The sequence below is a fragment of the Fulvivirga lutea genome (assembly GCF_017068455.1).
Classification (GTDB): Bacteria; Bacteroidota; Bacteroidia; order Cytophagales; family Cyclobacteriaceae; genus Fulvivirga; species Fulvivirga lutea.
This window is the reverse complement of record NZ_CP070608.1, coordinates 115,343-173,013: the sequence shown is the minus strand read 5'-3', so window position 1 is coordinate 173,013 and position 57,671 is coordinate 115,343. Positions and strand designations below refer to the sequence as shown.

Annotated in this window: 58 protein-coding genes and 1 other RNA gene (2 of these 59 running past the window's edge); 31 read left to right on the top strand and 28 right to left on the bottom strand. The window is 37.4% G+C overall.

All coding sequences use genetic code 11. The annotated features are described in order from the left end of the window. The 9 genes from JR347_RS00855 to cdd form a co-directional block, all read right to left on the bottom strand. A protein-coding gene (locus JR347_RS00855; RefSeq protein WP_205722176.1) for an ATP-binding cassette domain-containing protein crosses the window boundary here: on the bottom strand, positions 1–1,922 show its 5' portion. 1,198 nt of this gene lie to the left of the window's left edge; 1,922 of the gene's 3,120 nt are visible here — the first part of the coding sequence; the start codon lies at positions 1,920–1,922; the stop codon falls past the left edge of the window. A 52-nt stretch (positions 1,923–1,974) separates the two neighbouring features. Beyond that, a complete protein-coding gene (locus JR347_RS00850; RefSeq protein ID WP_205722175.1) occupies positions 1,975–2,337 on the bottom strand; it encodes a DUF1987 domain-containing protein in 363 nt (120 codons plus the stop codon). 41 nt (positions 2,338–2,378) lie between these two features. Then, positions 2,379–2,909 carry a SiaB family protein kinase gene (locus JR347_RS00845; protein WP_205722174.1) on the bottom strand — a complete coding sequence of 177 codons (531 nt, stop codon included), beginning with the start codon at positions 2,907–2,909 and terminating at the stop codon, positions 2,379–2,381. Positions 2,910–3,012: 103 nt separating this feature from the next. Beyond that, positions 3,013–6,600, bottom strand: coding sequence for a PAS domain S-box protein (locus JR347_RS00840; protein WP_205722173.1), 3,588 nt, complete (start codon positions 6,598–6,600; stop codon positions 3,013–3,015). Between the two features lie 14 nt (positions 6,601–6,614). Then, positions 6,615–7,481: a GAF domain-containing protein gene (locus tag JR347_RS00835; protein ID WP_205722172.1), complete on the bottom strand. Its 867-nt coding sequence runs from the start codon at positions 7,479–7,481 to the stop codon at positions 6,615–6,617. After that, entirely contained in the window at positions 7,482–8,075 is a 594-nt protein-coding gene (locus JR347_RS00830; protein ID WP_205722171.1) for a chemotaxis protein CheB, read from the bottom strand. A 15-nt stretch (positions 8,076–8,090) separates the two neighbouring features. Beyond that, positions 8,091–8,909 (bottom strand): CheR family methyltransferase, encoded by an 819-nt coding sequence (locus tag JR347_RS00825; protein ID WP_205722170.1) that lies wholly within the window; start codon positions 8,907–8,909, stop codon positions 8,091–8,093. An 89-nt stretch (positions 8,910–8,998) separates the two neighbouring features. Then, positions 8,999–11,317 (bottom strand): GAF domain-containing protein, encoded by a 2,319-nt coding sequence (locus JR347_RS00820; protein WP_205722169.1) that lies wholly within the window; start codon positions 11,315–11,317, stop codon positions 8,999–9,001. A 74-nt stretch (positions 11,318–11,391) separates the two neighbouring features. Further along, entirely contained in the window at positions 11,392–11,880 is a 489-nt protein-coding gene (gene cdd, locus JR347_RS00815) for a cytidine deaminase (protein ID WP_235689722.1), read from the bottom strand. Positions 11,881–12,002: 122 nt separating this feature from the next. On the opposite strand from cdd, the gene JR347_RS00810 reads away from it, so the two are divergent. Further along, positions 12,003–13,337, top strand: coding sequence for a saccharopine dehydrogenase family protein (locus JR347_RS00810; protein WP_205722168.1), 1,335 nt, complete (start codon positions 12,003–12,005; stop codon positions 13,335–13,337). Here the strand turns inward: JR347_RS00810 and JR347_RS00805 are convergent. Beyond that, positions 13,332–13,838, bottom strand: a complete 507-nt coding sequence (locus JR347_RS00805; RefSeq protein ID WP_205722167.1) for a hypothetical protein — start codon at positions 13,836–13,838, stop codon at positions 13,332–13,334. The genes JR347_RS00810 and JR347_RS00805 overlap by 6 nt on opposite strands. Before the next feature lie 87 nt (positions 13,839–13,925). Here JR347_RS00805 and JR347_RS00800 point away from each other — a divergent pair, with 87 nt between their 5' ends. The 5 genes from JR347_RS00800 to JR347_RS00780 are packed head-to-tail and all read left to right on the top strand — an operon-like array spanning position 13,926 to position 16,271. Further along, on the top strand, positions 13,926–14,372 hold the full coding sequence (locus tag JR347_RS00800; RefSeq protein WP_205722166.1) for a Spy/CpxP family protein refolding chaperone: 447 nt from the start codon (positions 13,926–13,928) through the stop codon (positions 14,370–14,372). A gap of 5 nt (positions 14,373–14,377) precedes the next feature. Beyond that, positions 14,378–14,965, top strand: coding sequence for an RNA polymerase sigma factor (locus JR347_RS00795; protein ID WP_235689721.1), 588 nt, complete (start codon positions 14,378–14,380; stop codon positions 14,963–14,965). Between the two features lie 13 nt (positions 14,966–14,978). After that, complete coding sequence (locus JR347_RS00790) at positions 14,979–15,290, top strand: hypothetical protein (protein WP_205722165.1); 312 nt, start codon at positions 14,979–14,981, stop codon at positions 15,288–15,290. After that, the gene (locus tag JR347_RS00785; protein ID WP_205722164.1) at positions 15,277–15,738 is read left to right on the top strand and encodes a Spy/CpxP family protein refolding chaperone; all 462 of its coding nucleotides are present in this window, start codon (positions 15,277–15,279) and stop codon (positions 15,736–15,738) included. The genes JR347_RS00790 and JR347_RS00785 overlap by 14 nt, the downstream gene beginning before the upstream one ends. A 47-nt stretch (positions 15,739–15,785) precedes the next feature. Then, on the top strand, positions 15,786–16,271 hold the full coding sequence (locus JR347_RS00780) for a DUF456 domain-containing protein (RefSeq protein ID WP_205722163.1): 486 nt from the start codon (positions 15,786–15,788) through the stop codon (positions 16,269–16,271). Here JR347_RS00780 and rnhA read toward each other — a convergent pair whose 3' ends face one another. From rnhA to aroQ, 4 genes are read right to left on the bottom strand one after another with little or no spacing between them, the layout of a single operon-like run. Continuing rightward, entirely contained in the window at positions 16,272–16,730 is a 459-nt protein-coding gene (gene rnhA / locus JR347_RS00775; RefSeq protein ID WP_205722162.1) for a ribonuclease HI, read from the bottom strand. Further along, on the bottom strand, positions 16,727–17,299 hold the full coding sequence (locus JR347_RS00770; RefSeq protein WP_205722161.1) for a MarC family protein: 573 nt from the start codon (positions 17,297–17,299) through the stop codon (positions 16,727–16,729). The genes rnhA and JR347_RS00770 overlap by 4 nt, the downstream gene beginning before the upstream one ends. A 50-nt stretch (positions 17,300–17,349) precedes the next feature. Further along, positions 17,350–18,408: an aminotransferase class V-fold PLP-dependent enzyme gene (locus JR347_RS00765; protein ID WP_205722160.1), complete on the bottom strand. Its 1,059-nt coding sequence runs from the start codon at positions 18,406–18,408 to the stop codon at positions 17,350–17,352. Then, a complete protein-coding gene (aroQ, locus tag JR347_RS00760; protein ID WP_205722159.1) occupies positions 18,405–18,833 on the bottom strand; it encodes a type II 3-dehydroquinate dehydratase in 429 nt (142 codons plus the stop codon). The genes JR347_RS00765 and aroQ overlap by 4 nt, the downstream gene beginning before the upstream one ends. A gap of 91 nt (positions 18,834–18,924) precedes the next feature. Here aroQ and xerD point away from each other — a divergent pair, with 91 nt between their 5' ends. The 10 genes from xerD (at position 18,925) to JR347_RS00710 (ending at position 30,246) form a co-directional block, all read left to right on the top strand. Beyond that, positions 18,925–19,824 carry a site-specific tyrosine recombinase XerD gene (gene xerD, locus JR347_RS00755; protein WP_205722158.1) on the top strand — a complete coding sequence of 300 codons (900 nt, stop codon included), beginning with the start codon at positions 18,925–18,927 and terminating at the stop codon, positions 19,822–19,824. Between the two features lie 54 nt (positions 19,825–19,878). Beyond that, complete coding sequence (locus JR347_RS00750; protein WP_205722157.1) at positions 19,879–20,907, top strand: quinone-dependent dihydroorotate dehydrogenase; 1,029 nt, start codon at positions 19,879–19,881, stop codon at positions 20,905–20,907. Further along, positions 20,904–21,986: a serine hydrolase domain-containing protein gene (locus JR347_RS00745; RefSeq protein ID WP_205722156.1), complete on the top strand. Its 1,083-nt coding sequence runs from the start codon at positions 20,904–20,906 to the stop codon at positions 21,984–21,986. Before JR347_RS00750 ends, JR347_RS00745 begins: the two co-directional genes overlap by 4 nt. A gap of 78 nt (positions 21,987–22,064) precedes the next feature. After that, complete coding sequence (locus JR347_RS00740; RefSeq protein ID WP_205722155.1) at positions 22,065–24,539, top strand: FtsK/SpoIIIE family DNA translocase; 2,475 nt, start codon at positions 22,065–22,067, stop codon at positions 24,537–24,539. Between the two features lie 31 nt (positions 24,540–24,570). Beyond that, entirely contained in the window at positions 24,571–25,212 is a 642-nt protein-coding gene (locus JR347_RS00735) for a LolA family protein (RefSeq protein WP_205722154.1), read from the top strand. Between the two features lie 61 nt (positions 25,213–25,273). Next, positions 25,274–26,089 (top strand): orotidine-5'-phosphate decarboxylase, encoded by an 816-nt coding sequence (gene pyrF, locus JR347_RS00730; RefSeq protein ID WP_205722153.1) that lies wholly within the window; start codon positions 25,274–25,276, stop codon positions 26,087–26,089. Beyond that, a complete protein-coding gene (locus JR347_RS00725) occupies positions 26,090–27,370 on the top strand; it encodes a DUF2851 family protein (RefSeq protein WP_205722152.1) in 1,281 nt (426 codons plus the stop codon). Continuing rightward, positions 27,370–28,650, top strand: a complete 1,281-nt coding sequence (locus JR347_RS00720; RefSeq protein ID WP_205722151.1) for a hypothetical protein — start codon at positions 27,370–27,372, stop codon at positions 28,648–28,650. The genes JR347_RS00725 and JR347_RS00720 overlap by 1 nt, the downstream gene beginning before the upstream one ends. A 24-nt stretch (positions 28,651–28,674) precedes the next feature. Then, on the top strand, positions 28,675–29,313 hold the full coding sequence (locus JR347_RS00715) for an acetyltransferase (RefSeq protein ID WP_205722150.1): 639 nt from the start codon (positions 28,675–28,677) through the stop codon (positions 29,311–29,313). Positions 29,314–29,388: 75 nt separating this feature from the next. Then, complete coding sequence (locus JR347_RS00710; protein ID WP_205722149.1) at positions 29,389–30,246, top strand: nucleoside phosphorylase; 858 nt, start codon at positions 29,389–29,391, stop codon at positions 30,244–30,246. Here JR347_RS00710 and JR347_RS00705 read toward each other — a convergent pair. Beyond that, positions 30,243–30,491, bottom strand: coding sequence for a hypothetical protein (locus tag JR347_RS00705; RefSeq protein ID WP_205722148.1), 249 nt, complete (start codon positions 30,489–30,491; stop codon positions 30,243–30,245). The genes JR347_RS00710 and JR347_RS00705 overlap by 4 nt on opposite strands. A gap of 182 nt (positions 30,492–30,673) precedes the next feature. Here JR347_RS00705 and JR347_RS00700 point away from each other — a divergent pair, with 182 nt between their 5' ends. The 5 genes from JR347_RS00700 (at position 30,674) to JR347_RS00680 (ending at position 36,029) form a co-directional block, all read left to right on the top strand. Then, complete coding sequence (locus JR347_RS00700; RefSeq protein ID WP_205722147.1) at positions 30,674–31,906, top strand: M16 family metallopeptidase; 1,233 nt, start codon at positions 30,674–30,676, stop codon at positions 31,904–31,906. 1 nt (position 31,907) lies between these two features. Beyond that, positions 31,908–32,549: an O-methyltransferase gene (locus JR347_RS00695; RefSeq protein WP_205722146.1), complete on the top strand. Its 642-nt coding sequence runs from the start codon at positions 31,908–31,910 to the stop codon at positions 32,547–32,549. Continuing rightward, positions 32,546–34,453 carry a LysM peptidoglycan-binding domain-containing protein gene (locus JR347_RS00690; RefSeq protein ID WP_205722145.1) on the top strand — a complete coding sequence of 636 codons (1,908 nt, stop codon included), beginning with the start codon at positions 32,546–32,548 and terminating at the stop codon, positions 34,451–34,453. Before JR347_RS00695 ends, JR347_RS00690 begins: the two co-directional genes overlap by 4 nt. Before the next feature lie 219 nt (positions 34,454–34,672). Further along, complete coding sequence (locus tag JR347_RS00685; RefSeq protein ID WP_205723799.1) at positions 34,673–35,053, top strand: response regulator; 381 nt, start codon at positions 34,673–34,675, stop codon at positions 35,051–35,053. A gap of 43 nt (positions 35,054–35,096) precedes the next feature. Then, complete coding sequence (locus JR347_RS00680) at positions 35,097–36,029, top strand: DUF3078 domain-containing protein (protein WP_205722144.1); 933 nt, start codon at positions 35,097–35,099, stop codon at positions 36,027–36,029. A gap of 109 nt (positions 36,030–36,138) precedes the next feature. Here JR347_RS00680 and JR347_RS00675 read toward each other — a convergent pair whose 3' ends face one another. The 3 genes from JR347_RS00675 to JR347_RS00665 form a co-directional block, all read right to left on the bottom strand. Then, entirely contained in the window at positions 36,139–36,660 is a 522-nt protein-coding gene (locus JR347_RS00675; protein WP_205722143.1) for a hypothetical protein, read from the bottom strand. Between the two features lie 119 nt (positions 36,661–36,779). Further along, the gene (dnaX, locus tag JR347_RS00670; RefSeq protein ID WP_205722142.1) at positions 36,780–37,880 is read right to left on the bottom strand and encodes a DNA polymerase III subunit gamma/tau; all 1,101 of its coding nucleotides are present in this window, start codon (positions 37,878–37,880) and stop codon (positions 36,780–36,782) included. Between the two features lie 65 nt (positions 37,881–37,945). Further along, the gene (locus tag JR347_RS00665; RefSeq protein WP_205722141.1) at positions 37,946–38,734 is read right to left on the bottom strand and encodes a DUF481 domain-containing protein; all 789 of its coding nucleotides are present in this window, start codon (positions 38,732–38,734) and stop codon (positions 37,946–37,948) included. 113 nt (positions 38,735–38,847) lie between these two features. Here JR347_RS00665 and ssrA point away from each other — a divergent pair. The 5 genes from ssrA to JR347_RS00640 all read left to right on the top strand — a co-directional run bounded on the left by ssrA (position 38,848) and on the right by JR347_RS00640 (position 43,098). Beyond that, positions 38,848–39,246, top strand: a transfer-messenger RNA (tmRNA) gene (ssrA, locus tag JR347_RS00660). A gap of 306 nt (positions 39,247–39,552) precedes the next feature. Then, positions 39,553–40,941, top strand: coding sequence for an Ig-like domain-containing protein (locus JR347_RS00655; RefSeq protein ID WP_205722140.1), 1,389 nt, complete (start codon positions 39,553–39,555; stop codon positions 40,939–40,941). Positions 40,942–40,958: 17 nt separating this feature from the next. After that, complete coding sequence (locus JR347_RS00650; protein ID WP_205722139.1) at positions 40,959–41,741, top strand: hypothetical protein; 783 nt, start codon at positions 40,959–40,961, stop codon at positions 41,739–41,741. Positions 41,742–41,751: 10 nt separating this feature from the next. After that, positions 41,752–42,201 (top strand): hypothetical protein, encoded by a 450-nt coding sequence (locus tag JR347_RS00645; protein ID WP_205722138.1) that lies wholly within the window; start codon positions 41,752–41,754, stop codon positions 42,199–42,201. A 15-nt stretch (positions 42,202–42,216) separates the two neighbouring features. Beyond that, entirely contained in the window at positions 42,217–43,098 is an 882-nt protein-coding gene (locus JR347_RS00640; protein ID WP_205722137.1) for a hypothetical protein, read from the top strand. A gap of 3 nt (positions 43,099–43,101) precedes the next feature. Here the strand turns inward: JR347_RS00640 and JR347_RS00635 are convergent, their stop codons facing one another. Then, on the bottom strand, positions 43,102–44,400 hold the full coding sequence (locus JR347_RS00635; protein WP_205722136.1) for a caspase family protein: 1,299 nt from the start codon (positions 44,398–44,400) through the stop codon (positions 43,102–43,104). A gap of 74 nt (positions 44,401–44,474) precedes the next feature. Here JR347_RS00635 and JR347_RS00630 point away from each other — a divergent pair, with 74 nt between their 5' ends. Continuing rightward, positions 44,475–45,128, top strand: a complete 654-nt coding sequence (locus JR347_RS00630) for a hypothetical protein (RefSeq protein ID WP_205722135.1) — start codon at positions 44,475–44,477, stop codon at positions 45,126–45,128. A gap of 17 nt (positions 45,129–45,145) precedes the next feature. Further along, positions 45,146–45,583 (top strand): DUF2214 family protein, encoded by a 438-nt coding sequence (locus JR347_RS00625; protein WP_205722134.1) that lies wholly within the window; start codon positions 45,146–45,148, stop codon positions 45,581–45,583. On the opposite strand, the gene JR347_RS00620 is transcribed toward JR347_RS00625, so the two are convergent. Beyond that, complete coding sequence (locus tag JR347_RS00620; protein WP_205722133.1) at positions 45,584–46,429, bottom strand: DUF4249 family protein; 846 nt, start codon at positions 46,427–46,429, stop codon at positions 45,584–45,586. It abuts the gene before it with no gap. Next, positions 46,426–48,726: a TonB-dependent receptor gene (locus tag JR347_RS00615; protein WP_205722132.1), complete on the bottom strand. Its 2,301-nt coding sequence runs from the start codon at positions 48,724–48,726 to the stop codon at positions 46,426–46,428. Before JR347_RS00615 ends, JR347_RS00620 begins: the two co-directional genes overlap by 4 nt. A 131-nt stretch (positions 48,727–48,857) precedes the next feature. On the opposite strand from JR347_RS00615, the gene JR347_RS00610 reads away from it, so the two are divergent. Together JR347_RS00610 and JR347_RS00605 are read left to right on the top strand one after the other, a co-directional pair. After that, the gene (locus tag JR347_RS00610; RefSeq protein ID WP_235689720.1) at positions 48,858–49,337 is read left to right on the top strand and encodes a DUF2452 domain-containing protein; all 480 of its coding nucleotides are present in this window, start codon (positions 48,858–48,860) and stop codon (positions 49,335–49,337) included. Beyond that, entirely contained in the window at positions 49,337–50,239 is a 903-nt protein-coding gene (locus JR347_RS00605) for a histone deacetylase family protein (protein ID WP_205722131.1), read from the top strand. Before JR347_RS00610 ends, JR347_RS00605 begins: the two co-directional genes overlap by 1 nt. On the opposite strand, the gene JR347_RS00600 is transcribed toward JR347_RS00605, so the two are convergent. The 4 genes from JR347_RS00600 to JR347_RS00585 all read right to left on the bottom strand — a co-directional run bounded on the left by JR347_RS00600 (position 50,236) and on the right by JR347_RS00585 (position 53,558). Next, on the bottom strand, positions 50,236–50,751 hold the full coding sequence (locus tag JR347_RS00600) for a GbsR/MarR family transcriptional regulator (protein ID WP_205722130.1): 516 nt from the start codon (positions 50,749–50,751) through the stop codon (positions 50,236–50,238). The two genes, JR347_RS00605 and JR347_RS00600, sit on opposite strands and share 4 nt — an antisense overlap. A 12-nt stretch (positions 50,752–50,763) precedes the next feature. Next, positions 50,764–51,663 carry a Brp/Blh family beta-carotene 15,15'-dioxygenase gene (locus JR347_RS00595; protein ID WP_205722129.1) on the bottom strand — a complete coding sequence of 300 codons (900 nt, stop codon included), beginning with the start codon at positions 51,661–51,663 and terminating at the stop codon, positions 50,764–50,766. A 66-nt stretch (positions 51,664–51,729) separates the two neighbouring features. Then, positions 51,730–52,503 (bottom strand): bacteriorhodopsin-like, encoded by a 774-nt coding sequence (locus tag JR347_RS00590; protein ID WP_205722128.1) that lies wholly within the window; start codon positions 52,501–52,503, stop codon positions 51,730–51,732. Positions 52,504–52,640: 137 nt separating this feature from the next. Next, positions 52,641–53,558 carry an alpha/beta fold hydrolase gene (locus tag JR347_RS00585; protein ID WP_205722127.1) on the bottom strand — a complete coding sequence of 306 codons (918 nt, stop codon included), beginning with the start codon at positions 53,556–53,558 and terminating at the stop codon, positions 52,641–52,643. Positions 53,559–53,647: 89 nt separating this feature from the next. Between JR347_RS00585 and JR347_RS00580 the strand changes: the two genes are divergently transcribed. After that, positions 53,648–54,904: a hypothetical protein gene (locus tag JR347_RS00580; RefSeq protein ID WP_205722126.1), complete on the top strand. Its 1,257-nt coding sequence runs from the start codon at positions 53,648–53,650 to the stop codon at positions 54,902–54,904. Between the two features lies 1 nt (position 54,905). Here the strand turns inward: JR347_RS00580 and JR347_RS00575 are convergent, their stop codons facing one another. The 3 genes in view from JR347_RS00575 to JR347_RS00565 are tightly spaced (at most 54 nt apart) and all read right to left on the bottom strand, a layout consistent with a single transcriptional unit that may run on beyond the window. Further along, the gene (locus JR347_RS00575; RefSeq protein WP_205722125.1) at positions 54,906–55,706 is read right to left on the bottom strand and encodes a hypothetical protein; all 801 of its coding nucleotides are present in this window, start codon (positions 55,704–55,706) and stop codon (positions 54,906–54,908) included. A 54-nt stretch (positions 55,707–55,760) separates the two neighbouring features. After that, positions 55,761–57,536, bottom strand: coding sequence for a 4Fe-4S binding protein (locus tag JR347_RS00570; protein ID WP_205722124.1), 1,776 nt, complete (start codon positions 57,534–57,536; stop codon positions 55,761–55,763). After that, positions 57,537–57,671, bottom strand: the end of a protein-coding gene (locus JR347_RS00565; RefSeq protein WP_205722123.1) for an NAD(P)/FAD-dependent oxidoreductase. The gene runs 1,200 nt beyond the window's last position; only the last 135 of its 1,335 coding nucleotides appear in the window; the start codon falls outside the window, past its right edge; it ends in the stop codon at positions 57,537–57,539.

The following is a 57,671-nucleotide window of genomic DNA, read 5'->3' as shown; positions in this document are numbered from 1 at the left end:
AGCATAAACGCGGGAATGTTATCATTAAAACGGAAAAGATAATCATTGCCAAAAGGGCTACTCTTATACTTAATGATAAACGCTAATATTAGCGCCAAAAGAGGTGCTTCTAGTAAGTTAATCAGCAAATATTGCTTGTTGCTTAACTTACTCAACATATCGCGTGTAGTAAAAATTAAGCTCTGCTTTAATCTATTTGGTATAAATAGTGAATGCGCAGGCTCTTCGTTGATATCTTCAACTTTTTCAATTGAAAAATGCTCTTTAAAGCCTTCGTGCCATTGTTGAGGGTTAACCTTCCTCTTGTTTGTGAGCTGCCCATATTCATCAACCACCTTAGCCTCAATGATATTAAATATTTGCTCTGGGTTAACGTTACCACATGTTTCGCACTGTCCTCTTTGTGAATCAACCTGGTTAGAAGCTTTCTTAAAATAAGTTACTGCCTCAACTGGATTACCATAGAATACAGGGTAGCCGCCAGTATCCATGATGTACATTTTGCTGAACATCTTATAGATATCAGAACTAGGCTGGTGAATTACCACAAATATTAGTTTCCCCTTCAAGGAAAGCTCTTTTAATAAGTCAATTACATTTTCTGAGTCTCTTGATGATAAACCTGATGTAGGTTCATCAACAAACATTACTGCAGGTTCTCTAATTAACTCAAGGGCAATATTTAAACGTTTTCTTTGTCCACCACTTATGGTTTTATCTAGAACACTACCAACTTTTAAATCCTTACGTTGATCGAGGCCTAGGCTTTCTAAAACATCAAGAACCTTTTTACTTAAGTCTTCTTCAGACAAGTTGGCGAAACATAGTTTCGCATTATAATAAAGGTTTTCGTAAACAGTTAACTCCTCGATCAGAAGGTCATCCTGCGAAACATACCCAATAACACCGTGTATACGGTCTTTCTGGGTGTTTATGTCGAACCCATTAATTTTAACTGAGCCTAATGTAGGTTGCTCTATGCCAGCCAAAACATTCATTAAGGTGGTTTTACCTGCACCACTGGCACCCATAATTCCAATGAGCTGTCCTGGACCTTCTGAAATGACTACATCACGCAAACCAAGAGCACCATTAGGGAATCTAAATTCCTGGATGTCGGCATTAAAAGAAAGCTTGGTGGTTTTTAACTCCTCATTAAAAAGTGCGATTAAATCACTGTAATAAAGAGCTGCGCCTAATGGTGTTTTAACAGTACTACCATGAGAAAACAGATATACTCTGTTTCTCTGCATGATAAACCCATTAAGCACTATTTGATCTTTACCAATGTACTTGGTGAAGTACATGTCAACACTATTTACCTTCAAGAATATGATGTGGCCATCTATATCTGAGTAGAAGTGTTTAGAGTAAATCCCTTTTTCTTCTAGTTCTTCCTTATTTTCAGGTGTGTGATCATGCTCACCTTCACCATCAACAATAAGTATATCACCAAAATTAAGTTCTGAAGATTCTGTTTTGATAACGAAGCTTTCAATAAGCTTGTATTCGTCCTTCACGATATTGAACACCGTACTAATGGTGTCAATAATTTCCATCCTTTGAGAAGTAAAGTTTTGATCTGACCCTACTAACTCTAAAATTTTAATTAAAACAACTACCTTTTGTTTTTGGGTAAGTGTTTTGTTGATTTTCTTACAAAGACCTAAAGTTTTAACGGAGTCACGAACGGAGGTTAATTTTCTTTTCTTACTTCCTTCTTCCTCTTTCTCCTCATCGCCATCCTGATTATAGCCAGCGAATTTATCATAAAGCTCAACATACTCTTTAACAGAGTCTTGGTCTAGCTCCTGCTGAAAAAAACTTATTACAAACTGCCTTTCTTTCTCAGTAACACCTCCATCTTGTTTGGTAATAATGGCAAAAAGTTGGGTAAGTGCTTTAAGTATTTCCTCACTCATAGGCTACCGTCTGCTGTTAGCAGCAATTTACTGGCAAAAAATTAGGTATAACTTAGTATGTTTTAAATTCGAACGGAATTTCAACAAGTTCAGAAAACTCCTCACCTGCTTCTTCCATATCTTCGTCATCTTCATGAAAGTACCATATGATAGTCATACCATCGATATCTTCCAATGCAGATAGAACATCAAGTATTAGTTTACTAGAAGCTGTATTGAAATATTCTAATTTGAACATGAATTCAGTGCTTGCATTCGCGTCTTTAGAATATTCTTCGATCCAATCTAATACAGGCTGATAAAATTCAGCAGAGTCTTCCGGTAAGCTACGACCAGAAATTTCAAAAATACCGTTTCCTTTATCTAAAATAATTTTAGGAGTATCTTCAGTGCCTTCTAAATTTAGTATGTCCATTATTAATGCTTATTTATAATCGTTATTACCAAAAAATTAAACTATAGTCTATCTATTGATGACCGTAAACAGAAAAATGAATTGCCATCCCCTATATCAACAAAATCATAATCTAGTTTATTCCCTGACTTTCTAGCCATATCTACAAACCCAAGACCTGCACCTCCTTTATCAGAGATTTCAGTACTCTTGATTATGCTTTTATAAAGTTCCTTTAAACCATCCTTATCCAGCTCATTAATCTGGTCAATTTTACCTTTCAAGCCATCTATGTTCTCATTCATAATTGGGTTGCCGGAAATGATAATGTATTTGTCTTCTTGCTTACCCACCATAAATACAGCTGAATGATTGTTAGCAACATCATCTGCATGTTTTACAATATTCTGTAAGCACTCAACCATTACATTGAATACTTTCCTTTTGACAGTAGATTCCTCACCTGAAGAATCCATATTTCGTTCCGCCATGGCCAATACTGATTTGGTAATTTCCTGGGTAAATTCACCCTCGTATACCAAGATCAGATGGTTTTCAAGCATGGTTTTGTGCAAATCAAAAATATACTTCATAAGTCTTAAAGCGTTTTATTCAGGTTCTTTATAAGTCTTTATCTATAAGTTTGTTAGTCGATTTTGATTATAGTTTGTCAAAATACGACTTTTAATTAAAAATCTACAATTTTATACCAATTAACAATACATCATCAGTTTGCTTTTCTTCTCCCATCCAATTTGTCCAATGGTCATCAAACTTCACATAAGCGTCTTTCATTGACATGTTGTGAACTTCCATGATTTTCTCTCTTAAGCGCTTAGGGCCATACTTTCTGTTATCTGGTCCACCAAACTGATCTGGAAACCCGTCTGAGCAAAAGTAGAATGAATCACCTTCATTAAGTTCAACTTTATGATTAGTGAAGTTGGTTTGGTTTTTATAGATACCTCCACCAATAGCGAACTTATTACCTTTAATTTCTTCCATCTCACCTTTCTTCACCACATATAACGGCCTGTGAGCACCTGCATATTCAACCTTTCTTGTAGCTGTATTTATTTTACAAAGTGCGATATCCATTCCATCTTTCGTTTTAGAATCATCCTGGTCCTGACGAAGTGTTGTAGTAACGCCTTCATCCAGCTGATCTAAGATTATACCCGGGTCAGATATTTTTCTACTTCTAACGATATCATTAAGCAAGAAATAGCCAATTAATGATAAAAGGGCTCCAGGAACACCATGACCTGTACAATCCACAGCAGCCATGTAAATATCATCACCTATTTTAACGTACCATGGGAAGTCACCGCTCACCACATCTTTAGGCTTGTAAAGAATGAATGAATCAGGTAGTACCTTATTAATCACATTGTTGTTAGGCAGAATAGCATTCTGAATTCTCTTAGCATAGTTGATACTATCTGCGATCTTCTTGTTTTTGTTCTGGATTTCCAGCTCAATTAACTTTCTCTCTGTGATGTCATGAGAAACTACTAATACAGATTCAAGCTTTTCATTATCGTCAAACTCCGGAATGGCATTAACCTGCATTACTCTGTCACCCATTTCGGAAGGGAAGTCCATTTCAGTTGCTACCTTTTTATTGGTACTATTGACTTCTTCAATAATTTCCAGCCACTTATCTAGTACATTTTGAGCTAAATCGGCCTCCTTAATTTTCTGATTTAAGAAGTCTGAAGGTCCTTTGCCCGTATATTCTTCAATAACAGGGTTGATGTAAGAAATGGCATCATCTTCCAACCTTGTAATCAGATCGAGAGAGTTTTCCGAAAGAGCCTGCATTTTACTACGCATTCTCTGTTCTTGCTCTGCTCTTCGTCTTTCGGTAATGTCACGCGAGTTAACTATTAAACCATGGATGGCAGGGTTCGACATAAAGTTGGTGCCAGTAGATTCAATCCAGATGTAGTTGCCATCTTTAGTTAAATACTCATACTGAATAGTGATCTGTTCATCGGGATTTTCAAGAAGGCTTTTGAACATTCCTTTGAACTCAGCCACATGCTCTTTATTTACCTTATCAGCATCGCTTACACCAATCATTTCTTTTTGCGTGTAGCCAAGAATTGGCTCTACTGATGGACTGATATATCTAACGGATAGATCTTCTTCATAAATAGTGATTACCTCGGAGGCATTCTCCAATAGAAGCTGCATTCTGTTTTGCGTTCTATTTACCTCTTCAATTTGCTCTTCTAACTTGGAGTTAGATTTTTGAAGCTCTTCCTGAGTAGCCTGCATTTCCTCAGCATTCTGACGAAGAATCTCTTGCTTCTCTTGTAACTCAGAACTCATTGCCTGAGACTCTTCCAAAAGCTTGCGTGTTCTTTCATTTACTTTGATGTTGAACACTGTACGAGCAAGAATTAGACTTAGCTCTTCAACAAATTTTACCTTACCACTATCAAACTTTTCAAAACCGGCAAACTCAACAACACCATATACCTTTTCCTCAGTTATTAAAGGCACTATGAGAATGCTGGTTGGTCTTTTATCACCCAGAATACCTGATGTGATCGTTACATAATCATGAGGGATTTCTGTTCTTAGTACGGTATCTTTTTCAGCGGCTGCTTGTCCTACCAGACCTTCAGCAAATTTAAATTTTGCATTTAAGTGTTTTTTACGATTGTAAGCAAAACTTGCTTTCATCTCTATGAAAATGTCATCCGGATCATCTTCATTTACCACATAAAAGGCACCTTGAACAGCCCCAATTTTTCCGATGATATATTTTACAACGGCATCGCCAAGTGGCTCAAGGTTATCATGCGCTCTAAGTATTTCACCAATTTCTGCAACACCAGTTACAATCCAGTTGCGTTCTTTATCACGTTTCTCACTTTCTACTAGGTTATCGCGCATGTTCACCAATGCCAGGCCTAGTGCGTCATCATCATTTACGAGTTTGAAATCGGCAGAGAAGTTACCTTCACCTATTTGCTGAGCAAAATTGGCGGTATTCTTAAGTGTTTTAACCAAATGGTTAACACTATTTGCCATTAGACCTATTTCATCTGATGTTTTACGCTCAACCTGTTCAGGAAGTGTTCCATTGCCAACAAGCTCCAATGTCTTTTTCAGTGATAATAATGGGTTGGTTAAATACTTTGAAAAAATCAGTGATATCACTCCAGAAATAATCAAGATGAAGAATCCTGCAAACATGAACTTATTAAACAGTGCGTTACCCTCGCTATAAATTTCTTCTGTATCAATTTTTGCCACCAAGCCTAGCTTAGCTTTTGGTAGGTAAGTATAGTATGCCAAATTTTCTTTACCTCTATAATCAACGTTAGCACCAGATCCTTTTGCACCAGTAACCGCCTTTTGGATCGCTTTTGAGTTAGCGTCACCCAACGTTAGTAGTTTAAATGCACCATCCGGATCTAGCCTTGGCTTGTTTACGTAATTAATTCTGCCGGAAGAAGAGTCTAGTTTTGCCAGTATAACTTCACCCCTTTTACCTAAACCAGTAGAATCACTCAGAATATCATAAATCTTAGTCATTGGGTATTCAATCAAAATGATTGAAGTTTCTCCACTTGGGTGATTAACCGGAGCACCTGCATAAATGACGTATGCACCATTCTCTTTTTTGGTAACATTACTAAAATGAACTCCTTGCACTGCATTAGCTAAGGTTGTGCCATCAGGATCAATAAAATTTGAACCGGCAGACATTTTAGAGCTGGTGCTAAACAATATTTTGCCGGTAGATTCTGTAATGAATACATCATTATATCCATAAGAGGATTTTACTTCATTCAAAAATCCTTTGACGTCATACTTAGGGTCAGCTGGCTCGGCAGATGCATCATCCCCACCCATATCCATAGCAAATGGGTCATCTCCACCGCCCATATCCATAGCGAAAGGATCGTCACCGCCAGAATCCATGGCGAAAGGATCATCACCGCCACCCATATCCATAGCAAATGGGTCATCTCCAAAACCCATATCCATACCACCAGCAGAGCTGCCACTACCCGAAGAAACCGCACCCTCCTTAATGGTTTTAGACTCCTGTAAAAGTTTTAGATTACTTATTAAGGACTCAAATGTTGTTTCAATTTTGCCGGACTGTGCTTCAGCAACTACTCTTAAGCTTTCGCTGTATCTATCTTGTATTGCACCACGGCTCAACCTAAATGATAAGTAGCTTATGGCCAATAGGGTTACAAGCACTATACCTATTACCAGGCCGGTGATCTTTGTACTTATGGATATCTGTTTAAACATATAATTGATATGTTTTATGCTTCTTTATTTCCTTTATTCGTTTTCTTACCTTCTTTCTTAGGCTCTGCTTTTTCAGTTGGTTTGGCACTTTCACTTTTACCATACAATTTATCAGTAACCAACTCGAATGCAGCTTCCACAGCTTTTCGATCGCTCTCTGAAAATGAAGTGAATGATGCTATCTCTACCACGCCACATAATTCTTCTCCGTAAATAACTGGAGCTACTAAAACGTGAGTAGGGGATGCACTCCCTAAGCCTGAAATGATTTTTATATAATCATCTGGTATATCGTCAATGATTATAGCTTTCTTTTCTGATGCTACCTGGCCTACCAGACCTTCGCCCATTTCAAAGGTTGGCCGCTGGCTTTCACCTAGGCTCATAGCGTAAGTAGCATTCATTTGAAGAACCTTTTTGTCGCCATCTTTCTTTAACATATAGAAGGCACCTACTCCTGCTTCAAGTGCTTTGCAAATTTCTGTTAAGCCTTCGCCTAAAATTTTCTCTTCAGATTTCGATTTTTCGCTTAATGCCTCTTTTATGGATGATACGCTAAATGTCTTATTCTTGCTGTCCTTTTTCTCTTTATCCTCGTCCTTCTTTGACTTTTCTTCTTTCTTTTCTACGTAAATGATCTCCATGCCCTTATTGTTAAACATATATAATAGGACACCAAGACCGGCCAAAATGCATATTCCCATTGAAAAATATAGGCCATTGAGAACAGGAGCAGCATTATCTAAATCTGAAATCTCCAGCACCTGAACGTCATAGATTAAATCGTTTTGGAAAGTAAACAACGTATAAGTAGCGTAGATACCGCAGATGATATAAACTAAGACAAGAGCTATGCTTATTTTTCGCTGATCTAATTTCATTTACTTATACTGTTTATGTAATTGGTTAAAAAACTCTACAATCTCATCAATTTTAAGCACATGATCAATGGTTGTGAGATTCATTGCTGCTTTTGGCATGGTATCAATCATACATTCGCTCGGTTCTTGTACAATCGTCATCCCGCCACGGTCTTTAATATATTTCATGCCCATACCACCATCTCTGTTAGCTCCAGATAATAATATACCTATTAGTTTATCTCTAAACACATAGGCGGTTGTACCTAACGTTATATCAATAGCCGGACGAGAGTTATTGATCATTTCTTCTGTAGATAAACTGAAGTAATGACCAAGCTCTGTAGACATATGGTAATTAGATGGTGCCAAATAGACTTTTCCTTTTTTAATATGTTCTTTATCGTATGGTTCAACAATTTCTATAGTGCTCTTAATAGAAAGAGCCTCTACGAAACCATTTCGCACATGTTTCAATCTATGCAAGCACATAATTATTGGTAGCGGAAAGTTCGAGGGTAGTGCAGATAGAATTTTGACTATTCCCTGAAAACTTCCTGCCGAGCCACCTATAACTATGGCCTTATATCGATTATCTAATTTAAAATCAGTCACCGGTTATAGAGTCTCTCAGTCCTTAATCTTTTTATAAATTTTCTCTTCGTTATTAACGATTATAAACTTATTCGCTATATCACACCATATGAGAGATTCCTTGGAACCGATGGCCAAGTATCCATATTTAAATAAACTTTCGTGAAATTTCTTCAGTACCTCATTTTGCAATGTCTGGTTGAAGTAAATCATCACATTTCTACATAGTATCAAATCGAACTTGTTGAATATTTCGCCATTTACTAAATCATGTTTTCTGAACGATACATTTTCAACAAGGCTTTTATCCATGATAGCCTTACCGTTCTTTTCTTCATAATAGTCTTTTAAAGAACCTATTCCTTGATAGCGTATGTAGTTTTTCTCATTGAGTTCCATGTTTTTCAGGTTGTACTCACCTGATTTGGCCCTCTCTAAAATATTGGTGTCCAGATCAGTAGCTATAAGGCTGGCACTATCCAATAAGTCCAACTCTTTCAGCATGATGGCCATCGAAAATACTTCCTCACCTGATGAACAACCGGCATGCCATATTCTGATTTTCTGATGATTTAAAAGGATGCCGGGGATAATGTCATCGCGTAATACCCTCCAAAATGAAGGATCCCTGAACATCTCAGTTACATTTACTGTAATTTCGTTTAAAAAGTCATCAAGGAACGCAGGCTCATTCAATTTGCGCATGAGCACTTCAATAGTGAAATTATTCATTTCGAGTATTCTCGAAATTCTTCTTTTAAAAGAAGACATTGCGTAATTGGTAAAGTCATAGTTGTACTTTGTCTTTACCACCTCTGTGATCTTTTTTAAGTCTGCAATATCTATATCCTTCATTAATCGATTGGCTTAGAGGTATTTTGTAATTTGTAAATTAATAAAATTCACGTATAATTTTTCCAATTATCTATTTAATTACCTGATTGCTAGTGCCAGATAATCAAAAACTTATTTCCACCTTTGCTATCGGTAATCTTTCTCACCGTTGCATCTATTTCTATCTTTTTTTCTTTCAATTTTAACTTGAGCTTACCATCAGCAGAGGTTAAGCTCTTAACATCACTATCCAGAATATCTGCTATGTTGTTTTTATCCCCTACACTAACTCTAGCAGCTTGGCTCGTTTCCTGAATGTCACCTAACTCATTAAAAACCACATAATTCATTTCTTCCGACAAAGCATTGATTATATTGGCTGATGTAGAAAGTTTAGCGTTCAGCTGTTCCTGGGTAATTTCTAACTCTTCCATTTGCTGACGCATTTCCTCTTCAACATCTTCAAGTTCTCTCTTTGTTTCTGCTTTAGTAGCAGGTTTCTGATCCCGCTCAAATTGGGTAACAATTTCAATAATCTTTAACAACTCGCCATCTTCCCCTTGAACAGGGTTGAAATAAGATTTCAATTCAACTGTGTTGCCAGAAGAATGATTTTTTTCAAGCCAGCCAGACCAGCTTTTGCCTTGTGTTAGCTCATCTAAAAGATTGATGCCACCATGCAAGCTGTAGAAGTTATTATCAGAAATTTTAGATTGATCAAGACCCAAAGCATCAGTAAATACTCTGTTTGCATTAATAATAGCACCATCGGCAGAGTACTCACATGTGCCTAAAGACCTATTGATGGCATCAATTTGGGCGTTAACGGCTTGCTCTTTACGCCCCATTTCTTCTTGTGTGGCTGTAAGCTCTTCCATGTTTTGGCGCATTTCTTCTTCCTGAGCCTGCATCTGCTCAGTTAGTTGTTGCGATTCTTCGAGTAGTTGCTTTGTTTTTTGGTTTGCTTTTACGCCCGCAATGGTAGAAGCAATACTTTCACCTAATTTTTCAACAAATTGAATCTGATACTCTTTATACTCATGAAAAGATGCCAACTCGATAACGCCATAAATATCATTTTCAATTTTTAAAGGTACTAGTAAGATGGAAGTAGGGTTGGCATCGCCAAGACCAGAGCCAATGTGAATATAACTTTCAGGTACTTCAAGCAAGTAAATGGTTTTCTTTTCCATGAAAGTTTGTCCTACCAAACCTTCGCCCATTCGATACTTTCTTGTATCATATTTCTTCGTATCAAAAGCATAGAGCGAAATGAGTTCAAGGAATTTATCATTCTCATCTTCTTCATTAATAATGTAAATACCTCCCTGATTGGAGTTAGTATATTCTACCAGACTGGATATTATTTCATCACTTAGCTCCTGAACGTTGTCACTGGCTCTCAGTATGTCCACAAATTTGGCAAGACCTTGTGTTGTCCAGTTTCTTTCCGCTTCCTCTTCGTCCATTTTCTTCATCTGATCGCGCATATTTAATAGCGCAGCCTGAAGACTTCCTTTCCGCACTTCAGATTCTTTAACCCCAGTGATGGACTCATTTATTTTGCCTTCACCAATTTTTCTAACAAAATCAGTAGAATTATTCAGCATATCGACCAGATGATTGATGCTTCTAGAAATAACCCCTAACTCATTGGGTTGATCATACTCTGATTTTTTGTTGAACTCTTCGTTTGATATGAGCTTCCCTAAGCTATTGAGAGGAACGAATAGATTTCTTTTAATTAACAGCAGCACAACAATAATAGCTACTAGATTAAAAGCAAGAAAGAACGCCAATATTAGGTGTAACCAGTCACTAGATTTCTTTTGATCCTCTGTTAAAACGGTAGCTAATTCTGATAGAAGCTTATGGAACTGCTGCAACTCCAATTTTAGAACATTGGCTGACTCCCGAAATACCCTATTTTCAATGGAGATTGTTTTGTTTTGTATTTCATTTGCCGTAGTTGAATCATTAACCTGAATCATAACAGACTGCTGAACCGTTGTGTCAATTTTCTGAGGCTCGAATAGAATATTGCTTTGGGCTTTCTTAATGGTAGTCCACTTATCTTCAAGCTTTTCTATTACCGCTTTTAAATTTTCTGAACCAGCTGAAATTGTTTGTTTTTTAAAAGGTAGCTCACCACCCTTTTTGAATACTCTTAAAGTTGATTCGATGTAATCAATGCTTTCCTTGAGGTCTTCTGATTTTGATGTGTCTTCAACAGCTTTAAAGGATAATTCTTTATAATTTTTTGTTTGATTTTTAAAATTCTGTAGTTCTTGAAATTTTACTTCATAAGATCTGTAATCATTATGGGCATCTTTAATTACCACATAGTTGATAATTGCTAAAAGAGCAAATCCACCAAAGAGGAGGTAAGTCTGTTGAAGTAGTGTAAGATTTTTAAAGTTTTTCCCCATAAATGGAGTTGAATTATAAAGCCAATATTCGAATTTACAATATACTTATAAATTAAAAAGATTAAAGGTAAAGATCATAGATTATCCTTTCCAAAAGAAAAGGGAAGGAGTGCTGATGAAGAATGTGATAATATCCAAGTTTCGCCATCTCCTTTAAATAATACTTTCATGTCTTGAGCCTGAGCTTGCTCAAATTCCAACATAACCTGGCGGCACATACCACATGGTCCGGCCGATCTGTAATTTTTTTCTTCCCTTCTTTTTGCAACAACAGCTAAGGCTTTTATTTTTTGATTCGGAGCAACCGCACCTTTTTGAAATAGAGCTACACGTTCTGCGCACAATCCTGCAGGGTATGAAGCATTCTCCTGATTGGCACCTAAAATAAAACTGCCGTCTGTTAACTCCAGTGCAGCACCTACAGTAAAACCAGAATAAGGCGAGTAACTGGTTTTTAATGCCTCTTCGGCCTTCTTTATCAGAATCTGAAACTCACCTTCCAGTTCAGCGAAGTTCCTGTAAACTTTAAAGTTATCTGTTGAAGTGGTCATGTATGACTTCATTTATTAATTGAGCCTTGCAATATACGTTTCTACAGCTTCCATTAAAATTTTTATTACTGGGAATTGTTGATTCATCTTGTTAATTCTTTTATTTGAGCCCGCTAAAAAATACCATACAAGTAATGAAGTTAATATTAGTCCTGGGGGCAGGCAGATCGGCCACATCATTAATTGATTACCTTATTAAGCAATGTTCAGCTAATGATTGGAAATTAAGAGTTGGAGACTATTCTTTGGATTTGGCAAAGAACAAATGCAATGGAAGTGAAGTTGCTGAAGCTTTTCAGTTTGATATTAACGACCACGATCAATGTGTTAGTGAAGTAGAAAAGGCTGATATTGTAATTTCGATGCTTCCGGCAAATTACCATCCATTGGTGGCCAAGGTATGTGTTGAAAAAGGGGTACATATGCTTACTGCCTCTTATGTTTCCAATGATATGAAAGCGTTGGATGAAGAGGCCAAAAAGAAAGGTGTTTTCTTGTTAAATGAGTGTGGTTTAGATCCTGGAATTGATCACATGTCTGCGATGCAGGTGATAGACAAAATAAGAGGGGCTGGGCATAAGCTAACTGCTTTTGAATCTTTTACTGGAGGATTATTAGCTCCGGGAACTGATGATGACAACCCGTGGGAATACAAATTTACCTGGAATCCTCGAAATGTAGTTTTGGCAGGTCAGGGTATAGTTAAGTTTATTCAGGAGGATAAATTCAAATATATACCTTATCAAAAACTGTTTAGGAGAACTGAACAAGTGCATATTCCTGGCTATGGATATTTCGAAGGTTATGCGAATAGAGATTCACTAAAGTATTTAGATGTTTATGGGTTGAGAGGAATTTCAACCATTTATAGAGGTACGTTTAGACGGCCAGGCTTCTGCAGAACCTGGGATATTTTTGTTCAGCTCGGAGCCACCGATGATAGCTATGAAATGGAAGGTGTGAGTGAAATGACTCACAGGGAGTTTTTAAACTCATTTTTATCGTATAATCCGCATGACTCTGTGGAATTAAAACTGGCGCATTACATGGGCCTTGATCTGGAAGGACCTGAGATGCACCGAATGAAGTGGGTAGGTATGTTCGATAAAGAGCCAGTTGGCCTTGATAAAGGAACGCCTGCTCAAATATTAGAGCATATTTTAAAGAAGAAATGGTCATTAGAACCAGAAGATCTTGACATGATTGTAATGTGGCATAAGTTTGAATATTTGGAAGGCGATAAAAAGAGGGAAATACACAGTACTTTGGTTGCCATCGGAGATGATTCAGTACAAACAGCCATGGCTAAAACAGTGGGCTTGCCTGTTGCTATAGCTGCTAAAATGGTTTTAAAAGGAGAAATCAAAGAGACAGGGGTTCATATTCCAATCAAAAAGGAAATTTATGACCCTATATTAAAGGAGTTGGATGAACTTGGCTTCGAAATGAGTGAAAAGCAGGTACTATAAGTCCTTCAGCACTTTTTTAGCTCTACTCTTGAATCCTGCAGAACCATAAGGTAACTGATCTTCAATAATCAGCCTCAGTTCATTTTTAAGTTCCGGTACTTTTTGGCAGATATTGGCCAAAACAGTCATGCCGAATACTTTAACTGCAATAGGTTCAGCGGATGACTGCATCACTTTAAAACAAACATCTGCTGTCTTTCCCCAAAGTGATTCGGGTATTTCAATATCTTGCAAAATCCTAAGGGTATTTCTTTTTACTGCATCATGGTGCGCTTTCTCAAGATTTTGGAGCATATGCTTCAGGTAAGGTGCAATTAGTTCAGGATTTTTATCGTGACATTTGCTTACCGCCCACGCAGCTCTTTGACTTGTCCTGTAATCATCACCCAAAAATAGGCTCATTAAATCTTTGAACCTGTTTTTATCCGTTCCAATAAAAGCAGCAATGTATTCGGCCTGCTCTTTAGAATGTTCTTTGAGGAGCTCCTTTTTAATATCCATAAAAAAATAGTGTCTGGTCACCACAAGTTTTAGTTTGAGATGACATCCAAAGGTCATAAATATTTAGAAACTCAAAATTTAAAGAAGATGAAAAAATTAAAATCAACCGCTTTATCACTGTTAATTGTGATTGGAGGTTTCACTTTTGCTAGTGCACAGCATGGTCCAATGCATGGCCATAGACTTGAAAGAGGAATGGACGATGGTGAAAGAGGGCCTAGAATTCCTGATTTAACAGAAGAGCAGGAATCTAAAATGAAGGAGTTAAGAATAGCTTTTAAGGATGAGATTAGGCCCATTGAAAATGAACTCAATGAAAAAAGAGCTAAATTGAAAACCTTGACAGAGGAGGAAAATGTAGATAGAAAAAAGGTGATGGAGTTGGTAGAAGAGATGGGTGAGCTGAAAACTAAGTTGGACAAGAGAGAAGTGAATCATCGATTAGATGTTAAGCAAATTCTAACCAAAGAGCAGCAACTGTTTTTGGAGAAAAGACACGAAGATAAACGAGGCGACAGGCACAAAAGGCATTAATCAAAGTGCAGATACAACAAGGTGAAATAGAACTTATCGAATTATTAAAAGCAGGTGATGGGCCTGCTTTTAAGCATCTTGTGGAGGAGCATCAGGATAAAGTTTTTAGGCTGTGCCTTGGGTATGTGAAGAATGAAGAAGAGGCTGAAGATGTTGCTCAGGAGGTGTTTATTGAAGTTCATGAATCCATTACGGGTTTTGAGATGCAATCCAGTCTTTCAACCTGGATATTTAGAATTGCCGTAAATAAATCGTTAGAGCGGATAAGGTACTACAAACGGAGCAAGCGGTTTGGCTGGCTCACCTCCTTATTTGGCAGCGAAGAAAAGTATAGCAAGTATTCTTATGATTGGGTTAATCCTGGTGTAAAACTCGAAAATGCAGAACGAAGCCAGGTATTATATAGAGCCATTGATTCCTTACCAGAAAAACAACATGCTGCATTTATCATGCATAAGGTAGAAGGCATTTCATATAAAGAAATAGCCGAGGTAATGGAGCTAAGTTTGTCAGCTGTGGAATCGCTTATTTTTAGAGCTAATTCAAATTTAAGGAAGCAGCTGGAGCAGTATTATAAAGTGGATAAATCGTGATAAACAAAATGTTATGAATAGAAATGAAGAAATAGAAAAGACATTATCTAGCCTCGATGAAATGGATACTATTAATGTAAAACCATTTTTCTACACACGACTGGCGGCAAGAATGGAGAGAAATGTATCTCTTTCATTCAAACAGAAAGGGATAAGCTGGGCAATGTTAACAGCGCTATTGATAATAAATATTGGCGTTTACTTATCCTTTAGTGGAGAGAATAGTACTGCCGATGAAACACAGCAATTAACAGAATTAAAGGAGCAGTATTATCCAGAATCGGAAAGTTATTATGCATTAATTGAAGAGTATGAAACAGAATAAATTTTTAGTCGCAATAATAGGAATATTGATTATCATCAATTTAACTACATTGGCCTTTTTGTGGAATATAAAAAAAGGGTTTGATGGTGATGGCCCAGGCAAACATCGGCATGAAATGTACTTTGAGCGAAAGCTTGGTTTAGATGAAGTGCAATCAAAGAAATTTGAGGAATCAAGAAGAAGGCATTTTGAAAAAATGAACTCACTTAAGAAAGAAATTAGGAAGTTAAGAAACGACTTGAGCTCACTAATAAAAGAACAAAGCGAGAGTGAGGCCAAAGATATCATTCAGAAAATTGGTGAAAAGCATGCTGAAATGGAGCTAGCTAACTTCAATCATTTCAATGAATTGAGGAGTTACTGTACCCCAAAACAACAGCAGATGTTTGACTCCATAATGAATAAAGTAACTTCTCACCCTAGAAGAAGAGACCATAGGCCGCATTAGATGAATACAACCAAATTTTCTATTTTGGTCACTATCAATTTTGAAATATGGACATAGTAATTTACCTCTTCTCCGGCCTGTTAATGATCATTGGCATATTGGGATGTTTTCTTCCCATTATTCCGGGCCCACCACTTAGCTATGTTGGGTTATTGCTTTTACAATTAACTGATCAGGCACCATTTACTAACAAATTTCTGCTCATTTGGGCAGGTGTTACAATCGTTGCCCAAGGCCTAGATTATGTGGTGCCAACGTATGGCACTAAAAAGTATGGTGGTAGCAGAGCGGGCGTTTCAGGTTCTGTTGTTGGTCTTATTTTAGGAGTATTATTCTTTCCACCATTGGGCATTATAATCGGGCCAATGTTAGGTGCATTTGTGGGCGAGTTAATGGTGGGCAGAGAGCGTAAAGAGGCTATGCGCTCAGCCTGGGGTTCATTTATCGGATTTCTTTTTGGAACGCTGATTAAGCTGATTGCTAGCTTAATGATGACTTACTATTTTGTAAAAGCGGTTATTGATTTGTTTTAATTAGCCTTCATAGCCAACATCATCCTTCAACCCACCACCTTCTGCGGCTTCTACTGCTAGTTGATCGCAACGCTCATTTTCCTTGAGTCCTGCATGGCCTTTTACCCAAACAAACTTCACTTTGTGCTGCTTGAATAAAGGAATAAAGCGCTGCCATAAGTCGATATTCTTTTTGCCTTTGAAACCTTTCTTTTGCCAGTTCCATAACCAGCCTTTTTCAACGGCATCTACTACGTATTTGCTATCCGAATAGATGGTAACGGGTGTGCCCGGCTTCTTTAGAGTTTCCAAACCAACAATCACCGCAAGTAATTCCATGCGGTTATTTGTGGTATTTTTAAAGCCTTCACTGAGTTCTTTTCGGTAGGGTTTGCCATTTACATTGGCCATCATAACCACACCATAACCGCCTGGGCCTGGGTTGCCCTTAGCTGCTCCATCTGTGTAGATGGTAATCATCCGATCAGGCCGATATGTTCCTTAAATATTTTTACAGCTATAGCCAATAAGATGATGCCAAAAACCCTTCTCAAAATATTAAAGCCCGATTCACCGATTTTTCGTTCCAGCCAATTTGTAGATTTCAATACCATGTAAACAAAAATCAAATTGATTACAATACCAATAAGGATATTAGGAGTTTCGTAAACCGCTCTTAATGAAAGAATGGTTGTTAATGTTCCAGCACCAGCAATAAGAGGGAATGCCAATGGAACGATAGACCCGGCTTTACTTTCACCCTCGTTTCTAAATAAAGTTACACCCAAGATCATTTCCATGGCAATGATAAACATCACAATTGCTCCGGCTACCGCGAAAGAACCTACGTCAAGACCGAATAGCTTAAGAATACTTTGCCCAAGAAATAAGAAAGCTATCATCAAAGCACCTGAAATTACAGTAGCCCTGCCCGAATGAATTTTACCTTGTTTTTTTCTAAGATCAATAACAATTGGAACTGATCCTACGATATCTATCACCGAGAATAGAATAAGTGTTACTGAGAAAATGTCCTTGAATGTAATCATTTTGCAAAGCTAGTTTAAATAGTCAAGTTCACAGAGGATAAATGTTAATTCTATGTGAGATTTTCATCTAAAAATGATAACAGCTTTTTCATCTCTTTATTGGTGATCTGTGGGAAATTAGCCACCCTGAAAGTATGGCCTTTCCACTCTCCATATCCATTACCCAGAGTAAGTCCCTTCTCCAATGCTTTTGACTTTAAACGCTCTATACTTTCTGGTTTTCCTTTCACTGAAAAAACGGTATTAGATCGAATGTTTTTCTTATCAACGAGTGGATTAACCATATCCTTTGTGCCAATGAACTCATAAAACTCAGCAGCTCTTTTTTCAAGTTTGTTGGCAACTTTAGAAATGTTCTTTCTTTCATTCATTACCCTGTTGAGCAGATAAATGTTTGCCACATTTGGCGTGTGCGTTGTTTGATTTTTCTCCATGTTTTGAATGATGGATGTCAAACTATTATAATGCTTGTTTTCAGCATAGTTCATGGCCGCCTCTATAGCTTTTGGGGAACAAATCATTAAAGCCATACCTGCAGGAAGGCCAAAACATTTTTGCACCGAAGCATACCAAATATCTGCATTTTCTATCTGAAGAAAAGCACCGCCCAAAGAGGAGGTGGCATCTATTGCAATTAAATGGTCGGGGTATTTTTTACGAACTTTTGCAATACGCTTATTCGAAACCCTGGTGCCATTAGATGTTTCATTTTGAGTGATACAGATGAGGCCTTCTTCCATGGAAAGGTCCAACTCACCTAGTTTCAATTCTTTACTTAAATCAAACTGATAGCCAATGGCCTGAGGCTTAATTTTTCGAGTGGCATTAAACCATTTCTCACCAAAGCTTCCATTGTAAAAATGGTAGCTAATACCATCATAAGATTGCGCAAGTATTTCCCAGCATTCAGTGGCAGCTGAAACGTAAAAAATACTATATTCTTCCGGTACATTTAATTTTTTCTTAATAAGTGAGCTTGTTTCTTCCACTAGTTGCATGCAACCCGGACTCCGGTGGTTCATGCTCAGTATACCTTGCGAGTGTGCTTCTGCAAAGTATTCAGAAAGTTTGTTCTCAACTTTAGATGGGCCGGGGTAGAAGCTGATCATGAAGCCTCCTTTCTGATCAAATGTTCAATGGCAAGTCTGTAACCATCAAGGCCAAGGCCAGTGATAACACCAGCGCAGTTTTTACCTGTTAGTGAAATATGTCGATATTCTTCTCGCTTATAAATATTGCTGATATGAACTTCAATAACAGGTGTTTCTATTGCGGCTATAGCATCGGCAATTGCTACAGATGTATGTGTGTATGCGCCACCGTTTAATACAATGCCATTATAACTAAAACCCACTTCCTGAATTTTATTTATGAGCTCACCTTCTACGTTGCTTTGATAATACTCAATAGTCGTTTGAGAAAACTCTGCTTTCAACTCTTTTAAGAAGTCTTCAAAAGAGGTAGCCCCATAAATTTCGGGCTCTCTTTTGCCTAGCAAGTTTAAATTTGGACCGTTAATGATTAAAATCTTCATCTTATTGTTAAAACTACAATATTCTTACTTTACAGCATTCGTTTCAGATATTTTTCATGAATTCAATTGAAAAGCATTAATTTCAATCCTCATGAGTTGGGCTGCGCAAATCAAACTTTTCAAGAATTATCTTAGATTGGAACGATCACTTTCGCCAAACTCCATTGAGGCCTATGTTAGGGATATTGAAAAACTAGCTCAATACTTTGATATTTCTGGTGAGCAGATAGACCCGCTCAAAGTAACAGGCAATCAACTTCAGGGTTTTTTGGCTTACGTGAATGAGTTGGGGTTATCAGCGCATTCGCAGGCAAGAATACTATCAGGAATAAAGGCATTCTATAAATACCTGATCTTTGAAGATTTGATGGATAATGATCCTACGGCATTGATTGAAGGCCCTAAGCTTGGTAGAAAGCTACCGGATACCTTAGACTTTAGTGAGATTGAAAAGTTGTTTGAAGCAATAGATCATTCAACACCCGAAGGCCAGCGAAATAGGGCAATGTTAGAAGTTTTGTATAGCTCCGGGCTTCGGGTTTCAGAACTCATAGATTTAAGATTAACCAATATTTTAGAAGACATTGGCTTCTTAAGGGTAATTGGGAAAGGAGACAAGGAGCGCTTGGTACCCATTGGAAAAGATGCCCTTAAATATTTGAACATCTACAGAAGAGAAGTGCGAGTACATGTTCCAATTCAGTCCGGACAGGAGAATTTTGCTTTTTTAAATAGGAGAGGTAAGAAATTGACTAGGGTGATGATTTTCACCATCATTAAAAATCTGGCAAAAGCAGCTGGCATTAAAAAGAACATTAGTCCGCATACATTTAGGCATTCATTTGCCACACATCTTATTGAAGGCGGTGCTGACTTAAGGGCAGTGCAAGAAATGTTAGGCCACGAGTCCATCACAACCACAGAAATTTACACCCATCTGGATCGTGATTACTTAAAGCAGGTAATTCAGGAATTTCACCCTCGGAGTTAACGACCTTAACTTCAAAAGGCTAAATTTGCGCCAAATTAATCTAAGTCCGTTTCTGTGTATAAAGCTTTAATTCGCCCAATATTATTCCTTTTTGATCCGGAAAAGGTGCATCACTTCACTTTTTCGATGATCAAATTTTTGTCGTTTATTCCAGGGATGAGCAGTCTGTGGAAGTTCATGTATCAATCAAAGGATGAAAAATTAGAGCGAGAATATTTTGGACTTAAATTTCCTAACCCGGTTGGTTTAGCCGCAGGTTTTGATAAAGATGCGAAGTTAATTGATCAGCTGGCTTGCTTTGGTTTTGGGTTTATTGAAATAGGAACACTTACACCTAAGGGACAGCCCGGGAATGACAAGCCAAGGTTATTTAGGCTAAAAAAAGATCAAGCTATTATCAACAGAATGGGCTTTAATAATCAAGGGGTTGAAGCTGCGGTAAAAAGATTAAAAAGTAGAAACTCATCTATTTTGGTTGGAGGAAACATTGGTAAAAATAAAGTAACTCCAAATGAAGAAGCCTTCAGGGATTATGAAATTACATTCAATGAGCTGTTTGATCACGTAGATTATTTTGTGGTGAATGTTAGTTCACCTAATACGCCAAATCTTAGAGCTTTACAGGATAAAGGGCCTTTAACTGAAATACTTTCCAAACTTCAGGCCTTGAATAATGAACGCGCTATAAGGAAGCCTCTATTGTTGAAAATTGCCCCTGATTTAACGGACGAGCAGTTGCAAGATATTGTTGATATTGCCAAAGAAGTAAAGCTAGATGGTTTGATTGCTACAAATACGACCATCTCCAGAGAGGGGCTCATCACTTCAACAGAAGAAGTAGCCGCAATAGGTGCAGGTGGGGTAAGTGGTAAACCGGTGAAAGAAAAATCTACTGAAGTAATTAAATATTTAAGAAAAAATCTTGGGCCGGAATTTCCAATAATAGGTGTTGGTGGTATCATGTCGGCAGAAGATGCCATTGAAAAACTCAATGCTGGCGCTTCACTTGTGCAGGTTTATACCGGGTTTATCTACGAAGGCCCCAAATTAATTAAGGATATTAATAGGACTATTCTTAAATGACAACGGTATTAAAAAGCATATTTATAATTGCTGTCCTTTATAGTTCCTCCTGTTCTCAGCCAGTTGATGAAAATCTTACTGCATTATTAGCTAATCGAGTTAAAGAATGGGAGATACCCGGTGCGGGGGTCTCAATTATCTCAAAAGATAGTGTACTTGATTTTGCTGTTTCTGGTGTGAGGATATGGAACAGTTCTACATCTATACAAACTGATGATGCCTTTCATTTGGGTTCTTGTACAAAATCAATGACAGCTGCATTGGCAGGAAGTCTTGTTGATGAGGGTAAAATCTCTTATAAAACAAAACTCATTGAAGTCTTTCCAGATTTAGTTGATAGTATTCATGCTGATTATCATTTTGTTACACTCATTGAGTTATTATCTCATACCTCTGGTATTGCAGCCAATGCTTCAGATTGGTGGGCGTATGAAGAATTGGAGATCAGAGAGAGAAGGCTCGCCTTATTAAAGGAAAACTTATTAAATACAAGCCCACACAAGAAAGGTCAATTTATCTATTCCAATCTTGGCTTTATGGTAGCAGCATGTATGCTTGAAAGAGTCACAGGTAATTCATGGGAAGAGCTTATCAGAATTTATATTTTTAATAAATTGGACATGTTTTCGGCTGGTTTTGGGCCTGTAATAAATAAAGGAGATTACAATGCACCAACTGGTCATATCAGAAAAAATGGCTCATGGAGACCTTCATATGGAGACAATGCCGAAGCTTTAGGGCCTGCTGGACGAGTGCATGCTAATTTAATTGATTGGTCAAAATTTATTCAGGAACACTTGAAACTACCCAATGAAAGTAAATTAAGTGCCTCTTATTTACATCAAATACAATCAAGTTCTAATTCTTACAAACTTGGATGGAGAATTGTAGAAAGAAAATGGGGTGGAGAAAGGGTGTATACCCATAATGGAAGCAATACCATGTGGTATAGCGTAGTGTGGTTAGCCCCTGAAATTAATAGAGCCTATCTTGTTACTACAAATTCCATGGAATCAGGTATACCCAAATTGATGGACAAACTGATCGTTGATCTACTGAAGTATGATGGGAGATTATAATTTAACTTCATTTTCATAAAATTATATATTATCAGAACACGATTTCATAATATTCAATAGCTTTGTATTTTTGACAGAATGGCCAAAAACACCTACAAATCCAACACTTTCAAGGAATCAAAAAAAGAGAAAGGCTCAAGGCTAAAACTGAATCTAGCATTCATTAAAGATAAAAGATTTCAGCTAGCCGTTGGCTTTTTCTTAATGATCAGTGCCTTCTATCTTTTTGTTGCTTTTATTTCTTATTTATTTACAGGTAAGGCAGATCAAAGTGTTGTGGAGGCCATTAAAGAAACGGGTGTTATACAATCTGGAAGAGAGGCTGAAAACTGGCTGGGGCTGTATGGTGCCATCATCTCGCATAATTTCATTTTTAGGTGGTTTGGTTTGGCTGCATTCTTCACACCACCATTGCTGTTTATCATGGGCCATAAGATTGTTTTTAAAAGAGAGATTATCTCCGTTAAATCAACGTTAACCTTTTGCTTGTTTTTCACTATTTGGCTAAGCCTTTTATTGGGTTACTCCGTTTATAATTCTGAGGGAGTTTCTGAATGGGGATTTTTGAGTGGAGGCATAGGTTACGAATTAGCTATAGTTTTCGAAGGGTTAATTGGGTGGGGAACGTTACTGTTCTTAATCTTCACTTTTTTAGTATTCGTTATCTATTTTTTCAATGTCACTACTCTCATTGGTTTGCAGAGTAAAACCGTGGTAGATGGTGATGAAATTGTAGCTGACAAAGAACAAGAGGATGATGGCGACTTACTTGAGGACGATGAGGAAAGTGAGGAGAATGAAGATGAAAGTGAATCCTGGGTAGTAAAAAACAAAGAGGAAAAAGTTGAAGAGCCAGAACAAGAAAAGGAAGATGAGCAGGAAAACGAGGTAGTTTTTGAAGCACCTAAGCCAACAAATACTACAAAGAAGAAGGAAGAGCCGAATCTTGAATTGGATGTAGAGTTACCGGAAAAAGAAGAGCCACAGCCTGCGTTTGAAGTAGAAGAGGAAAAGAATGAAGAGAAAACGGCAGATTCACAGGAGAACTATGACCCTACTTTAGATCTCGGCTCATATAAATATCCGACTCTCGAATTACTTGACGATCACGATAACAGCAAAGCTCAGGTAACTAAGGAGGAGCTTGAAGCCAATAAGGATAAGATTATCGAAACACTTGTCAATTTTAAAATTGGCATTAATAGTATTAAAGCAACCATTGGCCCCACTGTAACACTTTATGAAATTGTTCCGGAAGCTGGTATTAAGATCTCCAAAATCAAAAACCTGGAAGACGATATTGCCTTGAGCCTTGCAGCACTTGGTATTCGTATTATTGCTCCCATTCCGGGTAAAGGAACCATTGGTATTGAAGTGCCAAATAAAAATAGCGAGATGGTGGGCATCCGCTCGGTGCTTTCTACCGAAAAGTTTATGAAGAGCGATAAGGAACTACCTGTTGCGCTTGGTAAAACCATTTCTAACGAAGTGCATGTTATCGACTTAGCCAAAATGCCTCACATATTAATGGCAGGAGCTACTGGTCAGGGTAAATCTGTTGGGTTAAATGTGCTATTAACTTCATTGCTTTATAAAAAGCACCCATCTCAACTGAAGTTTGTTTTGGTTGATCCTAAGAAAGTGGAATTGACACTCTTCAACAAAATAGAACGCCACTTTTTAGCTATGTTGCCTGATGGCGAAGAGGCCATTATCACGGATACTAAAAAAGTAATCAATACATTAAATTCTTTATGTATTGAAATGGATAACCGCTACGATTTACTAAAAGAGGCAGGCGCAAGAAATCTGAAAGAGTATAATGCCAAATTTATTAAGCGCAGACTAAATCCAGAAAAAGGACATAGATTCTTACCGTACATCGTATTGGTAATTGATGAGTTAGCCGATTTGATGATGACAGCCGGTAAGGAAGTTGAGACGCCTATCGCCAGATTGGCACAGTTAGCAAGGGCCATTGGTATTCATCTGGTGGTTGCTACTCAAAGACCTTCGGTAAACGTTATTACAGGTATTATCAAGGCTAATTTCCCGGCTAGGTTATCATTTAGAGTAACTTCAAAAATCGATTCAAGAACCATTCTTGATACAGGTGGTGCAGATCAGTTGATAGGTATGGGTGATATGCTTTTATCACAAGGGTCGGATCTGATTCGCATCCAATGCGCTTTTGTTGATACGGAGGAAGTGGACAGAATATGTGAATATATTGGAAACCAGCGTGGTTACGAATCGGCCTATATGCTGCCCGAATATGTAGGAGAAGGCGATAGCACGGGTGTTGGCGAAGTGGATTTATCGGATCGTGATGCGATGTTTGATGATGCCGCCCGTGTAATAGTTATGCATCAACAGGGTAGTACCTCATTAATTCAGCGTAAATTAAAGCTTGGATATAATAGAGCTGGCAGAATTATTGATCAGTTAGAAGCAGCGGGAATCGTTGGTCCGTTTGAAGGAAGTAAGGCAAGAGAAGTTTTAATTCCTGATGAATATAGTTTGGAACAATTATTGAACAGCTTGAACGAATAGAAATCAGAAATAGAGTAAATCAGAAATTGAAATGAAAAAGATATTATTAGCGGTAGTATTTGGAGTGTTTGCCACCGCAAGCATGGCTCAGTACGATGAAAATGCATTGGCAGTGTTGGATGCCATGAGTGCCAAATACAAAAAAATACCAGCTTACAGTGCCAATATTACTTCCAGTCTCATCAACGAAACTGAAGGGTTGAATGAAAAATTCAGCGGTAAAATAGCGGTGAAAGGCGAGATGTACAAGCTCGAATTAGAGGAGCAGTTAGTTATTAATAATGGAACTACAGTCTGGACCTACTTGCCGGATGTAAATGAAGTAAATATTGATAACTATAATCCAGAAGATGACGAGATGTCTCCATCGAAAATATATGATGCCTACAAGAATGGGTATAAGTATGTTTTATTAGGAGAGCAAAATGTAAATGGAGTACTATGCTCAGAAATTGATCTTATTCCTAACGATAGAGATGCTCAGTTTTTTAAGATTAAGTTATTTATCGCAAAGAGCGACAATAGCTTAAAAAGCTGGACAATGTTTGATAAGTCAGGGAATAAATACAAATACTCTATCAAAGACTTTAAGCAACTAAATAATGCCAAAGATTCAGATTTTACATTTAATGCAGCTGATTTTCCGGGCGTTGATATCATCGATTTGAGATAATTACAATTAATTATACGATATATGAGGCCACTAATTAGTGGCCTTTTTTATTTTTACATTTATGAATAAGGCTGAACTCGTTGCTCAAATAAAGAAGAAGGAGTCTTACCTCTGCGTAGGTCTGGATACCGATATCAATAAAATCCCTGCGCATTTAAGAGATTCAGACGATCCGATTTTCGAGTTCAACAAGCAAATTATTGATGCTACTCATCAATATTGTGTGGCCTATAAGCCTAACATTGCCTTTTATGAAGCATTAGGCACAAAAGGTTGGGAAAGCCTTCAGAGAACACTCGATTACATTCCCAAAGATATTTTCACCATAGCCGATGCTAAAAGAGGCGACATAGGGAATACCTCAAAGCTTTATGCTAAGGCATTTTTCGAAACCATGAATTTCGATTCTATTACCGTTGCGCCTTACATGGGTGTGGATTCAGTGACCCCTTTTCTCGAGTTTCATGATAAGTGGGTGATACTTTTGGCGCATACATCAAATCCTGGAAGTCATGATTTTCAGTTAATCGAGAATGGTGAAGAAAAGGCACTTTATGAAACTGTGATTGAAAAAAGCAGACAGTGGGCAACAGCAGAACATTTGATGTTTGTAGTAGGTGCCACACAAGCAGAAAGAATTGGCCATATTCGTTCATTGGCACCAGACAATTTCTTTCTAGTGCCCGGTGTTGGAGCACAGGGTGGCGATTTAGAAGCTGTGAGTAAAGAAGGAATGAATAACGAATGTGGATTACTTGTAAATAGTTCTCGAGGAATTATTTATGCAGGTTCTGATGAAGATTTTGCGCGGGCTGCAGGCATGGCAGCATCAAACCTTCAAGCGGAAATGAAAGGCTACCTTGAAAAATATATGTAAATGCAAGAGGCTTTTTTGCACTACGTTTGGAAGCATCAATATTTTGATAAGTCGGCACTAGCAACAAGTGACGGACAAAACTTAATAATATTTACAACTGGCTTTCATAATTCAGATGCAGGACCCGATTTTAAAGAAGCCAGAATTAAGATAGACGATATTGAGTGGTCAGGTAGTGTAGAGCTACATGTAAAATCTTCGAATTGGTATGATCATGAACATCAAAATGATGTCGCTTATGAAGATGTAATTCTTCATGTAGTCTGGGAGAATGATAAAGAGGTTCAAAGAAAAGATGGTTCTGTTATTCCAGTTGTAGAGTTAAAATCAAAAGTAGATTTAAATCTTGTTACCAGGTACAAGTCGTTAATTCAAAGTAATGGAATAGGAATACCTTGTGAAGATTCTTTTGCGAATGTAGAAGAGATTACAAAATTCTCAATGCTCGATAAACTGCTTGTCGAACGATTGAAATTAAAATCGAGTGAAATACTTTCAATATTAAAATCAACGAATGGCGACTGGGAAGAGACGGCTTATCGCTGTTTATTTCAATCCTTTGGTTTAAAAGTTAATAAAGAACCTTTTGGCAATCTTGCTAAGGAATTACCTTTCCGATTGATCAAAAAACACAATCAATCCATTGAAGATATTGAGGCCCTACTTTTTGGTACGGCAGGTTTTTTAAATGAGGCCAGTGATGATTTATATTTCAAGGAGTTAAAAACACGATTCAACTTCCTTTCCAACAAATATCAATTAGATCCATCTTTAAATACTGCCCACTGGAAGTTTTTAAGATTGAGGCCTGCTAACTTTCCAACCATTAGACTTGGTCAATTGGCAGCCATATTGAAGGATACTCAATCTATATTTCAAGAATTTATTAATACTTCTGATATTGAACAATTGGTAAAGTGGCTGCGTACTACTCCAGGAGTATATTGGCAATCTCATTACCATTTCAACAAGAAATCAAAAACAAAGAATAGTGGTATTGGTAAGAGCACTTTTGACTTAATTGTAATTAATACCATAGCTCCATTACTAGTTGCTTATGGTCAAACAGTCGATGATTATCATTTCACCGAGAGAGCCGTTACTCTTTTAGAAGAGCTAAAGCCAGAAAGTAATAGGTTAACGAAAGTCTACAGTGATTTAGGATTGAAACCAAAAAACGCTGCCGATTCACAAGGTATGATTCAGTTGTATAATCACTACTGCACCAAAAGAAAATGTTTAAGTTGTAGTATTGGTCATTCAATATTAGCCGAAGCTTAATGATACTCTTCATTCACATTCTCAATATTTTATGCCTGGCTGGAATTAGTGTGTTACTGGTTCAAAGGAGTTCAAGGTTTAAAATATATGCTACCCTTGGCTTACTAGTAAAGTTTGTGTGCGGTATTCTATTGGGTTGGCTCTATATGCATTATTATGGTTATGGAGATACATTGGCATATTATAAAGAAGGTACTCAGCTAGCAGAATTGGCAATTACATCACCAATTAATTATCTCGAATACCTATTTACCTCATCGAGTGCGCTTTTTAAAACACAATTTGTTTATGAACCACGCGCTTTGTTTTTCACTAAAATCACGAGTGTATTTTGTCTAGTTTCAGCCAATAATTATTGGATTGTAGCGTCATATTTTTCACTGTTGTCTTTCTCGGGAGCTTGGCTTTTTGCTAAGTCGCTAATTAAACATTATCCTTCGCAGAAATTAGCCATCATTCTTTCATTGTTTCTTATTCCATCCGCAGTGTTTTGGTCATCAGGCATTATAAAAGAGAGCTTAACCTTTTTCTTAATTTGTGTGCTATCTAATTATATTTTTAATTGGGTAGTTGATCGAAAGTATCAATTCAAAGATGTAGTGTTATTCATCTTCTGTTTTATCCTGCTATGGAAAATAAAATACTATTATGCGGGAGTCTACATTTCCGTTTCATTGACACTTGTACTCACCGTTTATATATTACAAATAAAGGAAAGTATAGCTAATAGTCGTATTCTACTGTTGGCCACCTACCTTACTTTATTCACAGCTATTGTATTGATTGTTACACTTTTCCATCCAAACCTGGGCATAAATGAAATACACGGAGTAATTCTGAAAAATTATAATGCCTATGCCGCTAAATCTAGTCCAGGTAATTATATAGTTTTTAATGAATTGAGTAACATTAGCGGCCTTGTTTTGTCAGCGCCTAAGGCCTTACTTTCAGGTCTATATCGTCCTTTTATTTGGGAGGCACAATCAAGCCTTTTGTTATTTCAAAGCATTGAATGTCTGTTACTGCTATTATTAACTATATCTCGATTAATATATATTCCTAAGAAAGCGGCTATCACTGAATTTTTGTTGATGGCATCATGTCTCATGTTTGTTTTCATTACGGTAACATTTTTGGCTTTTTCTGCTCCGAACTTCGGTACACTTTCGAGATATAAGTCGACTTTGCTTCCATTTTTGTGTTTCATATTACTTTTCAATCACCCGCTTTTAGAGAAACTCAAATTCAATAGTCTTTGGCAGAGGAGTGTTAAACATTAGCTTTGCAGAAAAAAGAATTAGCTCATGGAAAATCCGGTAATCATATTTGGCGCAAATGAATTAGGAAAGGCAGCAATGGCTGTACTTGAAAGTAATGGAGTGGTTATTTATGGTTTCCTGGATGATGATGAAAAGCTACACAACCAAACTATAAATGAGGTGGCTATTCTTGGCGCAACTGATGATGACGGCTTTCTGAAATTTATAGGTCAGAAGTGTGAAGCATTTGTAGCATTCGATAATAATAAGGTGAGAAAGGCAACGGTGGAGATGTTGAATAAGCGCAGAAAAGTAATGCCCATGAATGCGATTCATCAAAAGGCATATGTAGAAGAATCTGTGCATATCGAGCATGGCAACTTCATTAATGCAGGTGTGATTATCGCGGCCAATGCCAAAGTGGGTAGTCATTGTATAATACATAGCAATGCTACTATAGATTATTCCTCAGAGCTGGGCGACTTAGTTCAGGTGGGTGCTGGAAGCATTATTAATGCAGAAGTAAAAATTGAAGATGAGGCTTTTATTGGTTCTGGTGTAACGATTGTTTCTGGGGTGAAGATTGGAAAAGGAGCTAGAGTAGGAGCAGGTTCAGTAGTTATAGCTGATGTTCCTGCAGGTAAAACAGTTTTTGGAAATCCTGCGGCAGAAGTAAAAAGTTAATTTTATTCTTAATTAACATACATTCCATTTCAATTTGATTCATAAATACCTATCTTATCGCACTTAATTGGTGCTATGGGTAAAATTCCAGAATCAGAACTGATTCTAAATAAAGATGGTAGTGTTTATCATTTAAACTTAAAACCATCTCATATTTCAGATACTATTCTCACCGTTGGTGACCCCAGTCGTGTGTACATGATCAGTCAATATTTTGATGATGTTGATTTTGAAATGAACAGGCGCGAATTCATTACGCACGTAGGTAAATACAAGGGCAAGAAGATTACCGTTATGAGTACCGGCATGGGCACCGATAATGTTGAGATATTTATGACAGAGCTTGATGCCTTGGTTAATATCGATCTGAAAAAACGTGAGCCCAAGCAACGAAAGAAAAAATTAAAAATCATACGAATCGGAACATCAGGAGCCATGCAGGAAGATATTCCTCTTGGCACCCATTTAGTGTCTGATTATGCAGTAGGCCTGGATACGCTCATGTGTTTTTATAATCTGCCTCAGGATAAATTTGAAATGGAGATTGCATCTGAACTAAAGGAACAGACAAAACTACCATTTACCCCCTATGTGGTGAGGGGGTCCGAAACATTGAGAGAGCAAATTGGTGAAAATATGGTGGTGGGAAATACGGTAACTTGCCCGGGGTTTTATGCTCCACAAGGCCGAGAACTGCGCTTGCCCCTAAAAAATAAAACACTTTTAGAAACACTCAACTACTACCATAAAAATGGTTTTTGGCTTACGAATTTTGAAATGGAGACGGCCGGTTATTATGCACTGGGAAGAATGTTAGGCCATGAAGTGTTAAGTGTGAATGCCATTATTGCTAATCGCATCAAAAATAAATTCTCCAAGAACCCCAATAAAATTATAGACTCGTTGATCAGAAAAGTGCTGGATAGAATTTAAGAAGCCTTCTGATTTTTCATATCTCTAATCTGCGTTCTGGCTATAGAAGGATCGTAATTATTATAAAAACCACTTAGAATTCTGTGAGCAATATGGGAGATAATTAGCTCCTCATCGCTTTTTCCTTTCTTACCTACCCAAAATACTCTTCTAGGGTGTTTTTTCATATCTTCTACATATTCCCGAGCTCGCTCGTATTGCTCATCACTGTAAGTGAGCACAAATGTGGTCTCAACAGTTTCCATAATAAAACAGTTAGTTACACCACAGCTAAGACAATACCTATGCCAAATAAATAGGCTCTAATTGACTGATTTGAGCCTATTTTCAAATTGGGGGATGAACGTATTCGGTCAATTATGTTCGTTAGCGGAATAGGCAGCACAAAGCTTAATTTATTATAACTTTGCACACCACAGGGTTAGGTATGAAGGAATTCGAAATGCATACGATGCCAAACGGCATCCGGTTATTACACAAACAAGTTACATCTACAAAGATTGCCCATTGTGGCTTTATGCTCGATATTGGCAGCAGGGATGAAAATGAGACAAATCAGGGCATAGCTCACTTCTGGGAGCACATGGCCTTTAAAGGAACTACCAAAAGAAAGGCATTTCATATTCTCAATCGTATAGATTCTGTAGGTGGCGAACTCAACGCATATACGACAAAAGAGAAAATAGCCTTTTATGCATCTACGTTAGATAGTTATTTCGATAAGGCTTTTGAATTACTGACAGACATCACTTTTGATTCAATTTTCCCTGAAAAGCAGATAGAAAAAGAGCGAAATGTGATATTGGAAGAAATGGCCATGTATTACGATGCACCTGATGATGCTATTCAGGATGAATTTGATAAAGTGATTTTTGCAGACCATCCCCTAGGCATGAATATTCTAGGCACTCAGGAAAGTGTTCGATCTTTCAGCCGAAATGATTTTAAGCAGTTTATCAAAGAACATATTAATACTGAGAAGCTTGTCTTTTGCTCGGTAGGAAATATGCCTTTTAAAAAGGTTATTAAACAAGCAGAAAAGTATCTAAGCCATATACCTACATACAATGCTAAAAAGGAGCGGCTGCCATTTTATAATTATCAGCCTAATTTGGTAAAGATTAACCGGAATATAACGCAATCGCATTGTGCTATTGGGCGCGATGCTTATCCAATAGGGTCGGAGAATAGGTTGCCATTTTTTATGCTCACGAATATTCTTGGTGGTCCTGGCATGAATTCCAGACTTAATCTGGCACTTCGGGAAAAATATGGCTTCGTTTATTCCATTGATGCTGTGTATCAGTCATATACCGATACAGGTTTGTTCGGAATATTTTTTGGTACTGAGCCAAAGCAACTCAATAGAAGTATAGATCTGGTCAATAAAGAATTGAAAAAACTAAGGGAAAAGCCTTTAGGAACATTGCAACTTCATACAGCCAAAGAACAATTGATGGGCCAACTGGCCATGGCCGAAGAAAATAATACGAGCTTCATGCTCATGATGGGCAAGAGCATTCTTGACCTTAATAGAATCGATAGTTTGGATGATATTTTTAAAAAGATAAAAAGTGTTTCTGCGTCTGATCTTCAAGATATGGCGAATGAAATGTTCCAACAAAAAGACCTAAGTACACTCACTTTTACACCTAACTAATATGGATTTCATAGATAGTAAGATTCAAAAGTATTCTGAAGATCATACAGATAAAGAGTCAGATATTCTCAAAGAACTCAACCGAGAAACACACCTTAAAATCTTAAAACCAAGAATGCTTTCAGGGCATTTGCAAGGCCGTGCACTTAGCATGTTTTCTAAAATGATTGCTCCCAAATATATTCTGGAAATAGGCACTTATACAGGCTATTCAGCGATATGTATGGCGGAAGGGCTACAGGCGGACGGTAAGTTAATCACTATTGATATAAATGAAGAGTTGGAATCAATCGTCTCGAAATACGTTAAAAAAGCGGGATATGAAGATCGAATTATTCAAAAGTTTGGTAACGCACTAGACATACTACCCGAATTAGATTTTGCCTGGGACTTAGTATTTATTGACGCTGATAAGGATAATTATGCTAATTATTATGATCTTGTGATCGATAAGGTGAATGTAGGAGGTTATATCATTGCGGACAACGTATTGTGGAGTGGGAAAGTAGTAGAAGAGGTGAAGAGTAATGATAAAGACACACAGGCATTAATAGAATTTAATAAGAAGGTACATACAGATAATAGAGTAGAAAACATACTTTTACCTATTCGTGATGGCTTGATGATTTTAAGAAAAAAATGAGAATACTTTTTTTGAGCTGCCTTTTATTGGCTGGCTACTATTCTAATGCGCAACAGAAACGAGTTCCTTCCAGAATGGAATTCGCTGGCATCAAATTAAGGATTATGGATGATGCCAGAGAGGAAATTCAAAAAGATGTTGATGCACTAACTGCCAGCCCTAAATACTTTGAAATTAAAGCTGAAAGGGCAAGAACCTACTTTCCAATAATAGAGCGCATTTTTAGAGAAGAAGGCCTGCCTGATGATTTTAAATATTTATGTCTCCAGGAAAGCGCACTAATTTCAGATGCAGTTTCCAGCTCTAATGCCGTTGGCTATTGGCAATTCAAAGATTTTACTGCAGTTGAAGTAGGCATGCGTGTAGATAAGTATGTTGACGAAAGAAAAAACATTGTGGCCTCTACTCGCGGAGCAGCAAAATATATGCATAACAATAACCAGTTTTTTGATAACTGGCTTCACGCGTTACAGGCATATCAGATGGGTGCAGGCGGTGCTATGAAAGTACTTAAGGGTCAAGAAGGTGCTAAATCTATGACTATCGATAAAAAGACATACTGGTACGTAAAAAAATATTTGGCTCATAAAATAGCTTTTGAAGGCTCAACCGATCAGAAGGGCGAAATTGTAATAAGCGAGTATTATGACGGTGCCGGTAAATCCTTAAAGGAGATAGCCAATGAAACAGGATTGGATGTAGAGGAAGTAGAAAAATATAACAAATGGCTTTCTAAGGGCAAGATACCTGACGATAAGCCCTATGCTGTGATCCTTCCAAAAGCTGGATTGGATACATCTGCACCAGTGTTGGCTGCTGAAAAACCAAAAAAACAAGTGGAGCAAAAGCAGGTTGAATATACATTTGATGAGCCAGGCGAGTTTCCACGGATAGAAGATGATATTGAGGCTAGAGCGGGAAAAATTGTGGAAATCAATGGCCTTCCTGGAATCGTGGCTGGCATGAATGACAAGATTCCTGAATTAGCCAAGAAGGCTGATATTTCATTAAGTAAGTTTTTAAAGTACAACGATTTGGGAATTGATGGAAAGTTAATTCCGGGGCAAGTGTACTACATGAAGAAGAAGAGAGGTAAGGCAAAAGCGTACTATCATGTATTACAGCCTGATGAAACACTTTGGTCGGTGTCACAAAAATTCGGGATTAAATTAAAGAAGCTTAAAGTAAAAAATCGTATTAAAGATGATACGAAAATAACTCCAGGCAGAGTATTGTGGCTGCGTTTTATCAGGCCTGCTAAAATTCCTATTGAATATCGTGAAGTGGAAGAACCAGTGAAAGTAGAGTTGGAGCAGCCGATTGTCATAGAAAAACCAAAAGAAAAAGTAGTAGCTAAAGAAATTGTAGCTGATGAGGTTTCCATAGATTCTGTAAAAACTTCACAAACAGACACTGTTCAGGTAGAGTTGGAAAATATTGAAGTAGACTCAACTGCAGCGGAGGAAGAGACTGTGGTAAATTTAAAGGATGAAGAAATTGATGCAAAAGAGGAAAAATCGGAACAGGGTTTTTTAAAAATACATGAGGTGCAATTGGGACAAACCTATTACGCCATCTCAAAAATTTATGATGTTTCTGTATTTGAAATATTGGATTGGAATAACCTGACAATCTCAGATAAATTGAGTGTTGGCCAAAAGGTAATTGTCTATGTAAGAGACGAGCCCGTTGAAAAAAATGAGAGTGCAACTCCTGCAAATGAATCATCAGACTCAACAACCAAATTTATCGAGCATGAGGTGAAGGAGGGAGATACATTATATAAGATAGCCAGGATGTACAATGTTAGTGTTCAGGATATAATGAGGTGGAATAGCAAGGAAGACTTTAACATTGGGTACGGAGAAAAATTAAAAATTCAAGTAGCAGAAACTGAAAACTAGAACTATCGAAAGATTAATTGATAGTAAAATGCTAATTTTTGCTATCCGTAGATAAAACTTGCGGATATATCTTTTGAACATTAAAAAAAAAGTTATTAATTGTGGGGAACTACAATCAAATTTTAAAGAAGTTTGAAGTTAACTTGGTCAATCAGACCTTATATTAGTAGAACATAAATAAATAAAACGTTGACGAATTCTAAGCCGATAGATTTAGTGATGCTAGTTGATGATAATGACACAGACAATTTCATCAGTAAGAGGATCATTGAAATAACAAAGTTTGCAAATAGGGTAGAAGTTAAGAATTCAGGAAAAAGCGCCCTTGATTACCTTCGAGAAAATCAGGATAAAATTGAAGACCTTCCTAATCTGATTTTTTTGGACATTAATATGCCAATTGTAGATGGTTTTGTGTTCTTATACGAGTTTGAAAAGTTCAACGACACTATTAAAGATAAGTGCAAAGTTATTATCCTGTCCAGTTCTGATAATAAGCGTGATATTGATAAGATTGTCAATAACAATCATGTAATCAAATTTATCACTAAACCACTCACAGAAACAGCCTTAGAAGAAGTTAAGGTGAACAATTTATAGTATTTTTGGTTCATTATTTAGTTTAATTCATTGAACATAAATTATGAATATAATTAAAAGTACTATTCAATTACTTACTGTCTTTTTATTCGTAGGGATAAGTGCAAATATTTATGCACAAGATCAGGAACCAGCTCCTATTTCCAGAGACTCAGCCTGGACAACCGGAGGTAATGCAGGGTTTTTCTTTCAACAAGTAGGTGTAGACAACTGGGCTGGTGGAGGTGAAAATGCCGTAGCCTATGGCTCAGAAGTGAATTTGTTTGCCAACAAAAGAAGAAGAAGCCATACATGGTTTAATTCTCTTCAAGCAGGTTATGGCTTGGTAAAAATTGGCGATTCTGGATCAAGAAAAAACAACGATGTATTGATTGTAACAAGCCAGTATGGCCGCTATTTATCTAAAAATTGGCAATTATCCGGTGGTATAGATTTTAGAACTCAATTTGATGATGGTTTTAATTATGCTGGTGCGGCAGACGGAACAGATACATTAATATCCACATTTATGGCGCCTGGTTATCTCTCACCATACATAGGCGCTTCCTATAAGCCTAATGATGCTTTTTCCGCAACTATTTCTCCTTTAATGAATAAAATCACTTTTGTATTAGATGATGATTTAGCGGATGTTGGAGCGTATGGTGTTGAGCCGGGCGATAATATTAGATCACAGGCTGGGTGGAGTGTGAGTTCTCTTTTTCAAAAAGAGATAATGAAAAATGTAAATCTTAAATCCAGTTTATTACTATTTGCTGCCTATGAAGAGCCGGAACATATCGATGTAAATTTCGACCTGTTTCTAAACTTCAAAGTGAACGAGTTTATCACAACTAATTTTGCTTTGCAGGCTATTTACGATCATGATGTAGATATCGAAGATGACGATGGTAATGTTGGCCCCCGATTGCAGCTTCGAAATGTTTTGAATATTGGAGTTACATTTAATTTCGGAGAAAAACCGAAAGAAGAGTAGCACTTACTAATAATTATAATCCCTACAAAGGAGGGATCTTACTTAGATATTTTAACTAATTAACTTAGTAAGATGCTTTGTTCCTCAGCATGATATTATTTTTTCTATTCTAAAAATCGGGATCTAATCCAAGCCTATTCTTAAGCTCTTTGAGGATAGGTTTTTTTTCCGCCATAAAGTCAAACTTTTCGCCATTGGTATACGGCACTTTCGATTGTTCTTCCTCTTTTAATTCAGTTTCTAACTTAATATGTCTGTTATTAAGTTTCGATTTAAGATAAGTTATAAGGTCTGATCTAAACTTATCGAGAATTACCAATTTAACCGAGTTGGTAAAAGTAATTATGATTGTATACTCATTCTCCAGCCTTACTTGTTGCTTAAGTACTGCATATTCAGAATCTCTGCCTTCTGCTTTTGCTTTTTCGGCAAACTCGTTCCAAATGGTGAGTAACGCTTCTTCGGTAAATTTTTCTTCACCATAAAGCTCATCGTCATCAGTTGTATTCGCTTTTTTCTCTTCTTCCTCAGCTTTAGCTTCTTCTAAAATGTTGCTGAGCTTTGGTATTTTGGTGGTTGACTTAAGCTTTTGAGAGTTGATCTTAACTTCAGATTTAGCCTTCTGAGCCACAGGAGTGTCATTAGAATCGGTTTCTAATTGTTCTTCTTCACTTACTTTGGTTGGCTGTGGTGCTTCTGTTTCTTCAGATGACTTATTGTGAGAAATTGCAGGTGCTGCTGATGTCTTAGCTAGACTTTTTTTTTTACTTCATCAGCCGATGAACTGGACATGCTAACAGCGGCATTTATGTGCGCAAGTTTCATCAGAGCGAGCTCAACATGTAATCGTTGGTTTTTGGCTCCTTTATAACTCAAATCGCACTTATTGGCAATATTTAATGCTGAAAGTAAAAATGATAAAGATGATTTGTTGGCTTGCTCAGCATATTTAGCTTTGGCAGCATCAGGCACTTCCATCAATTGAATGGTAGTATTGTCTTTGCTCACCATCAAATTTCTTAAATGCTCGCTAAGACCTACAATAAAATTATGGCCGTCAAAGCCTTGTTTTAAAATCTCATCAAATGTGAGCAGGGCTGCTGACATATCTTCACTAAGAAGATGATCAACCATTTTAAAGTAGTACTCATAATCTAGTATGTGTAAATTACTTATAGTTGATTGGTATGTAACGTTTCTATCTGATGAGAACGTAACAATTAGATCAAAAATGGAAAGTGCATCTCGCAAAGCACCATCGGCTTTTTGTGAGATTAAATGAAGCGCTTCATCTTCATATTTTATGCTTTCCCTGTCAGCAATTTGCTTTAAGTGATCAGCAATATCGTTCACCTGAATTCTATTGAAATCAAAAATTTGACACCTTGATAGAATGGTTGGTATAATTTTATGCTTCTCAGTTGTAGCTAATATAAAAATAGCATAGGGTGGTGGCTCTTCTAAAGTCTTTAAAAATGCATTAAAGGCTTGTGTAGAAAGCATGTGCACCTCATCTATGATATACACCTTATACTTACCGTATTGAGGAGGGTATCTCACCTGATCAATCAGGTTTCGGATGTCATCTACGGAGTTGTTGGATGCAGCATCCAGTTCAAAAATATTCAATGCGTTACCATCATGCGACTCATCAAAGTCGTTAATCATGCGAGCTAGAATACGTGCACAAGTGGTTTTACCCACACCTCTGGGGCCGCAAAAAAGTAGAGCTTGAGCTAATTGATTGTTATCGATCGCATTTTTTAGAGTAGTAGTAATATGGCTTTGGCCAACTACTTCATCAAACCCTTTGGGTCTGTATTTACGTGCCGATACAACAAATTTTTCCATCCGCTCGAAGTTACTAATTGCAGGTTAAACGAGGAAAAGAAATTAACTGAGATGAAGGAAGAAATTTAGAATTCCCATTTAATACCATTGGTGAGCGAATAAACCCAGTTATTAATTTTTATGATGGGTCGATCTTCATATTGGGCGGAGAAGGATGTGCTAAACGAAAGATTGTTGGTGAGTGTAAAGGAGAGCGAGAAGTCCCCGCTAAATCTACTTCTGAAAATATTGGATTTAGTATCCATGCCTCCTTGGAAATAAGCAATGCCATTAAAAGTAACAGTCTCATTAATATTTGCATCAAAACCTATGTATGAAGAGTTCTTCCAAATTTCTCTAACTAGTGTTCTTTCTAATTCAGAGCTTATCCACTCTTCGTACTCAAACATTACACCTGTCCCTAAATGAATTTGCGAATTATCTGTATTCATCACTTGCCAGCGAACTCCTGAACCTAGCAATCTTCGCATCGGCATTTTTCTACCATCATCGTATTGAATTTGTGAAAACGATTCATAACTGAATGTTTTCTTTCTTAGCCAATTCACACGAAAGTGCGCGTAACCTGTACTTATAAGTGGGCCACCTGTAGATTTAAAATAGTTGATATTGTTAATCAATATATAGGCGTGTTTATCGGACATATAAACTAGATCAGCCTTACCGTTTAAACCGGTAAAAGTAATATCCTGATCAGCTGAGGAGCTTCTATTGTTCATATTAAAATCAATATTGATATTACCTATGAAGTATTCTGCAGAATCTGCGTCCAACTCGCCTTTATCAACTTTTAATATCTGGCTATATGTTGTTAAAGTGAAAAATAATAGCGCCGCTGTCAGTAGTATTTTCATGAGATGCGAAATTATAAAACCATGTAGCACTGATCAAATTTGAATTAGAATTAGTAGTGAACTTATTTACCTCTATATTTGTCATATCTATGCGTAATTGCAATGTACAAAATGGGGTCGACCGGTTTTGACAGGATGAGTGGTTACGTGGGTAAGCATGCAGGCTCATGGGGTGAGAGCCTTGAAAGATAGTCCTTTATTACAATTGGCGAATCTAATTACGCCATGGCAGCATAATCTCGAAGTATAGTAGAGATCCTGGGTAACTTGTAAGACAAGTCCCCTGCCACATCCTACAAAAACTCTGCTTTGCAGTTTTTGATTTAGGGTGTCGATGAGCAAAGCTAGCGCTAGCAGGGTTGTGATGCATGTGCGAAACTAATTGCAACTAAGGTTTGGTCTGAGGTTGTTGCCGCCTTGGCCTGACACGAAAATTTAAGAGTAACTAAGCATGTAGAAGCTACGATAGTTGCCTTCTCTGGACGAGAGTTCGAATCTCTCCGACTCCACAAATTACAAAAGCTGTCCCAGAAGGGGCAGCTTTTTGTTTTAGTAAACACGTGTGTAAAGATGATTCACGAATCATCTTTACACACGGATGCATACTTTTCTTCTTTTTTGCCAAATCTCTTACATCACCGTTTTATTAACTATTTAAGTGTATATGTAAATAATTCCTTAATTCTGCTATTTAGCAGAATTAAAGGTTTTAATAAATACCCTATTATAGGTATTACATTACTTAATAATAATTATTACCTTTGACATTTAAATATAAATTTTACGATTTATAATTGGTTTTATTTAACAGACACACTATGAAAAAACTTCTACTATTTTTACTTTCTGCAGCAGTGGTATTTTCCTGCACAGAAGAAAGTATTGAAACGAGCACACCTCAATTTACCGATGAGGAAAAAACGGTGACAGTTGTTCTGGCCAACATACCAGATGGGTTTGAGGGTGAGGATGTGTATATTTTCACTCTTAATAGCATGAATGAATTGCATTATATACAGGGAGCCGTTGCTACTGAGGACGAAGAGGTATTAACTTCCTCAACTCCTGGCGGAGCATCTTACAGTCTAATTGTATACATTCCTACAGTAAGCGATTGGACAACAGAAGATTCTTTTTCTGATGGGTGGTACAGCAGCATAAGCTCTACTCTTGAAAAGGATGGCAAATTCATTACTGATACTTGGACAAATTCTTCTGATTTTGATGAAAGTGAAGAAACATTAGATGAGGCTTTAGCAAATGCTGGGACCATTGAAGTTCTAACTGTAAGTTTTGCCTCATTGCCAAGTGATGGAGTATATGGACAGGGTGATATTTTCGCAGTGACAGCTACCCCTAATGATAATATTGATGCAGGTATCAGCTCTGTAGAATTTTTATTAAATGGAACTAGCTTAGAGGTTATCAACGAAGAGCCATATTCTATTAATATTAACACAATTGATTTTCCTGTTGGTAAACATGTTTTAGCAGTTATAGCCACCAATGGAAATGGTGATACAGCCGAAGATGATGTTGAAATTGAGATAACTGGTTCTGAAAATACTGCACCAGATGTAAGTTTTACCGCTACTTACGTTGGTAATGGATTAAGTGGTTCAGGTACAATTGGAAACCTAGAAGAGGTTGAAAGACAGGAACTTGTAACTTTAAATGCAACTGTTTCAGACGCTAACCTCGAAAGTGTAGAGTTTATTATTGATGGAAGTACTGTTTATAGTGCTACGCCTGACGATGCTCCTTATTCATTTGAATGGGATACTTTTGAAAATTCAGTTGGGACAGTGATTATTGAAGTTAAAGGTACTGATACTGATGGAGCAACTAGAAGTGCTTTCTTAAACCTTACTTTGGTTGATCCAGATAACTTCATACCAAGAGGTACTCTTAATTCACCTTCAAATGGCGCTAACTTTGATTTTGCATCATACTCAATAACATTTTCAGTCACTGTGACTGATGCAGAGGGCGATGCTATTGAATCTGTAAGACTAAGCGACATAGACAGTCCGTTTGGACCGTTCCCAGAGTGGATTACATTAGCTTCGGAACCTTATGAAGTAACATTTGACGAAGTTTCAGGCGCAGGCTTTTTTGCCCCAGGAGATTGGGAAACAAATGCTCATGTATATGACAATTTGGGCAGATATACTAAGACCAATTCTAGAAGATATACATTCAACTAATCAAAGACTTAATAACAATGAAAATATATAAAATAGTATTGCTAACAGCAGCAACATTGGTGAGTTCAGTAACCTTTGGCCAGCTGCTAGAAAGAGAAAATGTTGAATCCAGAATTGCAGTAGGTACTAGACCTGAAGCTGGTGATTTCGGATTTATGTTAGGAATTAGTGCTCAGGAAATTGATGAGTTCAGCGATTCAGATTTAGATACAAGAGGATATCCTTTAATGAGTTTTAAATATTATCTAACAGATCAATTAGAGTTGAGATTAAACACTCAGATTTACGAAAAGACCAAGAAAATTCAGGGTGACTTAGTAAATACCTTAGGTCAGGAAGATAATATTGATAAGGAATCTTTTTACAGATTTATGCCGAGTGCTCAGTACCACTTCTCAAGTACTAACTTGTTAGATACTTACGCTGGTGCAGGTATTATCATTGGTACAGAGAAAAATGAAGTGCTTACTACCGAGAAAACTACTTTAACGGGAGATTTTATCGCAGATCAATACACAAAAAGCACTTTCGTTTGGGGTTTTAATATCAATTTTGGTGTTCAGGCTTTTATTGCAGATTTACCTTTAGCACTAGCTGTTGAAGCTTCTATAAGAGGATTAAAGCATAGCAATTTGCAATATGAGGTTAACTCTAAATCATCTGTAGGTGGTGTGGTAACGGATCAAACGTTCTATACCTTATCTGATGACGCAGAATTAAGATATCAGTCGCTTGAATACAAAGAGTTTGAATTGGGAGCAGATCTAAGATTTATGCTTTCTTATTACTTCAGAAGATAAATAGAATTGTATGAAAAGATTAATATTAGTATTAATTACACTAGCTACACTATCTTCTTGCAGCAACTATTATACGTTTAGCGAAAGAAGGACAACATCCTTAACACCGGATTTTGTTAGATTGGATGTGCAGTTGAGTGATTTTGACTATTTGGGAAAAACAGAAATATCAATTAGCAAGCGTGAATATTTATTTGGCCTTGTTAAAAGAATAGATTCTGTGAATAATAGAGTCTACAACTACAGAGATGTACGAAGACTAAAATTCACTGGTCCGGAAGATATTAAGTTGCAACCAGAGATGCAGAAAGCTGCTTATAAAGTAGTAGATGAGTATCCTGATGCTACTTACTACATTATCTCTAGCGACTATGAAAATACTCATAAACTTTTCTTGGGAAGCAGAACTCTAAGAACTGTTGAAATACAAGCCTTTAAATACAAGGTTGAGAGTAACTAAATTTTATATTTGATAATGCTAAGTGCCAGACGTAACTTTACGTCTGGCATTTATATTTCTACTAATACAACTGTGAAAAACCTTATTTTATTGATTTTAGCAATTCCAATGTTAGTTATTGGAATAAGTGGGTGTGAAGATTCTGATGCAGAATCACCGATAATAGTGTTTGTCGACCCTAATGAAACTACCATTGAAGCTAACGCAAACGAGCGCATCCTATTAAATGTAAGTGCGTCTACCAATGTTGGTACTACATTAAATATGAAAGTGGAGTCGAGAGACTTAGTTTTCGGTGTTGTCCAACACTTTGATTCTACTTTTGCACAGCCTTCTATTAATTATGTGTTAGATTATATCATACCTCAATATCCTGATTCTACCGAATCAATTCTAAAATTCACTTTTACAAATAGTGCGCAGAATCAAATTGAGATAGCAAGAAGGTTGCTAATTAATAAAGGTGCTTCTCTGGTAACGGAAACCTCAGGGCATGTTATCCATTCTTTAGCTTCAAGCCAACCGAATGCGTTCTCTTTGGATGCTGTTGCTCCTGGTTATTTGCAAGACACACTAACATTTTCTGTAGATATCTATGATACAAGTGACGAATTGGTGAATGGTGAAACGCTTTCCAGAAGTTGGGAAAGTTTTACTGGGCTTAACTTCGTGGAATTTAATGGATTTAATTATGCTTCCGCAAACTCTTTAACGATTAAAAGTGCGTATGAATCCGGACTTAAACTTACCAGAATATCGGGTGTACAATCCGGTGATGTATATATGGTAGGCAGAGGCAATACAGCTCTTGGAGCTATCCAAATAGTTGCCGTTGTAGATCAACCAGGTGTTGAAGAAGACAGCTATAATTTCAATTTAAAGAAGATCAATCAATAGAAATTAGTAGGTAAATACTCTTACAGCTCTTACATAGTGTTTTCCGGTTTTATCGAAATCGTATTTACTTCCACTGGAAAAACTGAAGCCCCAAGCATTATTGTAACCATTGGTTGAGCCACTCCAATAACTGTCAAGGGTGAAATTACCATAATCGTTCTCTTTCAAGTTTTTATACATCTTGATAAGTTGACCTCTTGATGGGAGTTTCCAGTCATCAAACCCATCAATTTCCAAAAACTCACAAATTTCATTAGCCTCTTCGAAATTCACTTTGGCACCTCTCGCCTGATCAAATGGGGCTGCAATAAGGCCGGTTCTGTTTTCTTCATCAATATCTACAATTATACCACCCTGAAAATTAATGCCGTGCATATATCTGCTTGGCACTCCTGATTCTAGTACTTCATCCACGCTATATCCGAATTCCAATAAATCTGATAAATGAACTTTAGCACGCTGACCACCTGAACTTATGATACCTCTATCTAACGTTGGAGCTGTTTTTGGTTTATCATTTTTAGCAATAACTGCCTCATTCATATAATCATTTGTGGCTGCTGTTGCACCTTCAGGATTGAAGAAAAATCTTCCCGTTAATTGAGACCATTCTTGTGGGCTTTGCTGGTTATCGCTTCGTTCTCTCACTTTAACTCTGGTGTTGATAAATACATCTTCAATACGTTGAGGCTTTTGCATTTCTTCAGCTAAAGCACTGGTATATAGCCCATTACCTCCAGTTCCATCAGATGCTGTTGCACCTTCGCCAGTCGCAAAAGCGATTATAGTACCACTTGGTGCAGGTATAGCCTTAAAGCCTGATTCTCCACCTCTCGAAAAACTTTTGAAAGGGTTATTTCTACAAGCATCCAATATGACAATGTTTATGTTATCAGGATATCTTTCAAATTGAGAAACAATTTTACTAACATCAATCGCCTCAAATTCGGCAGCCACTTTGTCGTTAAGTTTAGCGTCAATTGGTAACAGGTAATTAGTTCCTTCCACCTGTATGCCATGTCCTGCATAATAAAATAGTGCTACTGTATATTCACTTAGTTTACGGCTAAAATCATAAATCACACTCTCCATGTCGAATTTAGTGGCATTTAGTTTCTTAATTACAGTGAAATCCAATTCCTCCAGTGTTTGCGCCATTAAATTCGCATCATTTACCGGGTTTTTTAATACACCACTTTGCTCATAATCAGAGTTACCGATGACAAGTGCTATCCGTCTGTCTTGCGAGTAGGAAAGCGTTGAAATTAGAATTAATAAACTAGCCGATAAAAAACTTCTCATCGTAATATGCCTTTCTTTAAATTGTTGATTTCGGTATATTTTAATTACCAAATATTAAATGTTAATTTAACAATATGATAGCTCAAATTCAATATTTTATCACATCAGTATTCATTTTAACCGCAGTTAGCCTGAATGCACAAAATATGGCGGTAACAGATAAGGGAGATACTGTTATTCTCTATCAGGATGGTACTTGGTCATTAACACAAAGCCATAAAGCTAGTAACGAATCTGATGTAGAAATTAGGACAACTAAGGTTGATCCGTTTACGGGTAAGAAATCATCAGTTACAAAAACCTGGATGAACATTGGGGAGTTTGATCGAGGTAATTTTTTTGGTAATACGAGCTGTGTAGATAGTGTTTATGCCTTCAATTTAGGATTTACCAGTTATATTGGCTGCCTTGAGAAGTTTAAATCCACCGTTCAAATCCAATTGGCCAATAAAGATGTAATTGAGTTGTTGCAGGTTTCACCTTCCAATTGTTCATCTTTTGCCACGGCTACTTTTTTACCTATTAGAAAAGAAAGTATAAAATCAGATGAAATAAAGGACTATCAATATGATCAACTGAATAAATTGGCAAACACCACATGGACTTTAATACGTGTGAATACAGAAACCCAGGAAGTGCTAATAAAACCAGTGAAAAGTGATAAGCATCAGGGTCATTCCTTTTTTATGGAACATTTGAGAGCTTTAGAATATCAACCACAACCTTAATAACACTGCTAAGCACAATGAACGAACTAATAATTGTCAGATACATACACTTTATCAGTTTTATGGTTGTTTTTGCCATGGTATTTGCTGAATCGAGGCTTGTACATGAGAATATGACCCGCGCTGAATTGAGAAGAGTATTTAAAATAGATGGAATTTATGGTCTGTTTGCACTCATAGTGGTTGGAGCTGGTTTGTATCTGTGGTTCGGTATTGGAAAACCGGCAGAATATTACTCAAACAACCCCATTTTTTGGACCAAAGTAATACTATTCTTAGTAGTTGGTACATTGTCCATTTGGCCTACAATGTTCTTTTTTAAAGAGCGAAAGGGTCATTCAGACGAGCCTGTAATCGTACCAAGAAGATTACGGTTTATTATTCGTGTGGAACTTACACTGCTAGTTATCATTCCATTATTGGCAGCTTTAATGGCGCAAGGGGTAGGATTGTAATTACTCTACTAAAATAAAAAGCCGTATGTCTGATTGATGGACATGAAAAAATCCTATGCCATTCTCTACATTCGAAGGGTAATTCACAGGCTCACCTAAACCATCTAATAGAGAAAATCTGTTGTCTTTTCTAATCTCGAGAAAATTATAATACTCTTCCGTGATGTTGGCCATAGAAACTAACACAGTATCTCCGGTAACATAGTCTTGAAAAGGCGTAACAAATTGATGATTGTAAGTTGTCCCATTAAATTCAGAGTCTTCCAATAATTCTACATACGGCCTTTCCTGTATATCAAAATCTTCATTAAAGGTTTGAACATTGATCATATACCAGTTTTTCTGAGGTGGGTCTTGTATTCTCATATCAACACTTATTAGAGTATCGAAAGGTGTCTCATTCACATAAACATTCAGGCTGTCAAACCCAATAAATTCAGGAAGTTGAGTAGAGGCCGTTACCGGTAATTGGTTAAAAGGACTTATAAAATTGAGGGTATAAGTGGCTCCAGTTATTTCAGGAACATCATTTCCAATGTATAAACCAAAACCATTGTTGTTAAGAGGGTACTCTTCATTATTAACCTCAACATTTACATCGATACCTGTAATTAGCACATCATTTAGTATTTCTTCCAAATCGGAATCAGGCCCTGCGTCTAAGGCGCCAAAGTTTTCTGTGAGTGATACCACTAAAAATTGGTCTGGTAAGTTTTGCGAACCAACTACAACAGTTTTCTGTGCTACAGGTACATCATTCACAGGTAAAGGATCTGGCAGGCAACCTGAAATGCTAAATGCGATAAAAAGAAATGTGATTATTCGATATGTAATTACCTTGCTCATTTATAAAAAGTGAAGTTATAGGATATGGATGGCAAAAGGCCCAATAACCCCGGTTGTTCGTAGCTGTAGGTGTTTGCGGCTTCATTGTATTCAATATCAATGGCAATAGGTGTTGCTCTATTGTATACGTTGTACAAACTAAATTGCCATTCGCCTCGCCAACGTTGATTCGGTTTAATTCTGTTTTTAAAAATAAGGCTAATATCCAACCGATGAGAATCGGCCAGTTTCACTGAATTTCTGTCCGGGAACTGTGGAATTAAATCAACTCCCGTTGCTGCTGAATTTGGGATACCATAATAACCTATTATAGGAGTAAATCTGGCGCCAGAAATAAACTCCCAAACAGCCGATACACTCCAACGCTTATTTAGTTGATAGTTTCCCACTATAGAAGCATTGTGCCTTCTGTCGTATCTGGCATTAAATTTTTCGCCTCTATTTAATTCTTCAAACTGTCTTGTTGTCCATGAAAGTGTATAAGACAGCCAACCTTTAAATCGGCCAGCCTCTTTTCGTGCTAACAACTCTAAGCCATAAGACTCGCCATCCCCTTGAATAATGGCCTCTTCAAAATCGTTATTAAGTATGAGGTTAGTACCTTCATTAAACTCAACGAGATTTTGCATGAGTTTATAATAGCCTTCCAGTGAAAGGGTGGAGCTTCTCTCTGGAATAGCCTTTATTACTCCAAGTGTAAACTGATCTGCCGACTGAGGTTTTACTCGATTATTTACGGGATACCAAACATCAGTAGGCAATGCAAATGATGAGCTGGATACGCGGTGAATGTATTGACTCATACGTGTATAGCTTGTTTTTACTGCCCAATGGTCATTTAATCCATATCTCAATGCCATTCGAGGCTCAGGCCTTATATAGGTTGTGTTTTCCAGAAATGCTGCGGAGGCTCTTAAACCAATAATTCCCTGCAGCTGGTTTTTCTTAAACTCCCACTCTCCAAAAACAGCTGATTCAGTCACATTTCTTTCCGTGCCTTCGCTTTCAGGTACAAGCTCAGAGATTTCTCCGCCTGAATTAATGAGGTTGGGATCAACAGTTCTATAAATTGTAGAGAACCCAATATTAAACTTGCGATTATCTGTACTTTCCCATTCAAATTTTTGCTGTACGCCAATATCCTGTATGTCGGTGATCACATTAATGAAGTTATCTTGAAAGAAGCTATTGATACGGTAATCGAATCGCGTAAAGTGAAAATCTGTTGTGCTTTTTAAGTTGCTGGCTTCATATTGATAGCTAAGTGTCTGGATGATGTTTCCGATGGTGAAAGATGTACCAGCTTCATCTCCTGAAACATTTTCATCACGGTTTCTGATGAAATTCAACACATCATCGCCAATATAGAAGCTATAGTTTAGACGCTGATTTTTGTTAATAGTCCAATCTAGGTTAACATTGGCATCATAAAAATAGTAGGGTAAGCTAATGTTAGCGAGTTTAACTACCTGATCTGCATAGGTTCTTCTACCGGCCACTTGAATAGCCAACTTATCCTTAATAATTGGATGTTCTATAGCAACCCTTGATGAAATTAATCCTATACCACCTTCAATAACGGTTCTGTCAGCATCTAACCGTTTGGTTCTAATATCAATAATAGATGAAAGCCTTCCACCATATTCTGATGGGAAGCCACCAGTAAGCATATTCACTTCTCCAATTGCAGATGGGTTGAATACTGATAAAAAACCAAATAAGTGACCTGTATTGTAAACAGTAGCTCCATCCATCAATACCAAGTTTTGATCAGCATCTCCACCTCTAACAAAAAAGTCGGTTGAGCCTTCTACACCTTTTGTAGTACCCGGTAATAATGTAAGTGCTTTTATAAAATCAGGCTCACCAGCAAGTGCGGGTAGCTCCATCACTGTTTCTTTTTTGAGCACTTGCTTTCCGGGCCTTATACTTTCAAACTGTTGAATAACTGTAGATTTTTCACCCAATACTTCCACCTCTCTTAAAGTTGTAGTTGCTGCGGTAAGCTTAATTAAATAACTATTCAATACTTCAGCGGCAGTCAATTGACTGGTCTGGTATCCAATAAATGATACTGATAATGAATCTGTAGGATGGGATACACGAATTGTGAACCTGCCAAGACTATCAGAAGTAGCTACAGATTTTGTGTTCAATACCTGAATGTTAGCAAAGGCCAAAGCTTCCTTTGTTTCAGCATCAACTACCTGACCTCTCACTTCAACTTGTGCAACTATTTGCTGGCTGCACATTACAATGAGTAGAAACGTAGTGCTATATTTTAACAGGTTTATCAAACTTATTTTGGTTTGTAATGGGTTTAACCGTTCAAAATTAGGTGATGTTTAAACGAATTCTTTATTTATTAAATTCCAGCATACCTTTGTATTACAGGTAACATAGCTGGTGAAAATTTGTTGATAAACAGATGGCAGATAAAGAAGAAAAGAAAATAGGAAGTGTAGTAGTTATGTCTGACGAAGAGTTGGAACGACTTAGAGATAAGATTACAACCACACCGTCTACATTGCCCTATGCACATCATGCAGGTAGTGCATTAATTAAACCGGAAGACAAAGGAAAGATAAAAGGGCAAGCCCTCGCTGCGATGCATGAGCAAAGTCAGATGCATCTGGATAAAATTTATGAGCAAATGAAATTGCTTGTAAAACAAGCCGAGGAGGTACATAGCAGAATAGAAATATCTGAGCAAATCTATCAGGCCGAGATGAAGTTTAAGCCACTCGTTGGTCACATATATCATTTGTATGAAAAGAAAGATGGAAATCAATTGCTATCCTTGATTTCTCCTAAAGAGTGGGGTGCCAGTATGCCTTTTAATAGGTTTATAGCTACTGTCAAGTTGCTGTCAGACCATACCTGGATGGTTGAAGAAGAGGGTGATTAATGCTTAAAATAGCCTGGTCAAAGATTTATAATCATCCGCTGCCGGAAGGGCACCGCTTCCCAATGGAGAAGTATGATCTGTTACCAGAGCAATTGCTTTATGAAGGTACCATCAGTCAGGCCAATCTTTTTGAACCAAGAAAACTTACCGAGGCAGAGATACTTGCAACCCACGATGCTGATTATTGGCAGCGATTAAAAAATCTGCAATTGACCAGAAAAGAAGAACGCAGAAGCGGCTTTCCTTTATCCGATTTGATTGTGGAGAGGGAAATCACCATCAATGCCGGTACCATAGAGTGTGCAGAGTTTGCGTTGCAATATGGTGTGGCTATGAATGTTGCAGGTGGCACGCATCACGCTTATACGAATAGGGCAGAGGGCTTTTGTTTTTTGAATGACATAGCCATTGCCGCCAACTATTTGCTTAATGAAAATAAGGCTCAAAAAATTCTGGTGGTCGATCTTGATGTGCATCAGGGCAATGGAACAGCACAGATATTTCGAAATGAGCCGAGGGTTTTTACTTTCAGCATGCATGGAGCTAAGAACTACCCCATGCACAAAGAGCAATCGGATTTAGATATCGGACTACCCGATAAAACTGACGATGCAGAGTATTTGAAAATTCTAGATTTCCATTTGAAACATTTGTTGGATATTGTGAAGCCTGATTTTATCTTCTTCCAATCAGGAGTGGATGTGCTGGCCACTGATAAGTTAGGTAGACTGGGAATGTCTATTGCTGGTTGTAAAAAGCGTGATCAATTGGTGTTTGAAGCGGCCTATAAAAATGAAATTCCGATTGTAGCCAGTATGGGTGGCGGCTACTCAGAGAAAATCAAAGACATTATAGAAGCTCACGCCAACACATACCGAGTGGCTCAGGAGATTTATTTTTAGCCTTTCTTATTTTTAAGAAATTCGAGGATTGTTTTTGAGACCCAAGTTCTATCGCTATTGATGAAGTAGGTTAAGGTTTGATCAGTTGTTCTTACCACTTCCAGTAACTCATTCATTACACGCTTGAACTCTTTGGTTTCTTCAGTTTCTTTTCCCTCAAGTTGTGAGACCTGTTCCAACACTTTAACTACTGGTTGAATTTCACGGTTTTTTCTCACTTCTGCCACCTTACGTGTTACAGCCCAGATATCCCGTTCACAGTAAAAATATTCCTTCCGTTCTCCTTTGTGTGTTGTTTTATAAACTAATCCCCAGTCAATCAACGTGCGAAGATTCATGCTTACATTGCCTCGTGAGATTTGCAGCTCTTCCATAATTTCTTCAACAGATAATTCACGGGGGCTGATCATGAGAAGGGCAAAAATTTGGGCGACAGTTTTATTAATGCCCCACGAAGTACCTAAGGCACCCCAGTTTTTGATAAATTCTTCTTTGGCCTCATCAAATTGCATGAACCAAAGATATCAATGTAATGGATTATATAACTTATTCATTACAAATAAGTGTGGCACCGTCAGTGTGGAAATAATGATAATAAAAATCATGTAGATAGAAATCCCTAAATCGAAATGAAAGGAGAGATAGTATCCTAATCCTAAAAATAAAATTCCTGCTACACTGAACGGCATGGCAGCCTTGATAAACTTAGAAATGGAGTTGCCAACATTTTTTCTAATGGACTGAAATGTTAAAAGTAAGGAACGGAAGGAATGCCAAATTCCAAAGTAAATGGTGAACGTAATAACGGCATTTGTTACGAGTGACGAACCTAATAAAATAGCCAGGAGCAGAAGTTCTCTGCCAAATTCTTTCATAGAAATCTGACCTTTGGCAAGATAAAGGCAGGTAAGTGTTATCCACAATGTGCCGCTTTTAATAAGAAGAGAGAGCCAGAGTGTACTATTCAATTGAGAAACTTCCAACCATTCCAATGAGTCAAAGATTGCCATGCATTCAGCGATATTAGTATATATGATCATTGAAAGAAGCAGCATGCCCCAGCTTAAATAATACAGATGCACGAAACGCCCTTTTAGATTCAAGTAAAACAGCTGGGACTGCCCAAAATGATAGGCCGAAATAGCAATAAAGGAGAGAAAAGAGACCTGCGGAAAAAAATACCAACACGCAAATACAGCTCCGATCAGACCTATATAAATGCTGTAAAATTTGACTAGTTGTAATTTATCCGGCCTAGTATCATTAAATTCAATCACATGGTCGAGGGCTCCGTGGGGTATTCCAACGATAACGATAGTAACAAGAAATAAGAGGGTATCTGTGCCTGTAGGCAGTTCAATTAAGCTAAAAGCAGCAAGCAATAATATCGTAATATAAAGTAAGTGCTTATCTAACTTAACCATGGGCTTCTGAAGAGTATAAGGCCTATACCTTTACGGGTATAGACCTTATTATAAACAAACTTGAACTTATGCTTTTGCTGTAGCTGAATCTGACTTAGCTACTGAATAAATAACTAGTCCGAAACCTATCTTGTTGATGGCATCTGCAATGTTGTAGAATAAATCTACATTCGAAGATGTCCAGCCTAAACCGGTGTTCAACCAGCCTCCAGGCATACACATGTAACCGATTGGATAGATTGCCCAACCTACCAATACAAACCAAGCCAGGATTTTGATGCCCTTAATTACTTGCGGGTTGCCTGAAGAATCTCCTAAGGCCTTAACTTCACCAAACCAAGCAGTGTATAATATGTAGATGTATCCAATAGTTGAAATAACACCCCACATCACACTGTGGTTAGTGGCACCTGCGGCTGCAGTTCCATCGGCATTTAATGGAACAAATGCTTCGCCAATGTAACCTGCTACTAACATCAAAACGGATGCAGCGATCAATTTCCATAATAAGGATACTTTTGCTCCGGCAGCTTTGGTTAATAAATAAAATTCAACACACATCAATGGTACGGTAAGTGTCCAATCGATGTAACGTAATGCTGTTGGGTTCTGACCAGTAGCAGCATAATAATCTCGCATGTAGTAGTAATGTACTGCTGCGATCATAGTAATGAGACCTGATACAAGTAGTGAGGTCTTCCACTTGTCTGAAACGCTCTGTCTTTCGAAAAAGAAGAATACAGAGGCTGCAAACATGGCCATGTAGCCGGTAAAGAATGTAAATGCGACAGGGTCATCCTTCGGGATGGTCATCATGTCAGCTAAGAATAGTTCTTTCATAATGCGTTTAGCGTTTATTGTTTCTGCACTATGAACATTGAAGTTTCAGAAATGTTTGAAAGTTATTAAAAAAGATTAAACAAAATATTTAGAATCATCGATTAGAGGCAAATAAGGCAGTTTAAACTTTTAAAATTTTATTCATTGCGGATAAAAGTACGGCAGTCGTCTGCCGTTTTTTGTGGCAATTCTTCCATTGGCACATGCCCGGCATCATACACTTTTAGTGTGCTGTTAGGTATCTCTGATAAAAATTTTTCTCCATCTGCTAGTGGAATCCATTCATCATGCCGGCCCCATTGAATTAAGGTTGGTATATCAAGAGTTTCAATTAGTTCATAGTTATACCCAAGCTTTGTTCTAGCCCTGTCTATGAAAGCCTGTCTGTTACCGGGTCTTAGTGTTAGTTCATAGTATCGGTCGATTAAGCTTTCGGTAATGAGTGAATCATAGAAATAAACTTCACGAACATTTTTAGCCACGAAAGAACGTGGTGTTACTTGTTTTAACAGACTTGCACCTAGTGGGTTTTGAGCAATTTTGAAAACTGACGGCATGCCTTCCTTTGGATATCCAGAAGCATCAATCAGTATCAACTTTTGTATTTTATTCTGATTATTCAAGGCATAACTCCACGCTATTCCACCTCCCAGCGAATTACCAGCAATGGAAAACGTATCTAACCCAACTGTCTTTACAAATTCATCAAGGAAATTGGTGTAAAACGAGATAGAATAATCCCCTGAAGGATGTGGGCCTGTCAAGCCAAAGGCAGGTAAGTCCAGTCGGGTAATTCGAAAATCATTTTTTAATTCTTTCACCCAACCGTCCCAGGTATGAAGAGAGGAGGCTGTGCCATGAATGAGTAATAAATCAAGTCCGGTGCCCTCTTGTTTATAGTGTACTTCTATACCATCTATTTCTACAAATTGAGAGGCATCATCTGTATATTTTTGCTTTAGTTCATTCAACGGGATATCCTGTGTTCTTAGAAAAACAAAGAGCAGCAATAATCCAGCAATCAAACCAATGAATATTTGAATGAGTCGTTTCATGAGTTTGGAATTTAAAATATTTCTTATGTCGATCCTAACTGAAAAGTATCGAAGTGGTGTTACTTTGGTTAATTACGTATTTTTATCCTATGTCTCAATTCCAAAAAAGATTTAGGCGAATATTATTTTGTCTGTCGCTAACCATCCCGATAGCAACTAACGGACAGGTCTCCTACAATATAAATGCACTCCCAATGGGTGATGTGGAAGCCTTACTAGCCAATACTGGAACAGGTGGGGTAGAATCGCCCGGTGCAGTTTTCTATAATCCTGCAGCGTTAGTTATGCTTAAAGGCTCTTCTTTTTCATTGAATGGCTCTGCCTACATGAAATTTGAAAACAAAGCAGAGCCAGTTTTGGTCATTGCTGATCAGGAATTAAACTATAAGGCCGATGGATTTCTAACTATTCCAACAAGCATTGCGGTAGTTAAGCAAGTGAGTAAATGGAAACTGGCATTTTCAGCTCTGGTTCCATATGAAGCCAATTACGAAGGCCCTAAACAGTGGACAGTACCGTTTGAAACCCTTAATGTCAACTTAAGGATCTTACAGAATTATAAAGAGAGACTATTTTATGCAGGCTTGTCTGCCGCTAGAGAAATTGGAAATGACTGGTCTTTGGGAACATCAGTTTATTGGCAATCCTACTCTTTGCTCAATGTAAATGATGTGGCAATAACTGTTGCTGAAAATCCGGCACTGCTTGATCAGTCTACCGAAAGACAGGATGTCAATGTTCATAACTTGGCCCTTATTATGGGTTTACAAAAAAGATATGCCAACGGCAGTATTGGTTTAAAAGTTGATTTGCCCTCCATACAATTATCATCCAATGCAGAAGTATTCAGCTATAAATTCTCTAATCTTAATGGGCCGTCTACCGGTAGCAGGGAAAATCAAGTGGAAGTTGATGCTGAGTATAATCAGCCATTTTCAGTTCGATTCGGTGCTGTTAAAAACCTAATGAATAATAAACTTCTAATAACAAGTGACATCAGTTATAGTCTCAATAATTCTTACCGGCTAGTTGATTTGCCTTTTGATGACCTTAAAATTGATACGAAAAATAGTGTTCGACATAGCTTTGGAACACAACTGGTTTTGAGTGAAAAGATCACACTACTTTCCGGATTTGCCAATGCCTGGGCCGAGGTGGATGAAATTGACAGGCACTTTTGGTCTGCCACCATCGCTACCAAACTACAAAGTGAACATATTACTTCATCCATCGGTTTTTTCTATTCTCAAGAGAATGCAGAAACACCATTGGATAGCGGTATCGGCATTACAAAAAATAAATCAACGCTTATGGGGTTATTTTTGGGAACTAGTTATCGATTCTGAATTATTTCACCAGAAGACCAATCTTTAACCTTGCTGAAATGGCCCAGGGAACTTCTCTATCTCCTAATAAAAACCCGTAATGATTTACTCTATAGTCATAATCAGCATTGTCGAATGATCCCTGATTTGAAATACCGTAGCCAAAACCTACAGAATAATCTATTAAAAAGCTGTTATTATAGATTTGTTGATTACCAATGTTAATCATAATAGCACCAGCCGCCAGGTTTTTTGTATTTCGAGTATCCCTTTCCAGAGTGTACATGGAAAAAATCAATTGCGGCTTTACATACGCTCCTTTAAGTATATGAGCATATTTGAATCTTTTGGAATAATAGTCTGGTGTTTTTAAAAATTTAATTCCACCTGAAACATAAGCGCCAGCACCCCTAACACCCTCAGATGTATTAAAGCCAAGTCCTATTAGCCCAAGCTCTGTCTCAAAACTTTGACCCGGTACAATACTTTTTTCATAACTGAGGCCAATATGCTCAAATAAGGGACTTAGAAAATGAAATTTTATAGCTCGCTTTTTGTCATCGGCATAAGCACCAGGATCATTCAATAAGTCAGTAAAAATAATTTCCCTACCCGATGCTAACACAACTTTATGAAGCAGGTCTATGGATATTACAATGATTGGACTATCCTCTAACTCATGGTCTTTATACTTAATTTCGTCAAGCCCAATCTCAACAACCTTACATTCAATAGTTGTTCTGTCCTTCTTGTGGAGGACATCCTGTGCTATCACTGACAATGATAGGAGCACCAGAAATGTGGTAAATAGTGGCTTGATCATAGTATGAAATTAATATTAATTCCTCAATTAATTCCATAGTGTTATCAATAGTAACTATTTCTTAATCTGAACTCCGTTATTACCAATAAGAATGGGCTCATTAAATCTGCCTTTAGGATCTTTATTTTCAAGATTCAAAACTCCGCGTGGACATACCGATGAACAAACTCCACAACCCACACACGAAGAACGAATGATATTCTGACCTCTTTGAGCATACCAACGTACATCAATTCCCATTTCGCAATAGGTGCTGCAATTCCCGCAACTGATGCATTGCCCGCCATTCGTGGTAATTCTAAACCTTGATTTAAACCGTTGAATGATACCTAAATAAGCGGCTAATGGACAGCCGAATCGGCACCAAACTCTGTTACCCATTAAAGGATAGAAACCGGTACCAACTACGCCTGCAAAGCCAGCACCAATCCAGGCGCCATATACTGAGCGAACATCATACGTGCTAAATCCAAAAACCTGGCTATTACCTGTCCAGTAGGTATATAACACGCCCCCAGTCATAACTACGGCAAATACCAGCACAGAATGTATCATCCAACGCTCTACTTTCCAGGCCTTTAAAGATTTATCTGATAGTTGTCTGTATGGGTCGCCTAAAGTTTCGGCCAAGCCTCCGCAACCGCATACCCATGAGCAATACCATCTTTTACCAAAGAAATAAACAAATACAGGCACTCCTATAATGATTAAGGCAATTCCCCAGCCTAGCATAAATATACCTAAGCTACCACTGGCTAAAAGAGTGTCTAGCTCATTATCAAAGAAAAAGTCATAGTCTAACGGCCAAATATTTTTGAAATCGAAATAAGGTTGGTTTAGTCTAAGTAGGATTTCAGGTATTAAAAAAGCAAAGGCCGTTTGGAAAAACATTACCGAAATTGTGCGAACAATCTGATACTTCGAATGGCGATATTTGATGATCATTCTAGCGCCCATTACCAATATGCAGAGCGTGTAAATGAACCCATATAAAAAGAACCTACCGGCATCAGAACCTTTCAAAAACTGACTGATTGGGTCTACCATGATGATCCAGTTGGTCATGTATTCCGGATAGAAGTAGAGTACAATATAAAATGCAATGAGAAAGGCTCCTGTGAGTATACCAAGCCATCCAGTATTCTTCATAGCACTATGGAAAATGCCATTGTTTTTTATTCCTGGAGGGCCATCATTGATTTTGGGTACGATGTAGAGGAAGGCACCAATAATGCACAAAACATAGGTTAGTACAAGAAATAATGTTGGATTATTAGCTACTGGCCCAATGGCACTAGCCTTGGTCAAAGAATATTTAAGATCCTTGATTTTGTATTGGTCAAACCCTTTTTCGTTTACGATTTGGTACTTTTTAATATTCTCAACCACCTGACTCACCTGAGTCTTCATTTCTTCTTTGGAATTGAAGGTTCTTCCGTCTAACCAATTGCCATAATCGTTAAATGTTTTTCTTTTGTAATCAGCTAATTCGCCATCACCTAAAACAGCCAAACTTTCCAGACTAAAGGACTCGTTGTTAGCATTGATGATTTTATCAATTTCTCCATCCGATATCGAAAACTTATCTAATTGAACTTCATTAATTTTTTCAAATGTCTTCTCAAGTTCACTGACAAAAGTGAAGTTGGAAGAGATTGTCTTATCTAACACTTCACTGTTTGATTTGAAAAGCGAGACCTTTTCCTGATCTCCAATTTGGTTGGTGATAATCTGATTGGTTAATTGATAATTGGCCGTAAAGAATGTGGCATTAAAAATGCCAAAACCTACCAAAAACAAAACCAACCCAAATGTTTTAACTGCCTTCATTTATCCGAATATTTTTTCGATGATACTTTTCTTTCCTTTTAATGTTAATTGCTGATCAGGGTGCTCATTGTTGTAAGCATTGATAATACTTTGTTCATACCTTTTGAAGAATTCCGGATCGAAATTGGCCGATCG

Excerpts from the sequence above, each read along its gene's own strand:
- JR347_RS00585 (WP_205722127.1), bottom strand. The coding sequence starts at position 53,558 with ATGAAACGACTCATTCAAATATTCATTGGTTTGATTGCTGGATTATTG.
- JR347_RS00695 (WP_205722146.1), top strand. The coding sequence starts at position 31,908 with ATGGATTTCATAGATAGTAAGATTCAAAAGTATTCTGAAGATCATACA.
- JR347_RS00840 (WP_205722173.1), bottom strand. The coding sequence starts at position 6,600 with ATGTTTAAACAGATATCCATAAGTACAAAGATCACCGGCCTGGTAATA.
- JR347_RS00790 (WP_205722165.1), top strand. The coding sequence starts at position 14,979 with ATGAATAGAAATGAAGAAATAGAAAAGACATTATCTAGCCTCGATGAA.
- JR347_RS00625 (WP_205722134.1), top strand. The coding sequence starts at position 45,146 with ATGAACGAACTAATAATTGTCAGATACATACACTTTATCAGTTTTATG.
- JR347_RS00740 (WP_205722155.1), top strand. The coding sequence starts at position 22,065 with ATGGCCAAAAACACCTACAAATCCAACACTTTCAAGGAATCAAAAAAA.
- JR347_RS00735 (WP_205722154.1), top strand. The coding sequence starts at position 24,571 with ATGAAAAAGATATTATTAGCGGTAGTATTTGGAGTGTTTGCCACCGCA.
- JR347_RS00640 (WP_205722137.1), top strand. The coding sequence starts at position 42,217 with ATGCTAAGTGCCAGACGTAACTTTACGTCTGGCATTTATATTTCTACT.
- aroQ (WP_205722159.1), bottom strand. The coding sequence starts at position 18,833 with ATGAAGATTTTAATCATTAACGGTCCAAATTTAAACTTGCTAGGCAAA.
- JR347_RS00630 (WP_205722135.1), top strand. The coding sequence starts at position 44,475 with ATGATAGCTCAAATTCAATATTTTATCACATCAGTATTCATTTTAACC.
- JR347_RS00645 (WP_205722138.1), top strand. The coding sequence starts at position 41,752 with ATGAAAAGATTAATATTAGTATTAATTACACTAGCTACACTATCTTCT.
- JR347_RS00710 (WP_205722149.1), top strand. The coding sequence starts at position 29,389 with ATGGGTAAAATTCCAGAATCAGAACTGATTCTAAATAAAGATGGTAGT.
- JR347_RS00835 (WP_205722172.1), bottom strand. The coding sequence starts at position 7,481 with ATGAAATTAGATCAGCGAAAAATAAGCATAGCTCTTGTCTTAGTTTAT.
- JR347_RS00725 (WP_205722152.1), top strand. The coding sequence starts at position 26,090 with ATGCAAGAGGCTTTTTTGCACTACGTTTGGAAGCATCAATATTTTGAT.
- JR347_RS00575 (WP_205722125.1), bottom strand. The coding sequence starts at position 55,706 with ATGATCAAGCCACTATTTACCACATTTCTGGTGCTCCTATCATTGTCA.
- JR347_RS00825 (WP_205722170.1), bottom strand. The coding sequence starts at position 8,909 with ATGAAGGATATAGATATTGCAGACTTAAAAAAGATCACAGAGGTGGTA.
- JR347_RS00850 (WP_205722175.1), bottom strand. The coding sequence starts at position 2,337 with ATGGACATACTAAATTTAGAAGGCACTGAAGATACTCCTAAAATTATT.
- JR347_RS00680 (WP_205722144.1), top strand. The coding sequence starts at position 35,097 with ATGAATATAATTAAAAGTACTATTCAATTACTTACTGTCTTTTTATTC.
- JR347_RS00770 (WP_205722161.1), bottom strand. The coding sequence starts at position 17,299 with ATGATTACATTCAAGGACATTTTCTCAGTAACACTTATTCTATTCTCG.
- JR347_RS00810 (WP_205722168.1), top strand. The coding sequence starts at position 12,003 with ATGAAGTTAATATTAGTCCTGGGGGCAGGCAGATCGGCCACATCATTA.
- JR347_RS00800 (WP_205722166.1), top strand. The coding sequence starts at position 13,926 with ATGAAAAAATTAAAATCAACCGCTTTATCACTGTTAATTGTGATTGGA.
- JR347_RS00820 (WP_205722169.1), bottom strand. The coding sequence starts at position 11,317 with ATGGGGAAAAACTTTAAAAATCTTACACTACTTCAACAGACTTACCTC.
- JR347_RS00780 (WP_205722163.1), top strand. The coding sequence starts at position 15,786 with ATGGACATAGTAATTTACCTCTTCTCCGGCCTGTTAATGATCATTGGC.
- dnaX (WP_205722142.1), bottom strand. The coding sequence starts at position 37,880 with ATGGAAAAATTTGTTGTATCGGCACGTAAATACAGACCCAAAGGGTTT.
- xerD (WP_205722158.1), top strand. The coding sequence starts at position 18,925 with ATGAGTTGGGCTGCGCAAATCAAACTTTTCAAGAATTATCTTAGATTG.
- JR347_RS00705 (WP_205722148.1), bottom strand. The coding sequence starts at position 30,491 with ATGGAAACTGTTGAGACCACATTTGTGCTCACTTACAGTGATGAGCAA.
- JR347_RS00580 (WP_205722126.1), top strand. The coding sequence starts at position 53,648 with ATGTCTCAATTCCAAAAAAGATTTAGGCGAATATTATTTTGTCTGTCG.
- JR347_RS00600 (WP_205722130.1), bottom strand. The coding sequence starts at position 50,751 with ATGCAATTTGATGAGGCCAAAGAAGAATTTATCAAAAACTGGGGTGCC.
- JR347_RS00650 (WP_205722139.1), top strand. The coding sequence starts at position 40,959 with ATGAAAATATATAAAATAGTATTGCTAACAGCAGCAACATTGGTGAGT.
- JR347_RS00620 (WP_205722133.1), bottom strand. The coding sequence starts at position 46,429 with ATGAGCAAGGTAATTACATATCGAATAATCACATTTCTTTTTATCGCA.
- JR347_RS00610 (WP_235689720.1), top strand. The coding sequence starts at position 48,858 with ATGGCAGATAAAGAAGAAAAGAAAATAGGAAGTGTAGTAGTTATGTCT.
- JR347_RS00595 (WP_205722129.1), bottom strand. The coding sequence starts at position 51,663 with ATGGTTAAGTTAGATAAGCACTTACTTTATATTACGATATTATTGCTT.
- JR347_RS00635 (WP_205722136.1), bottom strand. The coding sequence starts at position 44,400 with ATGAGAAGTTTTTTATCGGCTAGTTTATTAATTCTAATTTCAACGCTT.
- JR347_RS00700 (WP_205722147.1), top strand. The coding sequence starts at position 30,674 with ATGAAGGAATTCGAAATGCATACGATGCCAAACGGCATCCGGTTATTA.
- JR347_RS00590 (WP_205722128.1), bottom strand. The coding sequence starts at position 52,503 with ATGAAAGAACTATTCTTAGCTGACATGATGACCATCCCGAAGGATGAC.
- rnhA (WP_205722162.1), bottom strand. The coding sequence starts at position 16,730 with ATGATTACCATCTACACAGATGGAGCAGCTAAGGGCAACCCAGGCCCA.
- JR347_RS00785 (WP_205722164.1), top strand. The coding sequence starts at position 15,277 with ATGAAACAGAATAAATTTTTAGTCGCAATAATAGGAATATTGATTATC.
- JR347_RS00685 (WP_205723799.1), top strand. The coding sequence starts at position 34,673 with ATGCTAGTTGATGATAATGACACAGACAATTTCATCAGTAAGAGGATC.
- JR347_RS00765 (WP_205722160.1), bottom strand. The coding sequence starts at position 18,408 with ATGATCAGCTTCTACCCCGGCCCATCTAAAGTTGAGAACAAACTTTCT.
- pyrF (WP_205722153.1), top strand. The coding sequence starts at position 25,274 with ATGAATAAGGCTGAACTCGTTGCTCAAATAAAGAAGAAGGAGTCTTAC.
- JR347_RS00720 (WP_205722151.1), top strand. The coding sequence starts at position 27,370 with ATGATACTCTTCATTCACATTCTCAATATTTTATGCCTGGCTGGAATT.
- JR347_RS00745 (WP_205722156.1), top strand. The coding sequence starts at position 20,904 with ATGACAACGGTATTAAAAAGCATATTTATAATTGCTGTCCTTTATAGT.
- JR347_RS00570 (WP_205722124.1), bottom strand. The coding sequence starts at position 57,536 with ATGAAGGCAGTTAAAACATTTGGGTTGGTTTTGTTTTTGGTAGGTTTT.
- JR347_RS00690 (WP_205722145.1), top strand. The coding sequence starts at position 32,546 with ATGAGAATACTTTTTTTGAGCTGCCTTTTATTGGCTGGCTACTATTCT.
- JR347_RS00845 (WP_205722174.1), bottom strand. The coding sequence starts at position 2,909 with ATGAAGTATATTTTTGATTTGCACAAAACCATGCTTGAAAACCATCTG.
- JR347_RS00605 (WP_205722131.1), top strand. The coding sequence starts at position 49,337 with ATGCTTAAAATAGCCTGGTCAAAGATTTATAATCATCCGCTGCCGGAA.
- JR347_RS00805 (WP_205722167.1), bottom strand. The coding sequence starts at position 13,838 with ATGGATATTAAAAAGGAGCTCCTCAAAGAACATTCTAAAGAGCAGGCC.
- JR347_RS00715 (WP_205722150.1), top strand. The coding sequence starts at position 28,675 with ATGGAAAATCCGGTAATCATATTTGGCGCAAATGAATTAGGAAAGGCA.
- JR347_RS00665 (WP_205722141.1), bottom strand. The coding sequence starts at position 38,734 with ATGAAAATACTACTGACAGCGGCGCTATTATTTTTCACTTTAACAACA.
- JR347_RS00655 (WP_205722140.1), top strand. The coding sequence starts at position 39,553 with ATGAAAAAACTTCTACTATTTTTACTTTCTGCAGCAGTGGTATTTTCC.
- cdd (WP_235689722.1), bottom strand. The coding sequence starts at position 11,880 with ATGAAGTCATACATGACCACTTCAACAGATAACTTTAAAGTTTACAGG.